The following is a 55,335-nucleotide window of genomic DNA, read 5'->3' on the forward strand; positions in this document are numbered from 1 at the left end:
GACCAGCACGGCTTCGTTGGTGGGGAGCACAAGCGGAATATCGAGCACGGCGCGATCGATGTCGTGCCTTTGCGTCAGCGTCTCGAAGGCAAGCCTGGTGCCGGAGCCCGGCTCGCGCAGCACCCAGGCCGTCTTCGTCAGATCGACGTCATCCCGGGGAAGAGTGGCCCAGACGTGGCTGGGCGCGACGACGATGATCATTTCGTCCGTGTCGACAATGCGCGAGGAGATGACCGGCCGATCGACCAGGCCTTCGACGATGGCAATCTCGCAATGACCAGCCTCGATCGCATCCGCCACTTCCTCGGTATTGCCGATATGAATATCGAGCGATATCCCGGGATAGGCGGTGTGATAGCGCACCAGGCGCGGCGGCAGCCAATAGCCGCCCACGGTCTGGCTCGCCCGGATCGAAAGTTCGCCGCGCTTCAGGCCGGCAAGATCGTTGAGCAGCGCTTCGGCGACGCGAGAGCGCGTCAGCACGGCTCGGGCTTCGTCGAGAAAGGCCCGGCCGGTCTGGTTAAGCACGATCGAGCGGCCGACGCGATCGAAGAGTTTCACCCCGTGGCGGCTCTCAAGCGCGTTGATCGCGGCGCTGACGGCCGATGGCGTCATGTTGAGCCGCTCGGCCGCACGGGTGATGTGGCTTTCAGAGGCGACTTCGATGAAGATGCGGAGTTGGTCGAGGGTCATGGTCGATCATGGCAAAATCGTCCAATTTTGTCGAATGATTTGCTTGCTATTGGTCGACGACCCGATTTGATATCTGTTGAATGATGGCAGCGGTCAATAGGGCGGATGCCTGCCCCACTTGCAGGCAATGATGCAGAAAGCGGCTCGATGACACGCTAACCCGCCAAACGCCGCAGCTTTGGCCACATTCATTTGCCATTCATTGTTGTTTCGCTAAATAGGGGTCAAGTTAAGTATTGTCACGGGACACGTGAAACCGATGATAACGAGAATAATAGCGTCGCTGGTCGGCGCGGCGTTGATGGTGACATCCGCCGCCGCGCAAGACTATCCAGACGACGACGACATGCCCCCGGACGCCGTGCCGATACGGCGCATGCACCAGGGCGATGGGATTCCCATCGGCCGTGTGCAGCCCGACGATGACGGCGTGCCGGTCGGTCGCATGCAGCCGGATGATGGCATCCCGCTCCGCCGCATGCAGGCCGAGGATGGCGTGCCCGTCGGCCGGATTCAGGGTGGCAACTGTCAGCGTGCGGTTCAGCAGGCGTTGCAGATGACCGGCGGCGAGCTTCTTTCCGTACGGCCTGCCCGCAATGGCAAGCCGATCTGTGCCGTCACTGTTCTGGTCATCAGTGCGAAGGGCCGGCCGCGCAAGGTGCGGCTCAGAGTGCCGATGGATTTCTGACCTGATTTGTGATCCTGGACAGTTTCAGCGAAGTTGGCACTGTGGTTTCGTCTCCGGACGTCCGGAACGAGTGTGAAGAGGCAGTGAGGAGAGGGCATGCGCATTTTAGTCGTCGAGGATGATCAGAACCTCAACCGGCAGATCACCGACACGCTGAAGGAAGCAGGCTATGTCGTCGATCAGGCTTTCGACGGCGAGGAAGGCCATTATCTCGGCGATTGCGAACCCTATGACGCCGTGGTCCTCGATATCGGCCTGCCGGAAATGGACGGCATCACCGTGCTGGAGAAATGGCGCGAGGCCGGCAAGAAAATGCCTGTGCTGATTCTGACGGCGCGCGACCGCTGGAGCGACAAGGTGGCCGGCATCGATGCCGGCGCAGACGACTATGTCACCAAACCGTTCCACATCGAGGAAGTGCAGGCGCGTCTGAGGGCCTTGATCCGCCGCGCCGCGGGCCACGCGACGTCCGAAATCATCTGTGGCCCGGTGAAGCTCGACACCAAGAGCTCCAAGGTCACCGTCAAGGGCGCGACGCTGAAACTCACCTCGCACGAGTTCCGGCTGCTTTCCTATCTCATGCACCATATGGGCCAGGTCGTGTCGCGCACGGAACTGGTCGAGCACATGTACGACCAGGACTTCGATCGCGATTCCAACACGATCGAGGTCTTCGTCGGCCGCCTGCGCAAGAAGATGGGCATCGACATGATCGAGACCGTGCGCGGGCTCGGTTATCGTATCCAGCCGCCTGCCAATGCTTAGAGAGCGGCTGAACTCCCTCACTGCCCGCATTCTCATCTATACCACGATCTGGTCGGCGGTCGGCGTGGTCATCATCGCCGTCGTGATTTCCACCCTCTATGAGCAGGGCGCCGAAAAGAGCCTGCACGACCTGCTGCGCGCCCAGCTGTTTTCCGCCATCAATTCGGTGTCGATCGATTCCTCGAGCCACAGGCTGACAGGCTCGCCGCAGATGAGCGAGCTCGGCTTCCAGCAGCCGGCCTCGGGCTGGTATTGGATCGTCCAGCCGGTCGGTGACTACAAGGCCGATCCGCTGACGTCGCCGAATTATTTCGGCGTGGCGGTGCCGTCCGTGACCAACGACGTGGCCCCCTTCAATTCACGCTTCGAACGCTATTATGCGACCGCCGACAGCGCCGGCAACCAGGTGCGTGTTGCCGAGGCCGAGATCAGCCTGGACGAAGAGCCGGCCGATGACATCGACCCGACCATGCCGAACAACAAGGAGCCGGTCTACCATATCGTCCGCTTCCGGATGATCGGCAATCACCGGGTCGTCGTCGAGGATGTCGCCGCATTCAACCGCAATCTCTATCTGGCGCTCGGCCTATTCGGCGCCGGCTCGCTCGTGCTCAACATCATTATCGTCCTGCTTGGCCTGCAGCCCCTGGACCGCGTCCGCAACTCACTTGCCCGCATCCGCAATGGCGACGCCGAGCGGCTCGACGACGACCTGCCGCGCGAAATCCAGCCGCTTGCCCATGAGGTCAACGCGCTGATCGAGAGCAACAAGCGCGTGATGGAGCGCGCCCGCATGCAGGTCGGCAATCTTGCCCATTCGCTCAAGACGCCGATCGCCGTGCTGCTCAACGATTCCAGCCAGATGGCCGCGCCGCATGGCGATCTTGTCCGCAGCCAGGCGGAGATCATGCAGGGCCAGGTCCAGTCCTATCTCAACCGCGCCCGCATCGCCGCTCAGCGCGAGAGCATCCTAGCCCGCACCGAAGTCGAGCCGGTGCTGGAGCGGCTGGTGCGCGTGATGCGCAAGCTCAACCCCGACAAGACCTTTTCACTATCGGTCAAAACCAGGGGTCTCAGGCTGGCGATGGAGGCGCAGGACCTCGAGGAGACGATCGGCAACCTCGTCGACAATGCCAGCCGTTTCGCCAGGCGTAATATCCGTCTGACGGTGGCGGCGGCACCGGCCGCCACGCGTGGCACAGAGGTCTCGCGCAAGACCTGGGCTGTGCTGACGATCGAGGACGACGGCCCCGGACTCGAGCCTGACGAGATCAAGGAGGCCATGAAGCGCGGCAAGCGGCTCGACGAGAGCAAGCCCGGCACCGGCCTCGGTCTCTCCATCGTCTCGGAAATCATCTCAGAATATCAGGGCACATTCTCCCTGTCTCGGGCCGAAAGCGGTGGCTTGAAGGCGGAACTGGTGGTGCCTATGGTCGTTAATTAGCGTTGTTTGCGCGGGCAGGCTGTATAACGTAAACAGACGATATAATCTGTGAATCTTCCGTGCCATATTGCTGCCATGCCCGGACAGCAAGACGGGCACGGACGCGGTGAATGCCAATATTGTGAGATGATCCTGGGGGCGACCATTTCAAGTCGAATTAAACTCTCTCTAGCTCTGCTTATGTCGGCGCTCGCGGCCGGCTGCGCGACGACATCCGGCTCGACCCGGCTCGACAATACCGGCCAGCAAATCGCCGACAGCCAGGACGACGACAGCCAGCCGACGGATTCCGCCTTCTATATCCGGGCGCTGAATGGCGGCCTCGTGTCGCAGATCGCTGGTCTGAAGCTGTCGAAGAACGACAAGGCGCGGGCGCTGGAGGCGGAATATAAGGCGCTCGAAGCAACGCCGAGCGGCGACAAGGTCGTCTGGGATGGCGATGAGACGCATGGTGAAGTTGTCGCCGCTCCGCCATATCAGGTCGGCTCGCAGAACTGCCGCCAATATACGCATGCGGTCAGCGTCAACAGTGCCGCGCCGATGATGGCGCGCGGTGCCGCCTGCCGCAATGCGAATGGCAGTTGGACGCCGCTCTGACGCGCGCGGGATGGAAACCGATCCATGTTTCCACTTCTGCAGATTCCTTCCGCTGATTCCGGGCGAATCTATGCGGCTTATAGCCTCAAATTTCTGTTATTGTTGATCTCGCGCATTGGAATATGGGCAATGTTTGGGTAGACGGACGGCATGTTCTGGTTTGTCGCTCTTGCCATGGCGGTGCTTGCCGCTCTTCTGATCTCGGCACCGCTCTTCCGGCCGCGGAAGGCCGACCCCGACTCGTCCAACGACGCCGAGGTCTATCGCGATCAGCTTTCCGAGATCGACCGTGACGAGACGGCCGGTCTGATCGACGCCGACCAAAGCCGGCAGGCGCGCGCCGAGATCGCGCGCCGCCTGATCACCGCAAGCGAGCGCGGCGAGGGGCTATCGCGTGACCTGAAGCGACCGGCAGCGCTCATACTTGCGCTTTTCCTCTGTCTCATATTGCCGGCCGGCGGCTTTGCCATCTATCAGAGGATGGGCAGTCCCGCTGAGCCGGACGAGCCCTTGGCTGCACGGATGAAAAGCCCTGATCCGGACATCAACATCCTGATCGCCAAGACCGAGGACCATCTCGCTACCAACCCCACCGATGGCAGGGGTTGGGAGCTCCTCGCGCCGATCTACATGCGCCGCATGCGTGCCGACGATGCCGCCAATGCCTACCGCAACGCCATCAAATATCTTGGCGAAAATCCCGGGCTATGGGGCGCACTCGGTGAAGCTCTGACCGCCGGCGCGGACGGGCGCGTGAGCAAGGATGCGCGCACGGCGTTCGAAAAAGCACTTTCGCTCGATCCGAGCGACCCGCGCTCGCGCTTCTATGTGGCGCTCGCCGATGCCCAGGGTGGTGCGCTCGACAAGGCGCTCGCCGAATTCACTGCACTTGCCAAGGATTCGCCCGCGGATGCGCCGTGGCAGGGTGTCCTCAAGGCGCAGATCGATCAGATCACCGCGGCAAAGACCGCCAATGCAAAGGCGCCGGGCAATCCCGATGCCGCCGACATCGCCGCCGCATCGCAATTGAACGATCAGGACCGGATGCAGATGATCCGTACCATGGTCGAGACACTGGACGAACGGCTGAAGACCGACCCGAACAATTTCGAAGGCTGGATGCGACTGATCCGCTCCTATACCGTGCTCGGTCAACGGAACAAAGCCGCGGATGCGGTCAGGCGTGGCCTGAAGGCCTTCCCGGCAGACAGCGACAATGGCAAGGCGCTCGTGGCACTCGCCAGGCAGCTGGGCGTTTCGATGGAGGCGACGACCGAATGACCCGTAAGCAGAAGCGTCTCTCCCTGATTGGCGGCGGTGTTGCCTTCCTGATGGCTGCGGTTCTGCTGGTGATGTTCGCCTTCAGCCAGTCGGTCGCCTATTTCTACGTGCCTTCCGATCTTGCCAAGGCGGCGCTGCCGGATGGTACTCGCATCCGGCTGGGCGGCATGGTCAAGCCTGGTTCCTGGAAGCGTGGCCAGGGCATGCATGAGAATTTCGAGGTCACCGACACCATCAACACGGTTTCCGTGACCTATACCGGCATCTTGCCGGACCTGTTCCGCGAAGGGCAGGGCGTCGTTGCCGAAGGCTTGATCAGCGGCACCCCGCCGGCTTTCAAGGCCGACACGGTGCTTGCCAAGCATGACGAGACCTATATGCCCAGGGATGTCGCCGACCGGCTGAAGCAGAAGGGCGTCAAGCTGGGCGGTCAGGAGGTGATCAAGTGATCGTCGAGCTCGGCCATTTCCTACTGGCGCTGGCGCTGATCTCGGCGCTGGTGCAGGCGACCGTGCCGGCGCTGGGCGCCATGCGCAACGACAGCCGTCTGATGGAGCTTGCCTCGACCGGCGCATTGACCACGTTCCTGCTGGTTGGGCTCTCCTATGCGGCGCTGACCTGGGCCTATGTCAGCTCGGATTTCTCTCTGGTGACCGTCTGGGAGAATTCGCATTCAAAAATGCCGCTGGTCTACAAGCTCTCCGGCGTCTGGGGCAATCACGAGGGATCGATGATGCTCTGGCTGCTGATTCTGGTTTTCTTTTCGGCCCTCGTTGCAGTCTTCGGCGGCAATCTGCCCAAGACGCTGAAGGCCAATGTTCTGGTCGTGCAGGCCTGGATCGCGGTTGCCTTCCTGCTCTTCATCCTGCTCACCTCCAATCCCTTCCTGCGCTCTTCCTCCATTCCCTCGCTGATACCGGCGCCGGCGGAGGGCCGCGATCTCAATCCGGTGCTGCAGGACCCGGGCCTCGCCATCCATCCGCCGCTGCTCTATCTCGGCTATGTCGGCTTTTCCGTCTGCTTTTCCTTTGCTGTCGCGGCCCTGATCGACGGCAAGATCGATGCCGCCTGGGCGCGCTGGGTGCGGCCCTGGACGCTGCTTGCCTGGATCTTCCTCACCTGCGGCATCGCCATGGGCTCCTACTGGGCCTATTACGAGCTCGGCTGGGGCGGCTGGTGGTTCTGGGACCCGGTGGAGAATGCCTCGTTCATGCCTTGGCTCGCCGGCACTGCGCTCCTTCATTCTGCTTTGGTCATGGAAAAGCGCGATGCGCTGAAGATCTGGACGGTGCTGCTCGCTATCCTGACCTTCTCGTTGTCCTTGCTCGGCACGTTCCTCGTGCGCTCAGGTGTGCTGACCTCGGTGCATTCTTTCGCATCCGATCCATCGCGCGGCATCTTCATCCTCTGCATTCTCGCGATTTTTATCGGTGGCGCTTTTTCGCTGTTTGCCTTCCGCGCCATGGCATTGGCGCCCGGCGGACTGTTTCAGCCCGTCTCGCGCGAAGGCTCGCTGGTTGTCAACAACCTGATCCTCGTCGTCGCCACGGGCGCGGTGCTGACCGGCACGCTCTACCCCCTGCTGCTGGAATCGATCACCAATGAAAAGATTTCAGTCGGGCCGCCCTTCTTCAACATCGCCTTCGGCTGGCTGATGGTGCCGCTGTTTATCGTGATGCCATTCGGGCCTCTGCTTGCCTGGAAACGCGGCGACATCACGGGTGCCGCGCGCAGGCTCCGCATGGCCTTCGTGCTTTCGCTGGCGCTGGCGATTATCGTCTGGATCGTCGCCGGCAACGGGCCGATGCTGGCGATCATCGGCATGGCCGCTGGGCTCTGGTTGATCCTCGGTGCGGCAACCGATCTCTGGCATAGGGGCAATTTCGCCAAAGCCGGGATCCCGGGCGGCTTGCGTCGCATCGCCGGGCTGCCGCGTTCGGCGATCGGCACGTCGATTGCCCATGCCGGGCTGGGCGTCAGCGTGCTCGGTGTGGTGATCGTTACCTCCTGGTCGATCGAGAACATTCTCGAAATGAAGCCAGGCGAAAAGACCGAGGTCGGCACTTATACGGTGCGTTTCGATCGCGATGTGCAGGATAAAGGGCCGAACTATCTCGAAGACGCTGCCGTCTTCACCATCCTGAAGGGCAACGCCGAAGTGGCGACGACCGAGAGCGCCAAACGCGTCTACACCGCCCGACAGTCCGCGACCACGGAAGCCGGCATCACCACATTCGGCCTGTCGCAGCTCTATCTCTCGGTCGGCGACAAGAGTGCTGATGGCAAACTGGTCGTGCGGATCTGGTGGAAGCCATGGATTCTCTGCGTCTGGGGTGGCGCCATCGTCATGGCGCTGGGCGGGCTCGTCTCGCTCTCCGACCGCCGTCTGCGCGTCGGTGCGCCGTCGCGGCGTGCCAAAACAGCGCCTGCGGAAACGAGCGCTTTCGGAGCGGCCGAATGAGGACGCTGCTGGCGATCATCTTCCTGCTGCTTGCAAGCCTGCCGGCCTACGCCGTCAATCCGGATGAGGTGCTCGCCGATCCGGCACTCGAGGCGCGGGCGCGGGCTTTGTCGGCGCAATTGCGCTGCATGGTCTGCCAGAATCAGTCGATCGATGATTCGAATGCCGATCTCGCACGCGATCTCCGGCTGCTCGTCCGCCAGCGACTCAAGGATGGCGACACCGATCAGCAGGTCCTCGACTACCTCGTTTCACGTTATGGTGAATTCGTGCTGCTCAAGCCGCGGCTCAGCGAACATACGCTGCTGCTCTGGGGCATGCCGGTCTTCCTCGCCTTGGTAGGCGGGGTCATCATCGTGATTCAATTGAGCAAACGCCGGCGAACAGTGTCTGTCGCGGCACTCTCGAAAGAAGAGCAGGAAAAGCTCGACGCCATTTTGAAGAAATAGCCGACAAACGCTTCGTTTCGCATGTCTTTATCCCGAAACCGGTGGCCACTTTCGGGAGACATGCGTATTTCAGCACATTACGAAAAATTCATGTCCCGGAAAGGATGCCGCAAGGTGCGACATTTTAGAACTTTTCCATCCAGACGCGGTTCTTGACTGCACAAAGTTCCAATGGAAGGGAAGTGAAAATGACCGGTAAGATTGCCTCGCGCAAGTCGTTGATATCGATCCTCAAGGCCGGCACGATCGCCGGCGTTGCCGCCGCGGTGGTTGCCACCGGTGCGCCGCAGATGATGATCTCTGCCTTTGCCGCCCCCGTCGAAGTCAAGCAGGCCAACCAGGTTCCGAGCTTCGCCGATGTCGTCAGCGCCGTGACGCCTGCCGTCGTTTCGGTCCGAGTTTCCTCGCGCGCCACACCGGCTTCGAATGACGATGAAGATGGTTTCTTCGGCAATCCCGACTTCAATCAGCTGCCGGATAACCATCCTTTCAAGCGTTTCTTCAAGGAATTCGGCCAGAACCAGCAGGGTCAGCAAGGCGATGATGACCACTGGAAGAAATTCGGCAGCAACGGCAAGCCGCGCCTTCGTCCGACCTCACAGGGCTCCGGCTTCTTCATCTCCGAAGACGGCTATCTGGTGACCAACAACCACGTCGTCGAAGGTGGTGCTGCCTATACAGTGCTGCTCTCCGACGGCACCGAGCTCGACGCCAAGCTGATCGGCCACGACCCGCGCACCGACCTCGCCGTGCTGAAGGTCAATACCAATCGCAAGTTCACCTATGTGCAGTGGGCCGATGACAGCAAGGTCAGGGTCGGCGACTGGGTGGTCGCGGTCGGCAATCCGTTTGGCCTCGGCGGCACTGTGACGGCCGGTATCGTCTCTGCCCGCAGCCGTGATCTCGGTGGCGCTTATGATGACTATATCCAGGTCGACGCGGCCGTGAACCGCGGCAATTCCGGTGGTCCGAGCTTTAATCTGAACGGCGAAGTGATCGGTATCAACACTGCGATCTTCTCACCGAACGGCGCCAATGCCGGTATCGCCTTCGCCATTCCCGCTTCCGTCGCCAAGGACGTGGTTGCCAAGCTGATGAAGGGCGGTGACATCCATCGCGGTTGGCTCGGCGTCAAGATAGAGCCCGTGACCCAGGATGTCGCCGATTCGCTCGGCCTGCCGGAAGCAACCGGCGCGCTGGTCAACGAGCCGCAGGCTGGTTCTCCGGGCGAGAAGGCCGGCATCAAGGTCGGCGACGTTATCACTTCCGTCGATGGCCAGGCCGTCAAGGGCCCGAAAGAGCTGGCCCGCATGATCGGCTCGATGGATCCCGGCAAGACCGTCGATGTCACCCTCTGGCGCGGCGGTAAGTCGATGAACGTCAAGCTGACGCTCGGCACTCTGCCGGATGAGAACCAGATGGCCGACGCACAGTCGGGCCAGAACGCGCCGGATGACCAGCAGCAGTCGCAACAGCCGGATGACTCGCAGGTGGCCAAGACGCTCGACCAGCTTGGCCTCGAAGTTCAGCCGAGCGATGACGGCCACGGTGTGCAGGTGACCAGCGTCGACCCGAACTCGGATGCCGCCGACAAGGGCGTCAAGCCCGGCCAGAAGATCACCTCCGTCAACAATCAGGATGTGAATTCTGCCCGCGATATCCAGCGCCTGGTCCAGGCCGCCAGGAAGGATGGCCGCAAGAAGGCGCTCTTCCAGCTTGAAGACCAGACCGGCAACCGCTTCGTGGCACTCCCGATCGGCTGACCGACCGCTCACAAACCTATGAAAATCAAGGCCCTCTCCCTCAGCGGGAGGGGGCTTTCCGAAGGGATGTGTTCTCGCCTATGCTGCAGTCCATGAAGATTCTCATCATCGAAGACGATCTCGATGCCGCGAGCTATCTCGTGAAGGCATTTCGCGAGGCCGGCCATACGGTGGACCATGCGAGCGACGGCGAGAGCGGGCTCTTCATGGCATCCGAGAACAGTTACGACGTGCTGATCGTCGACCGCATGCTGCCGCGTCGCGACGGCCTGTCGGTGATCATCGAACTGCGCAAGAAGAATGTGAACACGCCGGTGCTGATCCTTTCCGCACTCGGCCAGGTCGACGACCGCGTCACGGGCCTGCGCGCCGGCGGCGACGACTATCTGCCCAAGCCTTATTCGTTCACGGAATTGCTCGCCCGCGTCGAAGTGCTCGGTCGCCGTCGTGGCATGCCCGAGCAGGACATGGTTTACAAGGTCGGCGATCTCGAACTCGACCGCCTGTCGCATGACGTCCGCCGCAGCGGCAAGGAAATCCTGCTGCAGCCGCGCGAATACCGCCTGCTCGAATATCTGATGAAGAATGCCGGCCAGGTGGTCACCCGCACCATGTTGCTCGAAAATGTCTGGGATTATCATTTCGACCCACAGACCAATGTCATCGACGTGCATGTGTCGCGGCTGCGCTCCAAGATCGAGAAGGATTTCGACAAGCCGCTGCTCCGGACCATCCGTGGCGCCGGTTATATGATCAAGGACGACGCGTGATCCGATGGCGGTCCTGAGCTGGATCAACACCAGGCTTCTCAGTTCCCGTATCCAGACGCTTTACAAGAACACGGCCGTCCGCCTGTCCGCCGTCTATCTGTTGTTATTCTCCGCCTGCGCGGCGCTGCTCGTCTTCTACGTCACCTCGATATCCGAGTCCGAACTGCAGGCGCGGATGAAGGCCTCGATCTCCGACGAGATCGACGACCTCGACAGCGTCTATTCGCAAGGTGGGCTGGCGTCGCTCGTCAACCTGCTCGAGCGCCGCGCACACCAGCCGGGCGCCAACCTCTATGTCATTGCCGGCCCGAATGGCGAAATCCTTGCCGGCAACGTCGCAGCCCTTCAGCCCGGTGTGCTCGACGAGGAGGGTTGGACGGACCGCCCCTTTCTCTATGAGCGCTTTGGCGAGAGCAAACGCGGCGGCAAACATGCGGCGATCGCGCATGTCTTCATCTTCGAGAACGGCATCCGGATTCTCGTCGGCCGCGATGTCGGCGAGCCGGAGAACGCGCGGCTCTTGGTCCGCCAGGCGCTGATGCTGGCGCTCGGCGTCATGGGCGTTGGTGCGCTGATCATCTGGTTTGCGATCGGCCGCAACGCGCTGCGCCGCATCGATCGCACGTCGGTCGCAGCGCAGAAGATCATGGATGGCGATCTTTCCGAACGCCTGCCGATCACCGGCGCCGGCGACGAATTCGACCGGCTTGCCGTATCGCTCAACGCCATGCTGGCCCGCATGGAGCGCCTGAATGAAGGGCTGCGGCAGGTCTCCGACAACATTGCCCACGATCTCAAGACCCCGCTGACGCGACTGCGCAACAAGGCGGAGAACGCGCTCGGCGGCGATCGCGATGCCCATGAATATCGCGGCGCCTTGGAAGAGGTGATTTCCGAGTCCGACCAGTTGATCCGTACCTTCAACGCGCTGCTGATGATCTCGCGCGTCGAGGCGGGCTCGGCTGCGGCGGAAATGTCCGACCTCGACCTGTCGGCGATCGTCGCTGAATTTGCGGAGCTTTACGAACCGGTCGCCGAGGAGGAAGGGCTCGAGCTGCGCCTTGCCATCGAACCCGACGTGGTAATCCGCGGAAATCGCGAACTCGTCGGCCAGGCGATCTTCAACCTGCTCGACAATGCGATCAAATATGGGGAAAATCCCGGCAACCCCGTCATTGAAATTTCCGTCGCCAAGACCGATACGCAAATCCGTCTCACCGTTGCCGACCACGGGTCGGGCGTGCCGGACGACAAGTACGAGGACGTCGTCAAGCGCTTCTATCGGCTGGACAAGAGCCGGTCCAAACCAGGCACCGGCCTCGGCCTAGCCCTGGTCGCCGCGGTCATGGAGCTACATGGCGGCCGTATCGAACTTCGGGCTACCGAGCCGGAGCAAAGCGAAAACCGAGGTCTTGCCGTCGACATGGTTTTCCCGCAGGAAAAGCCATAAGGCAAAGCAGGTTGGAGGAGGACAGATGGCGGAACAGGCTGACAGACAACAGGCCGCCCGGCTCGCAGACCTCGAGGAGAGCCCGATCAGGCCGCTGAACGCGTCGGAAATCAAGTCCGTCAACGCCGATCTCAAGGATTGGGCGAAGACGGAGCCGGCGATTGCCACGCTGCTTGCCGACGGCGGTCCGATGAAGGATTTTGTCACCGCCGCTTTCACTCTGTCGCCCTTCATCCGCGATATCGCCCGTATCAGTCCGCCGCTGCTCGCCGAGGCGCTGCAGAACGATCTGCGCACTCTCCTCGGTGACGTTATCAATCATGTCCGAGCCAGTTGGACCGCGGCGAGCGAAGCCGAGCTGATGACGCTGTTGCGCAAGGCGAAGCGCCGCGCTGCCTTCCTGATTGCGCTCGGCGACCTCAGCCAGTTGATCGACGGTTCGGAAGCCACCCGTTGGTTGACCGTTCTCGCCGAGGCAAGCGTCGCTGCCGCGATCGACCATTTGCTGCTCGCCGCCCATCACGGCGGCAAGCTCGTGCTCAAGGACGAGTCGCAACCGTCGCTAGGCTCCGGATTGATCGTGCTTGGCATGGGTAAGCTGGGCGGCCGCGAACTCAATTATTCTTCCGACATCGATGTCGTCGTGTTCTATGAGCCGGACGCCGCGATTCTCGTCGACCCCGAGGACGGAACGGAAACCTTTGCCCGTATCCTTCGCCGCTTCATCCGCATCATGCAGGACCGTACCGGCGATGGCTACGTTTTCCGCACTGATCTGCGCCTCAGGCCGGACCCCGGCTCCACCCCACTCGCCATCCCCGTCGAGGCGGCGATGATCTATTATGAGGGCAGGGGACAGAACTGGGAGCGTGCCGCCTTCATCAAGGCGCGGTCGATCGCCGGCGACCTTGTGGCCGGTGAACAGTTTTTGCGCGAGCTCGTCCCTTTCGTCTTCCGCAAATATCTCGACTATGCCGCGATCGCTGACATCCACTCGATCAAGCGGCAGATCCACGTTCACAAAGGGCATGGCGAGATCGCCGTGAAGGGCCATAACGTCAAACTCGGCCGCGGCGGCATCCGCGAGATCGAATTCTTCGTCCAGACGCAGCAATTGATTGCCGGTGGCCGCATGCCGGAGCTCAGGACCAAGAGCACCGAAATTGCGCTGGTGGAATTGGAAGATGCGAAATGGATCGACAAGACGACGCGGATCGAGCTGACCGAGGCCTATTGGTTCCTGCGTTCCGTCGAGCATCGCATCCAGATGGTCAATGACGAGCAGACGCACAGCCTGCCGACCACGGAAGCAGAATTGAAGCGCATCGCCTTCATGCTCGGCTTCGCCGATACGGCGTCCTTCTCGCAGCGGCTAACGTCGACGCTGAAGACCGTGGAACGGCGTTATGCGCGGCTGTTCGAACAGGAAAGCAAGCTCTCGTCGGACACCGGCAATCTCGTCTTCACCGGCCAGAAGGACGACCCCGACACGCTGGAAACGCTTGCTCGCCTTGGCTTTCAGCGCCCATCCGATATGTCCCGGGTCATTCGCGGCTGGCACTATGGCCGCTACCGCGCCACCCAATCGGTCGAGGCCCGCGAGCGGCTGACCGAACTCATGCCGGAACTGCTGCGTATCTTCGGCCAAAGCCGTAGAGCGGACGAGGCGCTGCTTTCCTTCGACCGCTTCATCGCGGGCTTGCCGGCCGGCATTCAGCTGTTTTCGCTGCTTTCCTCCAACCCGTCTTTGCTTTCGCTGCTCGTCACCATCATGTCGGCGGCGCCGAAACTGGCAGAGATCATTTCCGCCAAGCCGCATGTCTTCGACGGCATGCTCGACCCGGCGCTGATTTCCGAACTGCCGACCCGCGGATATCTCGAGGAGCGGCTCACCACCTTCCTCGAAAGCGCCACCCATTTCGAGGACAAGCTTGACCGGTTGCGCATCTTCGCCTTCGAGCAGAAATTCCTGATCGGCATCCGCCTGCTGACAGCGGTGATCGAAGGTCGTGACGCGGCTCGCGCCTTCACCGATCTCGCCGATCTCGTCATCGTCGAAGCGCTCGCCGCCGTCCGCTCCGAACTGGAAGCGGTGCACGGCAAATATCCCGGCGTCGTCGTCGCCGTGATCGGCATGGGCAAGCTCGGCAGCCGCGAAATGACCGCAGGCTCGGATGTCGATCTGATCCTGCTCTACGACTATGATGACGAGGCGCTGGAATCGGATGGTCCGAAGCCGATCGACGCCAATCGCTATTTCTCCCGCATGACGCAGCGCTTGATCGCAGCGCTCTCCGCGCCGACGGCCGAAGGCGTGCTTTATGAAGTCGACATGCGGCTCAGGCCCTCCGGCAACAAGGGGCCGGTCGCCACGCGGCTGCGCACTTTCCGCAAATATCAGTTCGAGGAGGCCTGGACCTGGGAGCACATGGCGCTGACCCGGGCTCGCGCTGTCGCCGGTGACGAGGGGTTTGCCGGCGAGGCGGAGACAATCATCGCCGCGGTGCTAGACCAGGTGCGCGAGCCGAAGAAGGTCGCCCGCGACGTCGCCGAGATGCGCGACATGATCGACAAGGAAAAGCCCCCGAAAAATATCTGGGACGTCAAGCTGATCCATGGGGGATTGGTCGATATCGAATTCATCGCCCAGCACATATCGCTTCTCGCCCCACTCAAGGGATTCGACGCCGCCGGCCATGATGCCAACACCGAAGCGACGTTAAGACGTCTCGGTCCGGAATTCCTGGACTCTGCTGATCTCGACACGGTGCTGTGCGCACTTGAGCTCTATTCAAGCATTGCCCAGGTGGTACGGCTCTGCGTCGACGGTCCCTTCGATCCCGAGGACGCGCCGGAAGGCCTGAAGGAACTGCTCTGCCGGATCACCGACCTGCCGGACCTCGTCGTCCTCGAAGGCGAGATCAAGCGCTGCTCCGAGGCTGTGCGGAGGATTTTCAGGTCGACCGTCTCGCGCTGATCACATCACGAGGAATTCGAACTGATCCATGGTCAGTTTCGGCGCGCCGTCGATATGCGCGAGCAAAACCTGGTGCTCGTGCAGGGCGTTGTTTTCATCTCTGCTGTAGACGTCCATGAGCACGGAACCGGTCGAGTGGTCATAGGTGACAAAACGCCCGTATTTGTTGTTCTTGTCTGCCTGATCGAAATCACTGCGACTGAAGAAGCGACCGCTGTCGTAGGAGACATAATCGTTGATCGCACTGCCGCTACCCTGAACCCCGTCGCCATAGGCATTGTCCGGCGCGCGTGCAAACGTATCCTCGACGTCGAGAAAGGTCGCGTACTGGTCCGAGCGGATGATGATGGCGATCTTGTCCTGATGAGCGTTGAAGTCGGTCACCTCGGTATATTGATACGCGCCCTGGAAATGGAAGGCGAACACGTCGGCGCCATTGCCGCCGCTGACGGTGTTGTAGCCGGCGCCGGCGCTGAGATAGTCGTTGCCGTTGTCGCCGGACAGCGTGTCGTTGCCGTCCTGCGAAAAGATATAGTCATCGCCGCTCATGCCGTGGACATTGGCCGTGCCACTGCTGCAGATCGTTTCCATATTGTTAGTGCCGGCGATCTGCTGCTTGTCACTTGTCGATCCGACAGAGTAGATGATTTCCTCGACACCTGAGACCTTCATCACATTGGTCGCGGACTGCAGCATCGAAATCCGGGTGGCCGGCGTGATGTCGACGATCAGCGTGTCGAAATCGCTGCCGCCATCGATCGAGCTGCCGCGGGCAGGTGAGGCGCGGAGATTGCTGAGATTGACGGAGAAGCCGCTGATTAGGTCGTTGTCGGCGCCGGCTGAAATGCTGTCGCTGCCCCCTTGGCCGCCGTAAATCAGGTCGGCGCCGCGATTGCCCAGGATCGTGTCATCCGTCCCGGTACCGATCAGCGTATCGGAATAGCTCGACCCGAAAAGCTTCATGTGTCATCCTCAAATCAAGGCTGTTTAGCGTTGCCCAGCGGCATGTCGGCTGGCAAACCTCAACTTTGGAATGTGGATGAAGAGTCCTAATGTTCTGTAAACCGGAATCCAGCGATCCCGCTCGGTTTCCCGCATCGCTTGCCTTGGCACAGGCTGCAGCCTCGGATCGGCAGCCACCACCCGTCCTCAGATCCGGACCACGATGATTGTGCCCTTGCCCTCGCGCGAGTAGATTTTCATCTCGCCGCCATGGAGCTGCGTCAGCGAGCGGGAGATCGCCAGGCCGAGGCCCGAACCGCCCTGGCTCTTGGCATACTGGCTCTGCACCTGCTCGAAGGGCTGGCCGATCTTGTGCATGGCGGCCTTGGGGATGCCTATGCCGGTATCGGCTATGGTCAGGCAAATGCCGTCGGAGAGCTTCTTTGCCCGGACGATCACCCGGCCCTCGGGATTGGTGAATTTCACCGCATTAGAGAGCAGGTTGATGAGGATCTGTTTCATCGCGCGTCGGTCGGCGGAAAGCGTCAGGTCGCCGATGATCTTCTGCTCGACGGAAATGTTCTTGCGCTGCGCCGTCACGGCGATGAACCGCAGGCTTTCCTCGATCAGCACCGCCAGATTGGTCGGCTCACTCTCCAGTTTGAGATGCCCCGCTTCGATCTTCGACATGTCGAGAATGTCGCTGATGACGTTGAGCAGGTGCTTGCCGCTATCGTGGATGTCGCAGGAATATTCAAAATATTTGTCGCTGCCGAGCGGCCCGAACATCTGGTTCTGCAGGATTTCGGAGAAGCCGAGGATGGCGTTGAGCGGTGTCCTGAGCTCATGCGACATGTTGGCGAGGAATTCGGACTTGGCGCGGTTGGCGGCCTCTGCGCGTTCCTTTTCCGCCTGATAGGCAGCATTGGCGCTGGAAAGCTCGGCCTTCTGCCGCTCGAGTTTCATCCGAGAGGCCGAGAGATCGCCGATGGTGGCCATCAGGCGGCGTTCGGACTCGCGCAGCCGCTCCTGGTGGCGCTTCATCAGCGTGATATCGGTGCCAACAGAGACGAGACCGCCGTCATGGGTGCGGCGTTCGTTGATCTGCAGCCAGCGGCCGTCGGCAAGCTGCACTTCCATCGTCTGCGACTGGTGCTGGCCAGGATCGGGGTCGGCGAGCCGGCGCTCGATCACCGGCCGTGACGCGGCGGCATAGACGATCATGCGTTCCGCGCCCGGCACCAGCGCATTGTCCGGCAGGCCATAGGCTTGCTGGTAGTGCGAATTGCACATCACCAGCCGATCATTCTTGTCCCAGAGCACGAAGGCTTCGGAGGTGGATTCGATGGCATCCGCCAATCGCTGGTCAGCCTCGGCATAGCGCTGGGCGAGCTTGTGCTGCTCGGTCACGTCCATGGCGATGCCGATCAGATGCGCCCGCCGCGACGGTGAGCGGAGAATCTGCGCACGGGCGCGCAGCCAGACATAGTGGCCCGACGCATGACGCATGCGGAAAACCTGGTCGACCTGCATCAGGTCGCCGCGGGCAATGCCGCGCGCCAGCGCATAGATCGACTTGTCGTCTGGGTGCATCAGCCGCGCCATGTCGCCGAAGGAGAGCACGCCGTCGCGCGGCGCCATGCCGAGCATCTCGTACATCGACCGCGACCAGAAAAGCCGCCCATCGGTCATGTCGAAGTCCCAGAGACCGCAGCGACCGCGCGACAGCGCCGATTCTACCCGCATATTGGATTCGACAAACACCTCGTCGGCATCCCGCGCCCGCTTGGCCTGGGTGTAATAAGCATAGAGAACGACCAGGATGATCGCCGAAATACCGGTGAACAGGGTGACGTTGAGCGAGATTTCCTCGCGCCAGTGATCGGCGATCGCCGTCGTCGGCTTCATCGTCAACACGAAACCGGCTTTGCTTTCCAGCGGAATGAAGGAGACGAAATTCTCCATTCCGGCGATCATCAGCTTGCGCACCGGGTCGGTGTCGGACGGGTCCGCATAGAGGTCGGGCGCGATGCTCGGCAGATAACGGCCCTTGTAGAACTCGCTGTTTGCCGAAGCGGCGATGACGAAGCCGGTGGCATCGGCAACCAGGATCGCCATGTCCGGCCGGGCGTCGTCCTGCGGCAGAACGGAACGGATCAGCGCTTCGAGCGACGGTTCATTGCCATGATCGAGGAAAGTCGGGTGCGCGCCAAGCCGGCCGGACACCGCCGAGGCCGTAAGATGCGTTTCGCTCATGGACGCCTGTTCCATGCGGCTGGTCTCGCCATAGATACCGAAACCACGCGCAATCGCCACCACGAGCAGGAAAAGCGTGATCAGGATCGGTATGGAGCGCTTCAACAGCGGTTCGGCCCGCGCGATTTCCATCGCACCGGGCGAAATGAAACGGATCGCCTTCGCGCGAAAGCCGCGTTCCAGCCCGGACAATCCCTGAAAGCCGTGCCTGAGCCGGCTGCCGGTCACGCTTCCCCGCCGCGTATCCGTCATCTCTTCCGCCTTGATTCTTTTGCCGATTCGAGGCGCCGCTCGCCCGAATCAACGATAATGAATCATCGACGAATCACCTTGTCCAGAGTTCGCGTTTAACGCTTTTTTAAGGGTTTCAAATGACTCACATATTTTTTTGAACGCAAGCTCCAGTCATGCCGGCGCCAGGGCAATAGTGGCCGGCGATGTGGACCGAGCATGGTGGCGCGGTCGTCAGCCCCAGCCGATCGACCTGAAATAGTCCGGAACCCGGTCCAGAGTTGGAAAGGTCCGGCCGGGACCGTAGTCGGCGGGCGGCTTGCGCCCGGTTCCCCGGTCGATCCAGATGCAACGGAATCCCATATCCCGGGCCGCGACCAGATCGAGATGCGGGCTGGCGCAGATATGAATCACCTTGTCCTTGGTGACGCCGATGGCGCGATGCGCATATTCGAAGATGTGCGGCGACGGCTTGTACCAGGTTGCCTGCTGCGCCGTGATCACCCGGTCGACATGCCCGCCCATCTGCGCGACATTTCCGGCGATGACGTCATCGTCGGTATTGGAGACGATGCAGAGCTTGAAGCCCATGGCCTTCAGGTCCGCGAGCGCGGCGACAACCTCGGGGAAGGGCGGCATTCTTGAAATGCCCGATGTCAGCACTGCGGCGTCATCGGGACGGCCCGGCAGCCCAAGCTCCGCCATTGCCAATTGCAGGCCTGCCGCGGCCACCGATTTGAATGAGCGGTGCGGCGTCTCCGATTCCAGCTGGTGCTCATATTTGTCGTAAACATGGATCAGCGTCGCGGCGTTCACCGCGTGACCGGGATATTTCGCCAGGATGGCATTGACGGCGGCAAGCAGGCCCTCATCCCACTGGATGAGGGTTCCATAGCAGTCGAACGTCAGCCATTCAGGTTTCGAACCGGGAAACTCCATCGGCGATCTCCTCTCGCGCCTCTCCGGAAGCGGCAGGATTGCGGGCGAAAGGGCACCGGCTGGTCGGGAGCCCTGACGCGCTATGCCTTCAGCATCCGATCGATCAAATCCCGCACATCCGTCGACAGCGGCGCCGAACGTTCGATCGTCATCAGCGCCGCCTTGGCATGGCTGGCGCGTACCGGTTCCAGCGAGTGCCACGAGCGCATCGATGTCAGGATGCGCGCTGCGACCTGCGGATTGCGCTTGTCGATGGCGACGATCTGCTCGGCCAGGAACTGATAGCCGGCGCCGTCGGCGCGGTTGAAACCGGTCGGGTTCGACATGGCGAAAGCACCGATCAGCGAGCGCAAGCGGTTCGGATTGTTGGGCGCGAAATGTGGGCTCGACATCAGCGTCTGCACACGGCCGAGCGTTGCCGCAGCCGGTACGGTTGCCTGGATCGTGAACCACTTGTCGAGCACCAGCGGATTGCTGCGGAAGCGCGCCTCGAAGCCATCGATCGCGCCGACTGCAGCGTCGCTATCGGGGAAACGATGCGCCAGCACCAGCAGCGCATGCGCCAGTTCCGTCATGTTGTCGGCGGACTCGAACAGCTGGGTAGCGCGCTCCGGCCCCTTATCGCTGTAGGAGAGCCAGGTCAGCGCCGCATTGCGCAGCGCCCGCCGGCCGGCACTGGCCGAGTCTGGATTGAACGCGCCCTCGCTCTTCAGCGAAGCATGAAGACCGGCGAGCGGCTCGGCGATGGCGCCGGCGACCGAACGCAAGATGCCGTCGCGCGCCGCATGCACCGTATCGGTATTGATGTCGCTGCCGATCTCGCGGGCAATATCGGCCTCGGAAGGCAGGGCCAGCGCCTGCGCTCGGAAGGCGGGCTCGAGCGCGTCATTGACGGCGGTGGCGGAGAGGATCGAGATAAGCTGCGCGCTCGCCTCAGCCTGGCCGCCAGCCTCGATCGATTTCACCGCCGCCAGCAGGTCGCGCATCGCCAGCAGATTGATCGCTTGCCAGCGCGAGAACAGGTCGCCGTCATGCCGGGCGATATGGACGATATCTTCCGGCGATTGATCGAAATGCAGGTTGATCGGCGACGAAAAGCTGCGGTTTAGTGACAGCACCGGCCGCGAGGCAATGCCTTCGAAGGTGAAGGTCTGGCTGCGCTCGGTGAGATGCAGCACGCCCTCGGCGAACTCGCCGCCGGCAACCGCTGTGGGAACCGCCTCGTTGCCGTTGTCGAGCAGCAGGCCCATGGCGAGCGGGATGTGCATCGGCTGCTTGGTCGGCTGACCCGGCGTCGGCGGGATCATCTGCTCCAGCGACAGTTTCAGGCTCTTTTCGGCGGCGTCATAGGCGGCGGAGACCGACACCAGCGGCGTGCCCGACTGGTTGTACCAGAGCGAGAACTGGCTGAGGTCGCGGCCACTGACATCCTCAAAGCATTTGACGAAATCTTCGATCGTCACGGCTTGGCCGTCATGCCGGTCGAAATAGAGGTCCATGCCCTTGCGGAATGTCGGCCGGCCCAGCAGGGTAGCGATCATCCGGGTGACTTCGGAGCCCTTTTCGTAGACGGTCGTGGTGTAGAAATTGTTGATCTCGCGATAGACCTGCGGCCGCACGGGATGGGCCAGCGGCCCGGCGTCCTCGGCAAACTGCTCGGATTTCAGATGCCGCACCTCGGCAATGCGCTTGACCGGACGCGAGCGCTGGTCGGCGGAGAATTCGTGGTCGCGGAAGACCGTCAGGCCTTCCTTCAGGCAGAGCTGGAACCAGTCGCGGCAGGTGATGCGATTGCCGGTCCAGTTGTGGAAATATTCATGCGCGACGATCGCTTCGATATTGGCATAATCCTGGTCGGTCGCGATTTCGGGGTCGGCAAGAATGTACTTGTCGTTGAAGACGTTGAGCCCCTTGTTCTCCATCGCCCCCATATTGAAGTCGGAGACGGCGACAATCATGAAGATGTCGAGATCATATTCGCGGCCGAAGGCTTCCTCGTCCCACTTCAACGAACGCTTGAGCGCATCCATGGCATAGGCCGCGCGCGGCTCCTTGCCGTGTTCGACATAGATGCGCAGCTTGACCTCGCGGTCGTTCATCGTCGTGAACGTGTCTTCGACCACGCCGAGATCCCCGGCCACCAGCGCGAACAGATAGCTCGGCTTGGGATGCGGATCGAACCAGACGGCGAAGCGCCGGCCATCGCCATAGTCGCCGCCGCCGAGGAAATTGCCGTTCGACAGCATGACCGGATTGGCGGTGCCATCGGCGATGATGGTGATCGTATAGACGCCCAGCACATCCGGACGGTCCATGAAATAGGTGATGCGGCGAAAGCCTTCCGCCTCGCACTGGGTGCAATAGGTGCCGTTGGTGCGATAGAGGCCCATCAGCTTGGTGTTGGCTTCGGGATCGAGAATGGTTTCGACGGTCACTTCGAAGGTGACGCCGGTCGGCAGATTGTGGATGACGAGTTGCCTGGCATCCACCACATATTGGCTTTCGTCGATCGCAATGCCATCGATCGCCACGGCTTTGAGTGTCAGTTCGTCGCCATCGAGGATCAGCGGCGCGTCCGCGGCCGCGCCGTCGCGGCGATGCATGAGCGAGCGCTGGATGACGAGCGTCTGCCTGGGGTCGAGCTCGAAGGTGAGATCCACCCGCTCCAGGATGAAATCGGTCGGGCGATAGTCTGCCAGATGGATGATCTGGCCGGCGTTGGCTTCCATGGCGCTTCCTGAATTGGCAAATGCCAATTTTCTGAGTTAGACGATTTCTCCCCGCGCCATTCCGCGTCTCTTTCGAAGCCGAAACAACGCCAATTTCCGGCGGCAACATATCCACCGTCCACTGAATATTTGTTTAAACTGTTCCAATTCAGCACGTCAAACGCGATTTCGCGTAACAATCAGCAACGATGGGCTGGCGGAGTGTGAAATACAATAGGCTCAGCCTCGATTTTGCGGGTTTTGGGCGGTTGCCGGGAAGCGGTGAGTTCAGCATCGAGGATTGCATCTTTCGCTGGCCCCAACACGCCAAAGCCTCTAAGTTACACTGGATTCCCCATGCTTTGCCTACGCGGATGCCCTGATGGATAAGACGATCGCCAATCCCCTGCGTGGCATTGCCATGAAGGTCTGCTCGATCGTGTTGTTCGTCTGCATGTCGTCGCTGATCAAGCTCGGCGGCGAGGGGCTGGCGACGGGGCAGATCACTTTCTTCCGTTCGTTCTTTGCCATGTTTCCGATCATCGGCTGGCTGGCGCTGAGCGGCCGGCTGAACGGTTCGTTCCGCACCGCCAATCCGATCGGCCATTTCTACCGCGGCTTCATTGGCGTCAGTTCCATGGCGCTCGGCTTCTACGGCATCGTCCACCTGCCGCTTCCGGAATATATCGCCATCGGCTATGCCCAGCCGCTGTTTGCCGTCGTCGCCGGCTGGCTGCTGCTCAGCGAAGTGGTGCGGCGCTATCGCTGGACGGCGGTCGCGGTCGGCTTCGTCGGCGTGGTGATCATCCTCTGGCCGCGGCTCGATGCGATCCGCAATGGCACGCTCGGGCTGGAGGGCTCGCTTGGTGCGCTCGCGGTCCTGGCCGGAGCGGCGCTCTCGGCGATCGCCATGGTGCATGTGCGGCAACTGGTGCGGACCGAGAACACGCCCACCATCGTGCTTTATTTCTCGCTGTCATCGAGCTGCTTTTCGTTGCTGACGTTACCGTTCGGCTGGGTCGGGATGAGTCTGGCCTCAGCCGGGCTGTTGATTGCCGCGGGCTTCTTCGGCGGCGTCGGGCAGATCCTGCTGACGGAGAGCTATCGCTACGCGGACGTCTCCGCAGTGGCGCCGTTCGAATATACCTCGATTATCTGGGGCACGATTTCCGGCTATCTGCTGTTCAACGAACTGCCGGATGAGACACTGATCCTCGGCACCGCAATCGTCATCGGCTCGGGCATTTACATCATCCATCGTGAGCACCAGCGGCGCAGAGAATTGCTGGCAGCGACCGGGATTGTGAGTCCTATCGCACCGGACGCTTGAGGATGCGCCAGCCCGCATAGCCGCCATAAAACACGAACCCGGCCGCCAGCAGCAGCGGCAAGCCGCGGGCGCCGGCCATGGAAATTGCCGGGCCGGCGAGCAGCGGGCCGACGATGACACCGAGCCCGTAGAGGACCGTGATGCCGCTCGAAATCCGCACATATTCACCGGGGCTCGCCATGTCGTTGGCATGCGCCACATTGATCGCATAGATCGGATAGATCACAGCGCCGGCGAAGAAGCCCGCGACATAGAGCGTGAATTCGTGGTGCCCGTCGAGCGTCGCCATCCAGAGTGTGGCCGCAACGCCGATTACGGCTGAGAGCACCATGACCAGCCGCCGGTCGATGAAATCGGAGAGCCGCCCAAGCGGAAACTGCGCCGCCATCGAGCCGAGCGTCACGGCGGCAATGATATTGGCGCCGCCGGTTTCGGAGAGGCCCGCCATTCGAGCGTAGACGACCGAGAAATTCAGCCAGGCCGCTGCGATGACGCCGGCAAGGAAGGTGCCGACAAAGGCGACCGGCGAACGCCGCCACAGCCCCGTCAGATCGAAGCCCACTTCCGTCGGCAGCGACGGCGACGATGCGGCCGAAAGCGAGATCGGAAAGATGCCGATGCAGAGCAGGATCGAAGCGATGATGAACAGGCTCGCCGTCATTGCGTCACCCCAGGCAGCGATATAGGGGCCGGCGATCGAGCCGGTCATTGCCACGAACATGTAGACCGAGAACATGAAGCCGCGATATTCGTTTTCCGACTTCTCGTTGATCCAGCTCTCCATGATCATGTAGCCGCCGGCAATGCCGAAGCCGAACAGGCCGCGGAAGAACATCCAGGCATAGGGGTTGGTCACCAGCGCACAGAGCAGCACCGAGATCGACATCAGCGCGATATAGGCGGCAAACACCCGCACATGGCCGGTGCGGCGGATGAATTTCGGCGTGATGAAGGACGAGAGCGTATAGCCCAGCGAATAGACGGCGCCGATCAGCGACAGGTCATAGGCCGTCCAGCCTTCGGCCATGGCGCGCAACTGCACGACATAGCTGGCGACACCGAAACCCGTCATGACGATGAAGATCGACAGCAACAAGGCGGAGACGGCGCGCAGGCTCTCGATCACGGGCACTTTCCTTTTGCGAAGCACCCTATCTTTACCTGATTGGCGCCGCCGTTCTATAATCCGGATATGACGAATGACAGATCAAATTGCGACAAGCAGACTATTCCCACCTACCAGATCCGGGCACATTTCAACGACGAGACGATCAGGGTCTACCAGGCCTACAGGGACGACATCGCCGACACCGCGCTCGCCAACGGCACATTCATCTCGCCGCCGTTCAGCATGAACCGGATGACCTGGATAAAACCGTCCTTCCTCTGGATGATGTATCGCTCCGGCTGGGCGCAGAAAGATCCAGGCCAGAACCGCATCCTCGCTATCGACATCACCCGTGATGGCTTCCAATGGGCACTCGACCATGCCGTGCTCAGCCATTGCCCGGAACATATGACGCATGAGGAATGGCGCGCGCGCAAGGATGCCTCGCAGGTGGTGATCCAGTGGGACCCGGAGCGCGATCTCTTGCACCGGCCGCTGCAGTACCGCTCAATCCAGATTGGCCTCAGTCCTGCGGCGGTGCAGCTTTATGTGAATGCGTGGATCAGGAAGATCACGGATGTTACTGAACTGGCGGTCGCCATGGCGGAACTCGTCAAAGCTGGGAGGCTGGACGAAGCACTGGGCTTGATCCCGGAGGAGGCGCCGTATGCAGCCAGGATCGATGACATTTTGCCGGTCCGCCTTGAAACCACTTCGACCTGAGCCCGGTGCTTCAAGTCAGATCAGCGACCGGCTGTGAAACCTCCTCTTTGCTGATTTCCGAGCGAAGATATTGATGCGACAACACGACGGCGGCAAAGGTCATGTAAAATGCGTCTACGAGAGCCGCCAGAGATCTCAACGTACCACCGAGAAAGACGTGGTCTAAGCCGCTGTTACTTGGCGGGAGATCCCAGATTTTCGCTGTGTAGGACAAGCTGAACGACAGGCAATTCAAAAAAAGTGTCGCTAGCGTAAGAGGGAGGAAAGTCGCTTGGAACGTCTTGTTGCCACGTGTGAGCGCCGCGCCGAAACTCAAGTCACCGTTATAGACGGAGGCGGGCAGCCATGTGCCTGCGTAGCTGAAAACAGCGCTGGAACACAAGGCGGTGATCGCGATCAAAGCCAGAGCAATCCGCAAATCGGGAGCACGCGGAACCGGCACTAGCCCTAGGTGCTTGGCCCAAATAAAGAAAATAAGCGAGGGTATAGTCGAAATGGCGAACAAGATTGCGGCTTTTACACAAAGTTCGAACAGCCCGCCGAACCGAGATCCACGGGGCGGGAGCTCGGCAAAGGAAATACCGTAAAGAGCAGTTCGAAAGATGTGTTGAGCAAGCGCAGCTTGCAGGAAAGTCACCAACAGAATGGTCGGCACCGCGACAAAATTCAGTGGGACAAAGCCCTCAAGAGCAACTTCTTCGAGTTGACGAACAATGCCGAGTACGATGGCATAGCCGATATAGAATGGCAAATTCCTGCGTAGGATATCGACGCTTTTCGAAATCATCAATGCCCCTCAATATTTTTGATTTCTACCTAAGCGTTTGTCAGCGGGTTGTCCACTGCGTCTCATCCTCGCGCTCCCCAATCAACGCCAGACCATGCGCGATCGACAGCAATTCGCCGCCGCTCTCGATCTTGCCCGCATCGAAGCGGTTCTCGAAGATCCGCCGCACCGCCGGCACGAAGGAGGTGCCGCCGGTCAGAAACACCTTGTCGACTGCGGTTGGCGCAAGCCCGGTTTTCTCCAACACGTCATCAAGCGCACCTTCCATCGCCTTGAGATCGTCGGCAATCCAGGTCTCGAAATCCTCCCGCCGCAGCATCCGCCGGCTTCTCTCGCCGAGCGGTGCGAAATAGAACTCGGTTTCCTCGGCCACGGATAGCCGCATCTTCGCGGCCGAGACTGCCTGGTAGAGCGGATAGCCTTCGTCATGCTCGACGAGATCGACGAAGGTTTCGAGTTTTTCCGGTTCGAGCGCGGTCCGAACCAGTCCTTTCAACTCTTGGAAATCTCTGAGCGTCTTGAAGATCGACAGCTGGTTCCATCGGCCGAAATTGGCGTAGTAGTTCGACGGCACTTCGAGGATTTTGTCAAAACTCTTGAAATGGCTGCCTTTGCCGATCTGTGGCGACACCAGGTTGTCGATGATGCGATAGTCGAACTGGTCACCCGCCACCCCGACGCCGGAATGGCCGACCGGCACAGCGCTTAACCGGCCGCCCTGCCATTCGAAGCGGATGATTGAATAGTCCGTCGTGCCGCCGCCGAAATCGGCGACCAGCACGGTCGCGTCGCGCTTCAGCTGTTCGGCGAAGTAGAAGGCCGCCGCCACCGGCTCATAGACGAAATGCACTTGCGGAAAACCAAAGCGCGACAGAGCCTTGTTGTAGCGATCGAGCGCCAGCGCCTCGTCCGGGCTGGCGCCGGCGAATTTCACCGGCCGGCCGACGACGATGCGATGAAAATCCTTGCCCCAGTCCGACCCGGCATAGCTCGACAGCCGGCGGAGGAACGTCTCCATCAGGTCTTCGAAGGCAAAACGCTTGGCAAAGACAAGCGTGCCCTGGAACAGCGCGCTTGCCGCGAAGGTCTTGATCGATTGCAAAAAGCGGCAATCGCCGGGATTGTCGATGAACTGCTGGATCGCCGCGGCACCTGCTTCGACATCCAGCTTCGAGGCGCCAAGGCGGCCATCTTTCATGAAGGAGAGACAGGTGCGCATGCTGTCGGAATGGCCGGCGGCGCTTTCGAATCCGATCGAGTGGGTGCCGTCGCCGCCGCGGACGGCGAGCACGGTATTGGTCGTGCCGAAATCGAGGCCGAGAGCGCTGGCCATGGCAAGTCTCCGTTTGTGACTGGAGCATATCCCCCGAACGTGGTTGCCGGTTTCGGGGCAGGGACATGCGCAAAAGCAAGTAGCCAAAGCATCGGTCGCGAATCTGGAAATCGCGGCGCGCTTCGGCGATGTGTGTGATCAATGCTGCGTCGCAGCAAGCAAGGCGCGCGTCATGCCACAGGAAGAGGCGGATGGCAACGCCTCATCGCTGCTGTCGGTCTGAACGCTCCGGCTTTAACCCTATCTGTCCTTTGGTATCAGGACGCAGGGAAGGAGGCATGGAAATGTCAGCGCCTGACGCGCCGGCCGATCAGGAAAACGACGATGCCGGCGACCGCCAGTAATGCGCCGCGCCAGATCCATGGCGATTGGTTGATCATGGGGCTTGACGCCGGATAGGGGAAGACGCCCGAGCCCTGGCCTATCCAGACGAGGCCCATCAGGAAGGCCAGTAGGCCAATAATGATGAGAATGATCCCGATTGCCCGCACGACGCCGTCCTCCAATATCGATGCGGCTAGTGATAAGCTTTGCGTCCTTGAATTCAATCGGCGGACCGCTCACATTTCCGCGACGTTCCACTTCTTTACGAAAGAGTTGAACCCGTTGACGCAATGCTTATTGCAGAGGGACTTCAATGGCGGCTCGTTCCAGGCTAGATGCGGTCGCTGACGGTTTCCGCGAGGGCGGACATCAGGAGCATAAAGCCTTCCCGCCGAACTGTGCTTATGGCGACGGGTCGACCTGGGAGCTGGAACGGGTCGGAGCTTCGGAGAAATGCGCGTCCATCGGCGAAAGGCCGCCGGGATTGGCTTCAGTCAGACAGCCATAGAGTTCCGGGCGACGGCCGCGTATCCAGCGCTGGCCTGTGCATTTATCGAGCAGGCCAAGATCGAGTTCTGCACTCACCATTGCGTCGGCAGCCTGCCAAGTCTCGACAATGATCCGGCCATAGGGGTCCAGAATCATCGCATTGCCGGTGCGCACTTCGTCCTCGTCCAGGCCGACCCCGTTGCTGAAGACCAGGAACATGCCGTTGTCATGCGCGCGCGACGGCAGCCAGCGCATGAACCATTCCCGGCCATTCGGGCCCCGAAACTCGGCCTCGATGGCCTCAGGATTGTCATGGCGGTGCATCCATTTCTCGACCGGTATTCTCTTCAGACCATGCGGGCTGGCGGAATGGCCGCCGCCCGCCTGATGTGGCGCGATCAGGATTTCCGCGCCGAGCAGGGCCGTTGCACGTGCATTTTCGACGAGATTATTGTCCCAGCAGATCAGGATACCCGCCCGGATACCCCATGGCGTATCGAAAACCGTAAACCTGTCGCCGCTGGAAATCAGGCGATGCTCCCAGGCATGCAGTTTGCGATGGCAGTGAATCTGTCCGTCGGGCATGCAGACCGCATAGCTATTGTACAGCGCCTGATGTTCGCCGCGCTCCAACAGGCCGACGCCGATCGCAATGCCTTTTTCCCGCGCCAGGGCTGCAACGAAAGACACCGAGGGGCCAGAGAGCGGTTCCGCCAGCGCCTGCAGATCCGCGCCTTCGAGTTTCGGAACGTGCCAGTAGCCGCAGATGCACATCTCGGGAAACACCACCAGCTGGCTGCCCGCCTCGATGGCCTCCTGCGTGAAATGGACGATGCGCGAGAGGTTGTAGGCTTTGTCATTGGCCCGATGCTGAAATTGCACGGAAGAGACTTTGAATGCCATGGCGATTGCTCCTGATCGATCCGGAGCGATTTGACCACGGGGATATCGTTTCGTAAAATGGCATTTTCGACAGAAATTATTCGATAACTGAATGGAATTGAAACTACTCCGCTCCTTCATCCAGCTGATCGATAGCGGCCATTACGGCAAGGCGTCGGCAAAGCTGTTCGTCACCCAGTCGACGCTGTCAAAGCAAATACAGGCACTGGAATCGGCCGTCGGTGGCGCACTGTTCGAACGCGGTCGGCACGGCGCGAAGCTTACGCCCCTGGGAGAACTGCTGCAGCGGGAAGCACGCGCCCTCCTGCGCCTCGGTGATGACATCGACATCAAGATGCAGCGCGCGATTGCCGGCTTAGCCGGGTCGCTCGACATAGGATTCGGCATATCGACGCTCATCGTTGCGCCGCAGTTGATCGCCGGCTTCCGCACCACCACACCGGGCAGTCAGATAACACTCAACGATTTGCCTTCACGCGAGCAGCATCAGCGACTGCTCGATAGTCGGCTGGACGTCGGCTTTTGCCGGGCGCCGGAAGAGATCGGCGAATTGTCGTTCACACCTGTCCTAGAAGAGCGTCTGGCATTGGTGCTCCCGCACGATATGAAAATGCCGTGCGAAAATCGGCTGACGGCGTTGAACGATCTCGGTTTTGTCGCGCTTTCGCCGTTGCGTGGCCCGGGATTGGACGCGCAGATCAGCCGCTGGTGTTCCACGAACGACTTCAAGCCGCGCATCATCCAGTATGCCGACGATATCCTGACGGTTCATGCCGTTGTTGCCGCCGGGCTGGGAGCAGCATTTTTACCCTGGCACGGCGTCAACGCATTGGCGGGCCGCACGCGCCAGGAGCCTCTTTCAGGCCCGGAATCGGCTTGGCCTGTCGGACTTTGCTGGCTCAAGAGGAGCACGAACGCTCTGTTGAGCCGTTTTGTCGATTATGTATCGCGTTCGCGAGCATAATCATGCGGATATTATTTCCGCTTGGTTGTCGGTACCAAGACCCCAGCGTGGCGGGCGTCTGTTTCCGCGGCCTCCGCACTTGACCTGTCGGCCGACTTAGCCACGACGACTTAGCCTCAAAACCACATGAAAACGCCGCATCCCGGCTCGACAATTCCAGGCGGATTTGACAAAAGACCCGATGGAAAAGAGGTGGGGCGCGCGGCAGGTCTGCCGTGTGACAACGACAACAAGGTGTGACGATGAGCGAAATGGACCTTCCCGAGCGCGAAAGCATGGAATTCGACGTGGTGATCGTCGGTGCGGGTCCGGCCGGATTGTCGGCCGCCATCCGGCTGAAACAGGTCAATCCCGAACTCTCCGTGGTCGTGCTCGAAAAGGGCGCTGAAGTCGGCGCCCATATCCTCTCCGGCGCTGTTGTAGACCCGATCGGCATCGACCGCCTGTTGCCCGGCTGGCGCGAAGAGGAAGGTCATCCCTTCAAGACGCCGGTGACTGACGACCATTTCCTTTTCCTCGGCCCGGCCGGTTCGATCCGCCTGCCGAATTTCATGATGCCACCGCTGATGAGCAATCACGGCAATTACATCGTCTCGCTCGGCAATGTCTGTCGCTGGCTCGCCACCAAGGCCGAAGAGCTCGGCGTCGAAATCTATCCCGGCTTTGCCGCCACCGAACTGCTGTTCAACGAAGTCGGCGCCGTCAAGGGTGTCGCGACCGGTGACATGGGCATCGAGAAGAACGGTGAACCCGGCCCGAATTTCGCCCGCGGCATGGAACTGCTCGGCAAATACGTGCTGATCGGCGAGGGCGTACGTGGTTCGCTGGCCAAGCAGCTGATCGCCAAATACAAGCTCTCCGAAGGCCGTGACGTGCAGAAATTCGGCATCGGCATCAAGGAGCTCTGGCAGGTCAAGCCGGAGAACCACAAGCCTGGCCTGGTGCAGCATTCTTTCGGCTGGCCGCTCGACATGCGCACCGGCGGCGGCTCCTTCCTCTATCATCTCGAGGACAATCTCGTTGCCGTCGGCTTCGTGATGCACCTCAACTACAAGAATCCCTGGCTCTACCCGTTCGAGGAGTTCCAGCGCTTCAAGACGCATCCTTCGATCCGCGGCACCTTCGAGGGCGGCAAGCGCCTGGTCTACGGCGCCCGCGCCATCACCGAGGGGGGCTACCAGTCGGTGCCGAAGGTTTCCTTCCCGGGCGGTGCGCTGATCGGTTGTTCGGCAGGTTTCGTCAACGTGCCGCGCATCAAGGGCAGCCACAATGCCGTCCTGTCGGGCATGCTGGCGGCCGACAAGATCGCTTCGGCGATCGAGGCCGGCCGCGCCAATGACGAGCCGGTCGAGATCGAAAACGAATGGCGCAAGACCGACATCGGCAAGGATCTCAAGCGCGTCCGCAACGTCAAGCCGCTCTGGTCGAAATTCGGCACGCTGGTCGGCATCGGCCTCGGCGGCCTCGACATGTGGACCAACCAGCTGTTCGGCTTCTCCTTCTTCGGCACGCTCAAGCATGGCAAGACCGACGCGCAGGCGCTGGAGCCGGCTGCGAACCACAAGAAGATCGTCTATCCGAAGCCCGACGGCGTGCTGACCTTCGACCGGCTGTCCTCGGTGTTCCTGTCGAACACCAACCATGAGGAAAACGAGCCTGTCCATCTGCAGGTCAAGGACATGGGCCTGCAGAAATCCTCCGAACTCGGCGTCTATGGTGGCCCCTCGAGCCGCTACTGTCCGGCCGGCGTCTATGAATGGGTGGAGAAGGACGGCCAGCAGGTCTACGTGATCAATTCGCAGAACTGTGTCCACTGCAAGACCTGCGATATCAAGGATCCCAACCAGAACATCAACTGGGTGCCGCCGCAGGGCGGTGAAGGGCCGGTCTATCCGAATATGTGATGTAACGGGTCGGCAAGAAAAAGAGGTCGATGGTGCCGCAGCCGAAAGCGTCCTTCAAAGCGTTCCTTCGGACTGGCGAACTGGGGCCGCTTGCAATCGGAACTCCGCTTTTGCAGGTGGCTGCAGAACTCGGTCCACCGCGGTATTGGCTATACTCGTACAACCTTGCTCCGGTCCCGTGCTTTTGGGGTTATAACAATCTCGAAATGCGATTTTCCGACCGCGCGCCCTATCGGCTCGTCGGCCTTAAACTACACGATGCAGCAGAGCTGACGGGCAAATCGGCGGTGCTTTCTCCCAGCCTGCGTCTCGCGTTGGATGGCCTGTCCGGTGCAATGAAGCCATCCGAGTTCTTGCGGGAAGACTTATGGGGAGCCCGCAAGATTCTCGTCGAAATCCAGCTGATAGCTGGTGAGCTCCAGCTTCACATCGCTGCGCGGCCGATACAATTTGTCTATGTGATATCGGACGATGACGTCGGCGATCAGGAAGCGTTGACGGCCGCTTTTTATCGGCAGGATTGGCCGCCGATCATCGCGCATTTCGAGCAGGCTTCGTGGCTCTATGGAATCTACTGTTATTCCCCGGGCGAGTGGCGCACGTGCTGTTGGAAAGAACCTCGCATCGAGACAGACAGGCACGCTTATTTGGCTCATGTCATCGAACCAGAGAAGCGTCCATAGCGCGGATGCAAAATGATCTTTCATATCCCCTTGGGAGAGGGCGCGTGGTCTTTGCCGCCGCCCTCGATCCCGCACGGTGGGTGGGGATGACGCTCAGCCTCGATAGCGTTGCTCAGTTTGCTGCTGCGGACCAGGCAAGGCCAAATTTGTGAGCGACATTGTTGAGGCGTTTGTCACGCGTCCATAACAACGACCCTGGTGTCAGAAGAAGAGAAGCGATGAGATGTGAATCGGAGTAGCCGATACCAGATCCGGAAAGCTCGTGTTGCCGGATCATTTCCAAAACTTCGGAATTTGAAGCGATCGTGGGCTGCGGCAGGTATTGAAGAAAACGGATGATGACATCGAACTGACGCAGATTGCCAAGTGCCAGTTCGCCAATAACGTGTGGATGCGAATAGATTTGCTGAATATTCAACAGATCAATCAATCTGGGATTCGGCTTGCCGAGATGATCAGCCCAAACAGCCGTATCGACCAAGATCATTGTTCGTCCGGCCGCCAGCGAGGCGGAGCCCTGAAGTCGGGTTCGCTGCCACCTAACAAAGCCAATCGGCGTGCTGCTTCCTGCTGGACCAGTCGTTTCAGAGCTTCCCGCAGGAGCGCGGACTTCTCGGTGATACCAGTGATCTCTTGTGCATCTGCAACGAGATCGTCATCCAATGTCACGGTTGTTCGCATCGCAAATCTCCTTGGCATCGAAATAGCATCATTTGATGCTAAATTCAATGCGCACCCCGCCACTGGACACCTCCCCGGAAAATCTGTTCTCCTGCGCGAAACTGGCGATTCCGGACCTCTCCATGCCGCATGAATCCACCCCAACACCTGAATTCCGTGCCCAGACGATCGAACTCTTCTTCGACCTGGTCTTCGTCTTCGTCATCACCCAGATCACCCGCCTGGTCGAGCGGGCGCAAAGTGCAGTCGACCTCCTGCATGCCTTTGCGGTGCTGATGCTGATCTGGTGGATGTACGGGGGCTATATCTGGCTCACCAATCATGCACATACGCCGAAATCGATGCGGCTGGTGCTGGCGGCGGCGATGGTGGGGTTCCTGGTCATGGCGCTTGCCGTACCCGCCAGCAATGGCGAGGCGCGGGTCGTCTTCGGCCTGGCCTATCTCTTCGTCGTGGTTCTGCATTTCGTCGCCTTCGCCTGGCGGGGCGGCGCCGAGGCGGCGAGGGCGATGTTCGCCATCGTGCCGTTCAATCTTGCAGCGTGTATTTTCGTCATCGTCGCCGGCCGCATCGATACGTCGTGGTCCTGGGTCCTGCTCTTGGGGCCGGCGGTGATCTACACCTATCTCTCCATCCGCAACACGGGCGAGGGGTTTTCGCTCAATGCCAGCCATTTCGTCGAACGGCACGGCCTGCTTCTGATCATCGTGCTCGGCGAGACCGTGATCGCCATCGGCAGCGGCCTGCAGGGGCAGACGATCGATGCCAGGATGATCATCAATCTTGCGCTCAGCGTGATGCTGATTGCCGGCCTCTGGTGGACCTATTTCGACGTCGACGATGTGCGCGCCGAGCATATCATGGTGCATTCCGACAATCGTCTGCGCACCCGGATCGCCATGTTCGGCTACACCGCCTGCCATCTCGTCATGGTTGCCGGCCTGGTCATGGTCGCGGCCGGGCTACGCTCGGCGGCGGGTATCACTGGCCAGCATCGTCAGGACCTGCTTCTGCTACTGGGCAGCGCGGTCTACCTCGCAGGCCATGCCATTTTTCGGCAGGTGCTGGGTGTCAGGCCGGTCGGCATCCGGATGGCCGCTGCGGCTCTGCTGGCTTTGCTCGCCTGGCTGGATCCTGGGCTGCGAGAAGCCTGGCTGATCGCCCTGGTCGTCGTCATCCTCGTGGTGATCCCGGCCTTGGAGGCAGCTGCCGAGCGGCGCAATGAAGGTCGGCTGAACCCATGATTTCGCCAGCCCGCTTAACCCGGCATTAACCATAAATCCTTAATTTCGGCAGCATAAACCGAATGTTAAGGATCCTTTCGATGACGATTTCGCGGCGCGGCCTTATCTTTGGTCTCGGTGCTACCGCACTTCTCGCAGGCTGCGCCACCGATCAGTCTGCCCAGCGCGCCAACTATGCTGCCCGCCCGGATGAGGAACATCCGATGCCGGCCATGCCGCTCGAAAAGATCAAGCCCGAGCTCCGCCGCACGGAAGTCGACTACGCCACGGCCTACCCTGCCGGCACGATCGTGGTCGACACCCCGGCGCGGCGGCTATACCTGGTCGAAGGCGATGGCAAGGCGATCCGTTACGGCGTCGGCGTCGGCCGCGAGGGCATGGCGCTGAGCGGCAACGCCTATATCGGCCGCAAGGCTGAATGGCCGAGCTGGACGCCCACGCTCAACATGCAGCACCGCGAGGAGCGTTATCGCAAGCTCGCCGGCGGCCTGCCCGGTGGCCTCACCAACCCGCTTGGAGCCCGGGCGCTCTATCTCTATCGCCATGGCAACGACATTCATTTCCGCATCCACGGTACCAACCAGCCTGAATCGATCGGGCTGGCCATGTCCAGCGGCTGCATCCGCATGCTCAACCATGATGTCGTCGATCTCTACGATCGCGTGCCCGTGGGAACGCATGTCGTGGTGATCCAGGCAAGCTGAGCCGATCAGGCTGCCTTCGCACTGTCGATGATCTTGCTGCCCGGCAGCCGCACCTGCTGCTCACCTTCAGCGCAGAAAACATGTGCACGACCCCAGTCATGCAATGCCTTGATCACCGGCTCCAGGCTGCGGCCGACCGGCGTCAGCGCATAATCGACATGCGGCGGCACGACCGGATGAACGGTGCGCGAAATCAGTCTGGCCTCTTCCAACTCTCGCAACTGCTTGGTCAGCATGCGCTGCGTTACCGCCGGCGCCTTGCGGCGCAATTCGTTGAAGCGCAACGTACCGGACAGAAGGTGGAAGAGGATCACACCCTTCCATTTGCCATCGAGAAAGGTCAGCGTCGCCTCGACCGGGCAACCGGGGAAATTCTCGACGAGCTTGGCGCGCGGGCGGGACATGACAGTATCCTTTTTGGTACTATATACAGAATTTGTGCATTCTTGCGGCTTTCGATCCTATCCGCCACATAGCTCTCACGCAATCGCCCAAGGAGAGACCTGATGCGCGCCGTTGTCTATGAGAACCCGCAACCCATTTCCGTTGAGACCTCGCTGATCGATGTCGACCTGCCGAAGCCGACCGCTGCAGGCCACGACATCCTCGTCGAGGTCAAGGCGGTCTCGGTCAACCCGGTCGACACGAAGGTTCGTGCGAGCCGCAAGCCGGAACCCGGACAATATGTGCAGCTCGGCTACGACGCTGCCGGCATCATACGCGAGGTCGGGCCGGACGTCAGCCTCTTCAGGCCGGGCGACGAGGTCTATTATGCGGGCGTTATCAACCGTCCCGGCACCAATGCCGAATTCCATCTCGTCGACGAGCGTATCGTCGGCCACAAGCCGAAAAGTCTTGGTTTCGCCGAAGCTGCTGCACTGCCGCTGACGGCGATCACGGCATTCGAAATGCTGTTCGACCGGCTGCGGATCACTGCGCTTGTGCCTGCGCCGAAGGATGCGATTTATAGGATGCTGATGGATCAGTTCCACATATCAGCACGAGTGCCGGGAGCAGCCAATGCCATCGTCATCATCGGCGCCGCCGGCGGTGTCGGTTCGATCGCGGTGCAGCTCGTCCGCGCGTTGACGGATCTCACGGTCATCGCCACGGCGTCGCGACCCGAGACATTTGATTGGATAAAGTCGCTCGGCGCCCATCCTATCGTCGACCATTCGAAGTCGCTTCCGGAGCAGGTCGCCGCACTCGGCATCGGCGCACCCGGTTTCATCTTCTCGACCACCCATTCCGGCGAACACCTGCAGGCAATCGCCGAGCTTATCGCGCCGCAGGGGCGCTTCGGCCTGATCGACGATCCAAAGGTGCTCGACGCCAATATCTTCAAGCGCAAGGCGGTGTCTGTCCACTGGGAACTGATGTTCACGCGGCCACTCTACGGCACGCCGGATATGATCGAGCAGCACAAATTGCTGAACGTCGTCGCCGATCTTGTCGATACGGGAAAAGTGAAGACGACGCTGGGCGAGAATTTCGGCACCATCAACGCTGCCAACCTCAAGCGCGCGCATGCACAGCTCGAGACGAACAAGACCAAGGGCAAGATCGTGCTCGAAGGATTTTAAGGCTCACCCCCGCGGTAATTTCAGCGGCCCGGCCGTCTTTACCGCTCGGATGGCGAAATTCGAGCGGATATCCGCGACGCCGGGCAGTGCCAGCAATGTATCGAGCAGCAGCTTCTCATAGGCCGGCAGATCGGCGACCACGACTTCGGCCAGGAAATCCGCCTGGCCGGAGATCAGGAAGCAGGACACCACTTCCGGAATGGCAAGCAGCGCCCGCTGATGTTCCTGGGCATTCTCTTTGGAATGCCTGTCGACCTTGATCTCGACGAACACCGTCAACCCCAACCCAACCTCCTTGCGGTCGATATCGGCGCGATAGCCGCGGATCACGCCGGCCTGTTCGAGGTTGCGGATGCGCCGCAGGCAGGGCGAGGGCGAGAGATGCACGCGCTCGGCAATGTCGACATTCGTCGCCCGGCCATCGTCCTGCAAGGCTTCGAGGATGGCAAAATCGAATTCATCCAGTTTTGGCATGTTTGCAAATCCTGTCGCTTCATATTGGCAGGATATTGCGCTATGGGCCAATTCACAAGCATAATGCGCAAGGACATGCCTCGGCTCTCTGGCCTATTCTTTCTTCAGTTCCAAAGAGGAAAGGCGACCACCATGGCAACCATCGTTTCATCGGAAAGCGTTCGTAGCAAAACCGCTCTTGGCTACGTGGCGGCCGGCATCACGGTCGCCATCTGGGCATCCTGGCTGGTGGTGACGCGGCATTCTGCCAATATCCATCTTGGGACCATCGAACTCGGCCTCTGCCGCTTCGGCATTCCGGCAATAGCACTTGCCCCTGTCTGGCTGAAACATGGCATCCTGCCGAAGGGCGTGCCGTTGCCGCTGCTGGCGGTCATGGTGTTGGGCTCGGGTGCCTTGTTCTTCCAGGTCACCGCCAGCGGCATTCATTCTTCCCAGGCCGGCTTTTCCGGCGTGCTGCTCGGCGGCGCCATGCCGTTTGCGACGGCGCTGATCGGCATCTTCGTCTTCCGCAGCCGACTCGACGCGACGCGCTATCTCGGGCTGGCAGCGATTTTCTGTGGTTCGCTGGCCCTGTTGCTGCCACACGTTTTCACTGGCGGCGTGGATTGGAGCAGTGTGCTGATGATCCTGGCGGGCGCATCGCTATGGGGTGCCTATACCCACGCCTTCCGACAGTCCGGCCTTGCACCGCTGCATGCGAGCGCCGTCATCGCCTTCTGGTCACTCGTCATCCATAGCGTGCTGGCGGCGATCCACGGCGTCGACTTCAGCCACGTGTCGCTCTCGGAAAGCGGCCTGCAGCTTCTGAGCCAAGGCGTGCTTTCCGGTCTGGTTGCGACTTTCACCTATGGGGTCGCTGTTAAATCGCTCGGCGGTATCCAAGCCGCTGCCTTCACGGCTTTGACCCCTGTGCTCGCCGTATTCGGCGGCGCGGCCATCCTCGGCGAACAGGCAGGCACTTCGCTCTATATCGCCGCGGCGCTCACCTGCATCGGTGTCCTGCTTTCAACCGGCCTGTTTTCTCGTCGCTGAACCACGAAGGATGGCGCCCACCCAGGCGCCATCCTTCTGTAAACGTTTCTTAACATTGCGTAGATTTTAGTGTGCGGCGCACAAATTGCTTTACGGACCACTGATAATAAGGTTATAAATCATTTGAGCCGTACCCATCCTCCCAAGCATCCGGCGAACGGCTTTCCATCATCATCATGAAGGTGCGTCCGGCATCGGCCAGGATGTGCCTGCCCGTTTTCGAAAGCCCCTGTCCGTGACCGACTGCACGCTCTCCGAGTCGTCCCCCGCCGTCCAAGATCCGGCGCCCTTGACCAAATTCCAGGTTTTCCTGGTGATCGTCGCGCTCGCTTGCGGCGGTTTCGGTATCGGCACCGGCGAATTCGCCATTATGGGCTTCCTGCCGGACGTGGCAAAGACTTTCGATGTCAGCGAGCCGCAGGCGGGCTGGGTGATCAGCGCCTATGCGCTGGGCGTGGTCATCGGTGCGCCTGTTATCGCCATGCTGGCGGCACGGCTTTCCCGCCGCAATCTGCTTCTGTCGCTGATGGCCTGGTTCTTCATCGGCAATACGCTGAGCGCTATCGCACCGAATTTCGGCTCGTTTTTCCTGCTGCGCTTCCTCACCGGCCTGCCGCACGGCGCCTATTTCGGCGTCGCCTCGCTGGTCGGCGCCTCCATGGTGCCGTTCCACATGCGGGCGCGCGCTGTCGGCTGGGTGATGCTGGGTCTGACGATCGCCACGCTCGCCGGAACGCCGATCACCGCCTTCTTCAGCCAGTTGCTCAATTGGCGCACGGCCTTCCTCTTCGTCGGCGGCATCGGCGCGCTGACCGTGGCGCTCATCTGGGTTTACCTGCCGAAGGACGAAGTCGAGGAGGGGGCCAGTGTCGCCCGCGAACTCGGCGCTCTCAAGCGGCCGCAGATCTGGCTGACGCTCGGCATCGCCGCGGGCGGCTTCGGCGGCATGTTCGCGATCTTCAGCTATATCGCCTCGATCACCACCGACGTGGCGCATCTGCCGGTGACGACGATCGCGCTGATCCTGGCGCTGTTCGGCGTCGGCATGAATGTCGGCAATATCGTCGGCTCAAAAATGGCTGACATATCGCTGATGGGCACGATTGGCGGCGTCATCGCCATCAATGCGGTGGTCATGGCGCTCTTCGCGCTGACCGCCTCCAATCCCTATATGCTCTGCCTGACCGTCTTCCTGATCGGCTGCGGTTTCGCCGCCGGCCCCGCGGTGCAGACGCGGCTGATGGACGTCGCCGCCGATGCGCAGACGATCGCCGCCGCCTCCATGCATGCTGCCTTCAACATCGCCAATGCCATCGGCGCATGGCTCGGTGGCTTGGTGATCGCCTACGGCTTTGGCTATGCGGCGACCGGTTATGTCGGCGCAGCACTTTCGATTCTCGGCCTCTGCGTTTTCGCTGGTTCGCTTTATCTCGATCGGCGCGGCAGCCGGATGGCGCTTCCGGCCACTTGATGATCGGCATTTGAAACCCCAATTGCCTGGCGAACGTTGTTGGTCAGGCAACTGGGGAACTCTGCATGAAGATGATTGCTGTCTTGAATCGGGAAGGCGGGACCTTCCGGACGACGGATATGCAAGCCTATGCCGACAGGGCAAGGCAGGTGTTCGCCGATGCCGGCGATGAATTGGAGATCATCGTCTGCACTGGCAAGGACATGCGCGAGGTGCTCGAGCGCACCGCCCGCCGCGACGATATCGGCGCAATCATCGCCGGTGGCGGCGATGGCACGATTTCGGCGGCGGCGGGCATTGCCTGGCGCAACGGCATGCCGCTCGGCGTCATCCCTGCTGGTACCATGAACCTCTTCGCCCGATCGCTGAGACTGCCGCTCGACATCTGGTCCGTGCTGGATGTCCTTGCCAGGGGCGAGATTCGCAATTGCGATATCGGCAGCGCCGATGGCCGCGCCTTCGTCCACCAGTTCTCAGTCGGCATGCACGCGCGCCTGGTGCGCTATCGCAATGCGCTGACCTACAATTCCCGTTTCGGCAAGATCGCTGCCAATATCAGAGCCGCGGTCGGCGTGATGATGAACCCGCCGCAATTCGAGATCGAATTCGACGTTGACGGCCACCGGGAACAGCGGATGACATCGGCTGTCTCGGTGTCGAATAATCCGTTCGGCCAGAACGGCCTGATGTTTTCCGACGATCTCACGAGCGGCCATCTCGGCATCTACATTGCCGAACCGCTACGGCCAGCGACCGCGACCAAACTCGCCATCGACATTCTGCGCGGAAAACTCAGGGAAAATGCTACGGTCACCGAGATGAAGGCCAAGGCAGTCGACCTGCATTTCCCGCGCGTCTATCGGGCGGCAAACTATGTGCTCGACGGCGAACTTGTGCCACTTGGCAGGAAGGTGTCAATCAAGCTGCATCCGGGCGAATTGAAAGTGATCATGCCGCGGGACGCTTGACGGACGCTTCGGTCCACCCTGGCGGTCACAAGCTCACGCCGAGAGACCGCCGACAGGAATAATCTCTTTTGAGGCCATCTGCCATGGCGCTCCATGCCAATTGCCCAGCCACCGCTCCACTTGCAGCCCTGCCTCGTGCAGCAACTCCGCAAGTTTGTCCTTCTCTATGAACCGTATCTGCGATGAAGCGGAGAGTGTCTTTCCGATTGACGCGATTTCATAGAATGTCTGATAGGTCGCGATCGCAGTCGCCGGATCGTACTCAACATCATTCCAGGCTCTGACTTCGCCATAGGCCGGATGCGTCACCATCCGCTCCGACGCCTCTGGCGTCCAAGTCTCCCAGGCCCGGTAGGCCGGGTTGCGCGTATCGAAGACAAAGCGACCGCCCGGCGCCAGATGCGCGGCTATGGTCTTCAGCACCTTGAGCGCGTCATCGTCGGTGAGAAACACCTGGAATGCATGGCCGGTCAGCAGCACGAGGTCGAAGGTTTCTCCCAGCCGCACGTCCTGGGCTGCTGCCTCGACCCAACGCACTTTTTCACCGTCTGCACGGCTGCGCGCGACATCAAGCATGGCGCCGGCAGGGTCGACACCAACGACATGCCGTCCGCCTGCCAGCATGGCCGCGAGTTGCCCGGTACCGCAGCCAAGATCGAGCACGGACGTTGCACCTCCGGCTATCTCGACGCAGAAGCTGAAATCGTCCCAGACGCCGTTCTCGATGTCATAGAATTCGACCAGGCTCGGGTCCCGGTAAAGCGGATCGTCGTCGGTCATGGTCGTTCGAGCCTGCTGCCGATATTACTGGAAGGCCGTCTCGAAGAAGCTTCTGAGCTTGCGCGAATGCAGCTTTTCCGACGGCATGTCCGAGAGCTTTTCCAGCGCCCGGATACCGATCCTGAGATGCTGAGCCACCTGGCTCTTGTAGAAAGCCGTCGCCATGCCCGGCAGCTTCAATTCGCCATGCAGCGGCTTATCCGAGACGCAGAGCAGGGTGCCATAGGGCACGCGGAAGCGGAAGCCATTGGCGGCGATCGTCGCCGATTCCATGTCGAGCGCAATGGCGCGCGCCTGCGACAGGCGTTTCACAGGGCCGCTCTGGTCGCGAAGTTCCCAGTTGCGGTTGTCGATCGTGGCGACCGTGCCGGTGCGCATGATGCGCTTCAATTCCCAGCCTTCATAACCGGTGATCTCGGCCACGGAATCCTGCAGCGCCTGCTGCACTTCGGCGAGCGCCGGGATCGGCACCCAGACCGGCAGGTCGTCATCGAGCACATGGTCTTCACGCATATAGGCATGCGCCAGCACATAGTCGCCAAGCCGCTGGCTGTTGCGCAGGCCGGCGCAATGGCCGAGCATCAGCCATGCATGCGGACGTAGCACCGCGATATGGTCGGTGATCGTCTTGGCGTTGGAGGGGCCGATGCCGATATTGACGGCCGTGATACCGCCGTGGCCCTTCTTCTTCAGATGATAGGCTGGCATCTGCGGCAGGCGGGTGGCCGGAAGGCCCTCGGTCGGCTCCGCATCGCCTGCCTTGGTGACGAGGTTACCCGGTTCGACGAACGCGGTGTAGCCATTGCCGCCCTCGATCATCTGCTGACGCGCCCAGGCGCAGAATTCATCGATATAGAACTGGTAGTTCGTGAACAGCACGAAATTCTGGAAATGCTCGGCATTGGTGGCGGTGTAGTGGCTCAGCCGCGCCAGCGAATAGTCGATGCGCTGCGCCGTGAACGGCGCGAGCGGCCTGGGCGCTCCCGCCGGCGGCTCATATTCGCCATTGGCGATTTCGTCGTCGGTGGTGGAGAGATCGGGCGTGTCGAAGAGATCGCGCAACGGTACGTCGATCGTGTTGGCCGCAGACGCTTCGACATGCGCGCCTTCCTGGAAGGCGAAATGCAGTGGGATCGGCGTCGTCGATTCGGTGACCGTTATCGGCACGTTATGGTTTTTCAGCAACTGGCCGACTTGTTGCTTGAGATAGTGGCGGAACAGTTTTGGCCGGGTGACCGTGGTCGAATAAAGGCCTGGCTCGCTGAGGAAACCATAAGGCAGGCGGGTATCGACCTCGTCATATCGTAGAGGCGCCATGCGGACTTCCGGATAGAAGGCGCGGTAGCGTCCGAGCGGTACCGCCCCGCGGGTGACGTCCGCAAACGCGTTGCGCAGGAAGGAAGTATTGCGCTCGTAGAGCATTTCGAGCGTATCAACCGCTTCGGCCGGGGTCGTGAACGTAGCCGGTTGGAAAGGCTCGGGTGTGTGGATATCGAAGACGGAATGAGAAAGGATTCGCTTAGCCATGGGCCATTATAAAGAGCTGTTCATGACAATCAAACCGGCGTGAAGCCGATTTCAGCGATTTTTCTCGGAAAAACGTTATTGCATCGCAACCGAATGCAGCGCAGCCATAATCGCCAGATTGGCCACGACTTTGCCGAATGCGGGAACGAAGGGCAGCGAAACCAGCGGCAGTGCCACTGCCAGGCGTCGTATGGTCGTAATGATCTTCATGGCCTTTTCTTCCGTCCCGTCATGCATGTCAGAGTTCCGTGCGGCACTGGCCGCCATCTAGCTGCGGGCAGGGATGATCGGCGCTGAATGTAACGCTCCGGCCCGGCCGCTCGTGTTGTTCGACGATCGTCAGCAGACCGACGGCGAACAATGCTGCCGACAAGCAGATGATAGTGAAGCGCCGCATCATGATGGTCATTTCGGTCAATGTTCCCTTGGCATGTGCCATTCTTGAACACTTCTATACTGGCGTCTGGCTGAACTGCTTCTGAGAGGTGCATTCATGAGGCGTTCAGAATGATTGCCGGCGCATGGTAGGGTTGCATTCACCCGCTGTGGAGGAATGCGCAGTGGCAGCATCCGTCAGGACGACCTATATGCAGGCAGGTTGCGATCGCCGCAGCGGATCAGAAGGCGGAAGACATGGACGAGAATGACAGGCGCGCGCGCATGATGGCTGAGCGGATTGCCGAGACCGGCATCGACGAGGCCATGCTCGAACGTCTCGTCCGCAACTTCTATGGCCGGATCCGGGTGCATGCCGTGCTCGGCCCGATCTTCAACGCGCGCATTCATGATTGGGAACATCACATGCAGCGCCTGACTGCCTTCTGGTCGGCCGTGGCGCTGGCAAGCGGCGTCTATAGTGGCAGCCCGATGCAGAAGCATCTCGACCTGCCGGTCGATGGTCGCCATTTCGACCTCTGGCTCGATCTGTTCCGGAAGACGGCTGAGGAGATCTGCCCGCCCCAGGCGGCCGAGTTTCTCATGGGCCGTGCCCGCCGCATTGCCGAAAGCCTGGAACTCGCCATCGCCGTTCAGAACAAGGTGATGCTGGGCAAGGATGAGCGCCTGAGGCGCCCCGATGCCGACGTCTTCCTGCCGGAAGCGACCGTCTGAAACCTTACTACTCCCATGCTGGATCCCTGCGCGCCCGATGGCGGCTGCGCGACTTTCTGCCCGCTGGATGCTGCGAAACAAACGCGCGTCGGGGTGCCTGATGATTTTGTGGTGAAGAAACCGCTAAAACCGCAGGCTGAAAATTCGGTAAAATTCTTTGCGAAATCCGCTCATTCCAGGCTTTTCGATGCTTAACAAAAACCCAAGTTTACCAAGCATTTGAACTTTGTTTTCGGCAAATTAAGCATGCATTTTAAGCGAGTATTGAAAGCCATGCTGCATATTAAAACCCATAAGAAGCGCGGGAAAAACCGCCATCTGGAGAGAGATCGAGAACACGCGAAGCAAGGCGGACCGATCATCTCCTGAGCCTCTCAAGGCAAGACAGGGACAGACGTTAAAACAACGAATTCAGCCAAGGGACGAAAAAAATGGCACGATACGAAATCAGCAACATGGAAGCGGCAATGGGCGGCGAGACGCAGGCCGACGTCTTCTGTGAAATGGGCCTCATGTATGCGACCGGCCGCGGTTGCAACCTCGATCTCGTCGCAGCCCATAAGTGGCTCAACATCGCCGCAATCAAGGGCTCCGAACGCGCCGCCCTGCTGCGCGCCGATCTCGGCCGCTCGATGAGCAAGACCGAACTCGCCAAGGCGCTGCGCGCTGCACGTGAGTGGATGACGGTTCATTGAGTAAGGGAAAGCGAATAGTCAGTAGCGAATAGCGAGTAGTTGATTTCTGTTACGGCCCCAAAGTAACCGTCTTCTATTCGCTATTCGCTATTCGCTATTCGCTATTCGCTCACATATTCCCCAACCGCTTCAACACCTTCGGCAATGCCTCCTCGAACAGATCGAGTTCCGGCGTCGGCCCGACGCTGACGCGAATGCAGCGGTTGAGCGGCGCCACTCCGGGCATGCGGATGAACACGCCTTCCTCCATCAACCCGTCGACGATGGCGCGCGAATAGACGCCGTCGCGACCGCAATCGACTGTGACGAAATTCGTCGCGGAGGGCAGGGGGCTGAGATCATTGGCGCGCGCAATCGTGCCGATCCGATCCCGCGCCGCGGCAATCTTCCCCAAGACCTCGCCGAGATAGGCCTGGTCATCGAGTGCGGCGATCGCGGCCGCCACGGCGATGCGGTTGAGGCCGAAATGGTTGCGGATCTTGTCGAATGCCTTTGCCGTGTCGTCCGCCGCGATCACATAGGCGATGCGCGAGCCCGCCAGGCCATAGGCCTTGGAAAAGGTGCGGGTGCGGATGACGTTCGGCCGATCGAGGAGCGCCTCGGCGGGCGGAATGATCCCGGCCGGCGCCGTTTCGCCATAAGCCTCGTCGAGGATCAGCATCGTCGTCTCGGGCAGTGCGCGCGCAAAGGCCAGAACCTCTTCGGACCGGATGGCGCTACCCATCGGATTGTCCGGGTTGGCGAAATAGACGAGCGGCGCGTTCTCGCGCTGCACGGCCTCCAGCAGGCCTTCGAGATGTTCGTGGTCATCCTTGTAGGGCACCGTCACCAGCTGCCCGCCGAAGCCGACAACATGATAGTTGAAGGTCGGATAGCCGCCGAGGGAGGTCACGACCGGCATGCCCGGCTCGATGATCAGCCGGACGATTTCGCCGAGGATGCCGTCAATGCCGGCGCCGACATTGATCTGCTCGCGCGAAACACGGTGATGGCGGGCGATCGCCTCTCGCAGCTCGAAATTCTCCGGATCGGTATATTTCCACGTCTCCTCGACCGCTGCGATCATCGCCGCCTTGACCGTAGGCGAAGGACCGAAGCCGCTTTCATTGGCGCCGATGCGCGCCTTGACCTTGAGATGGCGATTGCGTTCGATCGCCTCCGGCCCAACGAACGGCACGGTCGTCGGCAGGTCGCGGGCAATGGCGGTAAAGCGTGGAAATGCTGGCATGAGGGTCCCCCGATTCACAGGGGCGACCATAAGATATTCCGGGAGGGGCGGGAAGCGCTTCGCGCATGTCTCCCGAAAGTCGCCACCGGTTTCGGGATAAAGACATGCGCAATAACAAAGAGCTGAAGCGCTGTGAGCGATCCCTGGAGATCGCGGGGCGGCTCAGCGCGTCAGGAAGTCGTTGCGGATGATCGCCGACAGCACATGTTCGGCGATCGGCTTGATGAAGCGCACCCCGACACGTTCGCCGGTGCGGTAAACTTCTGCGCAGCCGATCCGCTCCTCACCGCCAAGGAAGGTGAGGTAATAGTGATCCGGCAGGCCGATCGTCGTGTGCACATGGATGCCGGCGCCACCGCGGGAGATGTCCATTACCTGACATGTCCGCGAGGTCATCCCGGAAAGGCCCGGATTGATCGCCAGCAGGCTGCCTGGTTTGTTGACCGTGAACCGCTCGTAGCGGCGCGCTTCGAGGCCAGGTTCGACATGGATCGAGTTGGGCGTCATATCCGGAGCAACGTTGGCCATGTTTGGTTCTCGCTTTGGGTTAGTCCAAAACTGGCACGGAAAATTTGAGAGGCTCTGAATAAGCTATTTAAAATCCTAGCGAATTGCACTTTTATGCATTTTTGGCAAATATTCGTGGCGTCAAACGAAGCACAAATGAAAGCCGCCCTGCAGATCGGACAGGGCGGCTTTTCAATGAAAGTGTCGGTCGAGGCTATTCCATCATCTCGGTTTCGAGCGAGGCGACGCCGGTGATCGATTGCTGGAAGCCGGGGTCGAGGAACATGTTGAACTTGATCATCATCCGGTCGCCTTCGCGGCGCACTTCCGTGGCGCCGATCTCTTCGGTCGAGCCCAGGATGATGAGGAAGAAATTCCGCGGCAACATGATATAGGGGCCTATATTGATCAGCGCGCCGGCGCAGGACAGGCTTTCGATCAGGCAGTTATACTTTTTCTTGATCGTCAAGTGCGGGGCGACTGGAATGATCGTCCCCGGGCGATCAACCCGAAACTGCCGAAAGCTGCGCTTCGGATTGGAGATCATCATCCTGTCGTTGAAATCCTTGAAATGATGTAACTGCATTGCGGGTGTCTCCTTTCCTGGGTTTACGGCAAGCATAAGGCGCTGAGATTTAAGCAAGATTGAACGGCAAGGGTTTATTGGCGGCGCGGTTAATCCTCGATGAATGCAACCGGTCGTATTCGAGTGAATCGCGCTCGGTCGGATATGCTGTCACGCAGGTGACTTGACACTTGCCGGCTCCTGCGTGTATCAGCCCGCTCCGGTTGAGGCGCCTGCCGCTCGCGAGCTCTGCTCATGGTGAAGTCCTCGGTTTGTTTTTGCGCATGTCGTTATCCCGAAACGAGGGACCGCTTTCGAGCGACATGCGGCAGAGACTGAAATGCCCTGAACGTCCAACGGGACGGCGGCAATGCGAGCCCCCCATCGGATCCCAAGGGTTTTCGTGAGGCACGCATGTCCACTCAAAACATCTTCCTGCATGGCAGCCTGAGCCGGCTCTTTGTCCGCACGGCGGCACCGATCGTCCTGATCATGGTTATCAACGGCCTCTATGTCGTGGCCGACGCTTATTTCCTTGGCGTCTACGCAGGCGCCGCGGCGCTGTCGGCGGTCACGCTCATCTTCCCCATGATGATGATGCTCTACGCTCTGCAAACACTGGTCTCCAACGGCATGGCCAGCATCCTGGCGCGGGAGCTCGGGGCGGGGCGACGCGACGACGCGCGCCACACCTTCACAGGCGCGCATCTGCTTGTGATGGCGGTGGTGATTGCCGTTTACTTGCTCTACTGGCTGTTCGGCCGCGCGCTGATCGACATCGGCGCGGCCGGCGCCCCCGCCGTGGCGGGAAATGCCCGGATCTTCACGGGCATCATGGTCGGTTTCGCGCCACTCTCGTTCCTCCTGTCGCTCAACATCGACGCTTTGCGCTGCGAGGGCCGGCTCGGCTTCATGACGATCGCGACAATTTCGGCGACGGTGCTCAACATCGTCTTCAACTGGCTGTTCATGGGCGGTCTACACTGGGGCGTGGCGGGTTCGGCTGTTGGCACTGTGCTGGCGCAAACGATCTGCCTTGCGGCGATCGCGATTTTTCGTTGGCGCAACCCCGCTGCGCTGAAACTTGCGCGTCCCGGGCCGGTGCGCGAATGGCGGGCGATGCTGGCGCTCGGTGCGCCGACCAGTCTCGGCCTCATGGGCATCTCGCTGGTCTCGGCATCGATCATCGCCAATATCCGTCTCTGGGAGCTGGACCACTATGTCGAGACGATCGCTGCCTATGGCGTGGTGACCCGCATCCTGACCTTTGCCTATCTGCCGATGATGGGCATCAACATCGCCTTCCAGACCATCTGCGGCAATAATTTCGGCGCCGGGCTGAAGGAACGCACCAACGGCATTCTGAAGATCGCCCTTATGACGGCCGTCATCTATTGCGGTCTGGTGCAAGTGATCTGCTTCCTGTTCTCGGCGCATTTCGGCGCTGCCTTCGTCAGTGATCCGAAGATCATCGCCGAGACGGCACGCATCCTACCGTGGACGACCGCCGTTTATGTGCTCTGCGGTCTACCCGTCGTGCTGTCGGGCTATTTTCAGTCGATCGGCGACGCGCCACGGGCCGGAATCCTCGGCCTGTCGCGCACCTATCTGTTTGCGATCCCGCTGGTCTTCATCCTGCCGCATCTGTTCGGGGAACAGGGTATCTGGATGGCGGCACCGACGGCGGATATCGCCATGGTCGGGCTGATCGCGGTGGTCTTGGCAGTCAATGCCGGCCGGCGAGGATGGCGGTTCGGCGTGCTGCAGCCGGTGTGAGAGCCGGAGCAGCCAAGCCTGTCAGCCTTGCGGCAGCAGCCGAGTGAGCAGATCCGACAGGATCTGGCGCTCGGCTCCGTCGAGCGAAGCAAAGCCAGCGCCGGCCACGTTTGAATGGATTTCCACACCCCGCAGGTAAAGCGATCTGCCGAGCGGGGTCAGTTGCAGTGCCATCGCCCGCCCTGCACCGCGCTGCCGCTCGATCAGGCCGCGCTGTATCAGCCGCGTGGTCAGCGTTCCGAAAGCCTGGTCGGAATTGAAGGTCAGTTGCGCCAGCCGATGCTGCGAGCCGCCGGGAGTGCGCTCGATCTCGCGCAGCGCATTCCATTGGACCAAACTCACGCCCAAAGGTTCCAGCGCCGCATCGAGCAGACGATGCTGGCGATCCTGAATACGCTTGATCAGAAGCCCCAAATGTTCAGGCGTGCTTGACATATAAATATGTTTATATAAATAGGTTGATTATGTCAATCGTCGCTAAGAGGTTTTGCTGTGCAAACATCCGTAAGGTCATTGAATATGCCGGCCGGAAACGTGGCGCTGCATATTGCCGAAACCGGAGCGGGACGCCCTTTCCTGCTGCTGCACGGTGGCGCCGGTCCTGCATCGATGCGAGGATTGGGAGAGGGGCTGTCGCAGATTGGTTCTGCGATCCTGCCGACACACCCTGGCTTTGATGGCCGGCTGAGGCCGTCCTGGCTCACGTCTATCCGGCAACTGGCAGAGATTTACACCGCTCTGCTGGAGGATATGGACGTGCGGGATGTGACCGTCATCGGCAATTCCGCCGGCGGTTGGATCGCAGCGGAGATGGCCTTGCTGGACGCATCACGTATTGCTGGCATCGTCCTGATGAACGCCGTCGGCATCGATGCCGATCCCTTGGGGCAGTCGATCGTCGATCCGATGGTCGTCTCAGCGGAAAAGCGGGCAGCACTCGCCTTCCACGATCCCGCCTCCTTTGCCATCGCGCCGTCTGGACCGGACGCCGCAACTGCCATGGCGGAGAACCAGCGCACGCTGCGCATCTATGCCGGCGAGCCCTTCATGTATGATCCCACCTTGCGGGAGCGACTGGCAGGCATGACCTGCCCAGCCTTGCTGCTATGGGGTGAGAGTGATGGCATCGTCGACCTTGCCTATGGCAGGCGCTACGCGGCGGCGATCCCCGGCAGCCGCTTCGAGACCGTAGCCTGCGCCGGCCATTTCCCGCATATCGAGCAACGTGACGAAGTTATGCAGCGTATTAGTGTATTCGCATGGCTTCCAGGGGCGTGAGCCGTGACGCTTTTGAGTTGCCAGTTATGCTCCGGAGCGATGGAACTCGGGATGTTGTGGCTGGCTTGACATTATGGGCTGGGTTACCAGACGCGCCCGGGCCAGTCCTTGCGGTCAGACAAGTGATCGAAAGCTTCATCAGCTGACATGAGAGGAATGCGAAGCAATATGCTCGTCGCCGCAATCATCCGATCGAATGGATCGCGGTGATCCCAATCCAGTGATGCGGCCAAAAGCGCAATTTCAGGTGTGAGCGTTGCTATGCGACCTTGCTGTTGGGTCAGAAGATGCGGGAGTTGCCCGACATGTGCTTCCATTTCAGGCCACTTGCCAAGTCGCACCTTCTGGGCGACCTCGTAGAAGCTTACAGGGCTGACGTGAATTTCATTGGCGGTGTTGATAAGGTCGAGATCACGTTTTGGCAGCCGCGGGTCTACTGTAAGATTCCATGTCCAGATATGCGTATCGAGGAGGAAAGACGCCATCAGGCACCTTCCCAGTCCCGCAATTCTTCTTCACTCATCGGTTCGAGAAAATCCGGCCCGCCAGGTGGGACTATCCCCTTGAGAAGGCCACTTTTGAAGCGCGTCTGTTCTACAGGAACCAACCGCACTGCCGGCGTCTGACCCCTGGCAATAACCACGTCTTCGCCGTCGAGCGCAGCTTCGATCAATTTCGACAGCTGCGTTTTTGCTTTGTGAACCGTGACCTGCATGGCAATCTCCGTTTATTAGCTAAGTTAGCTAATAAACGGAAAGAAATCAAGCTCACGCCTTCAGCAGCCACTCATGCTCCGGCTGGTTATGGAACTTCCACACCCTCTTCGGCCCAGCCATGACATTGAGATAGTAGAGATCATAGCCATGCACGGTGGCGCAAGGGTGATAGCCCTTCGGCACCAGCGTCACGTCACCGTTCTCCACGGCCATAGCCTCGTCCAGCGACCGGTCGTCGGTGTAGACGCGCTGGAACGCGAAACCCTGTGGCGGGTTCATACGATGATAATAGGTCTCCTCCAGCAGGCTCTCGTAAGGCAGGTTGTCCTGGTCGTGCTTGTGCGACGGATAGGAAGAACTGTTGCCGTTTGGCGTGATCACCTCGACCACCAGCAGCGAATGAGCGGAATTGTCGTCCTCCGGCATGATATTGGTGACCAGGCGGACATTCGAGCCCTTGCCGCGGTTGAACTGCGGATGAGTGCCCGGCGGGATCAGCTTCGTGTTGAAATCGCCGCCGCCCGGCGCCGAGCAGACGGCGAGTTCGAGATCGGTCGTGGCGGTCACCGACCAGTGCGAATGGGCGGGAATGTAGAGCGCGTAGGGCGCGCCTTCGAACGGGCTCATCCGCTCGCCGAGCGTGCCGAAATCCTGAGCATCAACTGAGGTTTTTCCTTTGCCGGAGACCCAGACGAGGCAGACTTCGCGATCGCCGGTGTCGCCTGAGGCGGTCTCGCCGGGTCTCAGCTTGTTCATGTCGAAGCCGACATAGGTCCAGCCGGCGGTCTCGGGCGTGACATGCGTGACGCGGCCACTTGTGCCTTTGGGTTTGACGAGCAGGTTCGGCATCGGCTGTTCCTTTTCCAAACGTTGTTGCCGTGAGGTTTACCCCTCACCAAGCGCGGCCAAGCGATCGGCTACGCCTCTCGCGGCCTTGCTATCCTCTCCCGCAAGGGGAGAGGCAGGGTGCCACAATTGTCGTCCTCACTTGAGGCAAGGCAGTGCGGCGAGTTTTCCTCTCCCCTTGCGGGAGAGGATACGAAGGCCAGGTGAACGTAGTGAACCTTTGGCCGAAGTTGGTGAGGGGTGCAATCGCCCCCCCCCCCGTCTCACCCCTTCGGGAAACCCTCGGTCTCCACAGTATACCCCGCAGCCGTCATAACCCGCATCAACTCCGCATAACCGATCTCGGCCATCTTCTGCGGCGGCGCCTTGCGCGGATCCTGTTCCGCCTCGACGACGAACCAGCCTTCATAGCCATAATCGGCGAATTTCTGCACGATGGCCTTGAAATCCAGCGAGCCGTCGCCCGGCACGGTGAAGGCGCCAAGCGCCACAGCATCGAGGAAAGACTGGCGGCTGCGGTCCAGACCGTCGATCACCGGCTGGCGGATATCCTTCACATGCACATGGTTGATGCGGCCATGATGGTTGTCGATGGCGCGCAGCACATTGCCGCCGGCGAACGCCAGATGCCCGGCATCGAGCAGGAGCGGAATACCTTCGCCGGAATTGTGCATGAAGGCATCGAGTTCCGGCTCGGTTTCCACCACGGCAGCCATGTGGTGGTGATAGGAAAGCGGCATGCCCTGCTCGGCGCACCATTCGCCGAACTGGGTCACTTTGCGGCCATAAGTCTTCATTTCGTCGTCGGAGAGACGCGGCTTGGTGGCGAGCGGCTTGGAGCGGTCGCCCTGGATGGAGCGGCCGACTTCGCCATAGACGATGCAGGGCGCGTTGACCGCCTTGAACAGTTCGATCATCGGCGCGATGCGATCCTTGTTGGCCGCAAGCTCCTCATTGACCAGCGTGCCCGAGAACCAGCCGCCGCAGAGCGTCACGTCGGCGGCGCGCAGGATCGGCAGCATCTCGCTGGGATTGTTGGGAAAACGGCGGCCCTGCTCCATGCCGGTAAAGCCGGCGCTGCGTGATTGCCGCAGGCATTCTTCGAGCGAGACGTCATCGCTCAGTTCCGGAAGGTCGTCGTTCCACCAGGCGATGGGCGACATGCCGAGTTTGGCTTTCATCGATAGTCTCCTTGAGGCGCGTCGTTGGAAGGCCGGCAACCGGTCTTCCAACGACAGTCATATGAAATCTTCCTGGTCTCCGCGCGGCGCTCAGCCGATGCTCTGCGCCGCAAGCGCCTTGATATAGGCCTCACGCGCCGTGTTGACCTGCTCGCGCGGGCTGACTTCCGGCACCGCCACATCCCACCAATGGCCGCCGGCCTGGGTAGTGATCAGCGGATCGGTGTCGATGACGATCACCGTCGTGCGGCCATTGTCTTTCGTGTCCTTCAGCGCCTGCTCCATCTCGGCGATCGAGCCGACTTTCAGCGCCACCGCACCCATCGCCTCGGCATGCTTGCGGAAATCGATATCCGGCATTTCCTCGTGATGGGAGTCCTTGAGCAGATTGTTGAAGTTGGCGCCGCCGGTGGCCATCTGCAGCCGGTTGATGCAGCCATAGCCACGATTGTCGAGCGTCACCACGGTGATCTTCTTGCCGAGCATCACCGAAGTCGACAGTTCCGAATTCAGCATCATGTAGGAGCCGTCGCCGACCATGACGATGACATCGGCATCCGGCCGGGCGAGCTTGACGCCCAATCCGCCGGCAATCTCATAGCCCATGCAGGAGAAGCCATATTCCATGTGATAGCTGCCCGGCGAGGTCGCGGGCCAGAGCTTGTGCAATTCGCCCGGCAGGCCACCCGCGGCACAGACCAGCACCGTGTTTTCGCCTGCGCGGGTGCGGGCGACGGCGCCGATCACCTGCGCGTCGGAGGGCAAGGGCGCGTTGGTCGGAGCCAGCGCCTTTTCGGCCGAGGCCATCCACTCGGCCTTGAGGCGCGCAGCCTCTTCCTGCAACCCGGCCGAGGCTTTCCAGCCGCCGAGTGCCGACGTCATGACCGAGAGGGTGTTCCGGGCATCGCCGACGACAGGCAGCGCATTGTGCTTGGCGGCGTCGAAGCTGGCAACATTGATGCTGACGAACTTCACCGTCTCGTTCTTGAAGATCGCCCAGGAACCGGTGGTGAAATCCTGCAGCCGGGTTCCAACCGCGATGACGACATCAGCCTTTTCCACCAGCGCATTGGCCGCCGACGTGCCGGTGACGCCGACCGAACCCATCGAGAGCGGATGCCGCTCGTCGATAGCCGATTTGCCGGCCTGGGTTACGGTGACCGGAATGCCGTGGCGCTCGGCGAATGCCTGCAGCGCCGCCGTGGCGCGGGAATAAAGCACGCCGCCACCGGCAATGATCACCGGCGTCTTCGCGGACTGAATTGCCGCGACCGCCGCCTCTATTTCGCCGTCGTCGGCATGCTGCCGGCGGAGAGACCAGACCTTCTCCTCGAAAAAGCTTTCCGGATAGTCGAAGGCCTCGGCCTGCACATCCTGGCAGAGCGACAGGCAGACGGGGCCGCAATCGACTGGATCGGTCAGCACCTGCATCGCGCGGCGCAGCGCCGGGATGATCTGCTCGGGCCGGGTGATGCGGTCGAAATAGCGGGTAACGGGCCGGAAAGCATCATTGGCCGACAGCGTGCCGTCCTGGAAACTTTCGATCTGCTGCAGTACCGGATCGGGGGCACGGTTGGCGAAGACGTCGCCGGGGAGGAACAGCACCGGAATGCGGTTGACATGTGCGACGCCGGCCGCGGTCACCATGTTGAGCGCTCCGGGGCCGATCGAGGTGGTGCAGGCCATGAAGCGCTGGCGGAACGCGGCCTTGGCGAAGGCGATGGCCGCATGCGCCATGCCTTGCTCATTGTGCGCGCGATAGGTCGGCAGCTCCTGGCGTACCTGGTACAGCGCCTCGCCCATGCCAGCGACATTGCCATGACCGAAGATCGCCCAGACGCCGGCGAAGATCGGCAATGTCTCGCCATCGACCACCGTCATCTGCTTTTTCAAGAAATGCACGATGGCCTGCGCCATCGTCAGCCGGATCGTCTTGCCCATTGTGCTTCCTCCCGCATCGTTTGCGTCGCGGTTTAAGTTCGTTCGTCTTCAATCTCGTTGTGT

At 60.8% G+C, this 55,335-nt stretch carries 54 protein-coding genes (1 of these 54 cut by a window edge); 27 read left to right on the forward strand and 27 right to left on the reverse strand.

Features of this window, described 5'->3' with window-relative positions; all coding sequences use genetic code 11:
* Positions 1-693 carry the 5' portion of a LysR family transcriptional regulator gene (locus AC1DYF_RS01235; protein WP_477874400.1) on the reverse strand. It extends 189 nt beyond the left edge of the window, so 693 of the gene's 882 nt are visible here — the first part of the coding sequence; it begins with the start codon at positions 691-693; its stop codon lies beyond the left edge, outside the window.
* A 259-nt stretch (positions 694-952) separates the two neighbouring features.
* On the opposite strand from AC1DYF_RS01235, the gene AC1DYF_RS01240 reads away from it, so the two are divergent.
* The 12 genes from AC1DYF_RS01240 (at position 953) to AC1DYF_RS01295 (ending at position 15,338) form a co-directional block, all read left to right on the forward strand.
* Positions 953-1,381, forward strand: a complete 429-nt coding sequence (locus AC1DYF_RS01240; protein ID WP_477874402.1) for a hypothetical protein — start codon at positions 953-955, stop codon at positions 1,379-1,381.
* Positions 1,382-1,477: 96 nt separating this feature from the next.
* Positions 1,478-2,146, forward strand: coding sequence for a response regulator transcription factor (locus tag AC1DYF_RS01245; RefSeq protein WP_477874404.1), 669 nt, complete (start codon positions 1,478-1,480; stop codon positions 2,144-2,146).
* Complete coding sequence (locus tag AC1DYF_RS01250) at positions 2,139-3,590, forward strand: sensor histidine kinase (RefSeq protein WP_477874406.1); 1,452 nt, start codon at positions 2,139-2,141, stop codon at positions 3,588-3,590. Before AC1DYF_RS01245 ends, AC1DYF_RS01250 begins: the two co-directional genes overlap by 8 nt.
* Positions 3,591-3,770: 180 nt before the next feature.
* Positions 3,771-4,187, forward strand: coding sequence for a hypothetical protein (locus AC1DYF_RS01255; RefSeq protein WP_477874408.1), 417 nt, complete (start codon positions 3,771-3,773; stop codon positions 4,185-4,187).
* A gap of 150 nt (positions 4,188-4,337) precedes the next feature.
* Positions 4,338-5,468 (forward strand): c-type cytochrome biogenesis protein CcmI, encoded by a 1,131-nt coding sequence (gene ccmI / locus AC1DYF_RS01260; RefSeq protein ID WP_477874410.1) that lies wholly within the window; start codon positions 4,338-4,340, stop codon positions 5,466-5,468.
* Entirely contained in the window at positions 5,465-5,917 is a 453-nt protein-coding gene (ccmE, locus tag AC1DYF_RS01265; RefSeq protein WP_477874412.1) for a cytochrome c maturation protein CcmE, read from the forward strand. The genes ccmI and ccmE overlap by 4 nt, the downstream gene beginning before the upstream one ends.
* The gene (locus tag AC1DYF_RS01270; protein WP_477874414.1) at positions 5,914-7,929 is read left to right on the forward strand and encodes a heme lyase CcmF/NrfE family subunit; all 2,016 of its coding nucleotides are present in this window, start codon (positions 5,914-5,916) and stop codon (positions 7,927-7,929) included. The genes ccmE and AC1DYF_RS01270 overlap by 4 nt, the downstream gene beginning before the upstream one ends.
* Positions 7,926-8,378, forward strand: coding sequence for a cytochrome c-type biogenesis protein (locus tag AC1DYF_RS01275; RefSeq protein ID WP_477874416.1), 453 nt, complete (start codon positions 7,926-7,928; stop codon positions 8,376-8,378). Before AC1DYF_RS01270 ends, AC1DYF_RS01275 begins: the two co-directional genes overlap by 4 nt.
* A 188-nt stretch (positions 8,379-8,566) precedes the next feature.
* Positions 8,567-10,141, forward strand: a complete 1,575-nt coding sequence (locus tag AC1DYF_RS01280; RefSeq protein ID WP_477874418.1) for a Do family serine endopeptidase — start codon at positions 8,567-8,569, stop codon at positions 10,139-10,141.
* Positions 10,142-10,221: 80 nt separating this feature from the next.
* Positions 10,222-10,911, forward strand: coding sequence for a response regulator transcription factor (locus tag AC1DYF_RS01285; RefSeq protein WP_477874420.1), 690 nt, complete (start codon positions 10,222-10,224; stop codon positions 10,909-10,911).
* A 4-nt stretch (positions 10,912-10,915) separates the two neighbouring features.
* A complete protein-coding gene (locus AC1DYF_RS01290; RefSeq protein WP_477874422.1) occupies positions 10,916-12,361 on the forward strand; it encodes a sensor histidine kinase in 1,446 nt (481 codons plus the stop codon).
* A 25-nt stretch (positions 12,362-12,386) separates the two neighbouring features.
* Positions 12,387-15,338: a bifunctional [glutamine synthetase] adenylyltransferase/[glutamine synthetase]-adenylyl-L-tyrosine phosphorylase gene (locus tag AC1DYF_RS01295; protein ID WP_477874424.1), complete on the forward strand. Its 2,952-nt coding sequence runs from the start codon at positions 12,387-12,389 to the stop codon at positions 15,336-15,338.
* On the opposite strand, the gene AC1DYF_RS01300 is transcribed toward AC1DYF_RS01295, so the two are convergent.
* The 4 genes from AC1DYF_RS01300 to pepN form a co-directional block, all read right to left on the reverse strand.
* A complete protein-coding gene (locus AC1DYF_RS01300; protein WP_477874426.1) occupies positions 15,339-16,301 on the reverse strand; it encodes a calcium-binding protein in 963 nt (320 codons plus the stop codon).
* Between the two features lie 186 nt (positions 16,302-16,487).
* Entirely contained in the window at positions 16,488-18,788 is a 2,301-nt protein-coding gene (locus AC1DYF_RS01305; RefSeq protein WP_477874428.1) for a sensor histidine kinase, read from the reverse strand.
* Between the two features lie 213 nt (positions 18,789-19,001).
* A complete protein-coding gene (locus AC1DYF_RS01310; RefSeq protein WP_477874430.1) occupies positions 19,002-19,706 on the reverse strand; it encodes a haloacid dehalogenase type II in 705 nt (234 codons plus the stop codon).
* An 80-nt stretch (positions 19,707-19,786) separates the two neighbouring features.
* Positions 19,787-22,435, reverse strand: coding sequence for an aminopeptidase N (pepN, locus tag AC1DYF_RS01315; RefSeq protein WP_477874432.1), 2,649 nt, complete (start codon positions 22,433-22,435; stop codon positions 19,787-19,789).
* 361 nt (positions 22,436-22,796) lie between these two features.
* Between pepN and AC1DYF_RS01320 the strand changes: the two genes are divergently transcribed.
* Positions 22,797-23,744 carry a DMT family transporter gene (locus tag AC1DYF_RS01320; protein ID WP_477874434.1) on the forward strand — a complete coding sequence of 316 codons (948 nt, stop codon included), beginning with the start codon at positions 22,797-22,799 and terminating at the stop codon, positions 23,742-23,744.
* Here AC1DYF_RS01320 and AC1DYF_RS01325 read toward each other — a convergent pair.
* On the reverse strand, positions 23,725-24,870 hold the full coding sequence (locus AC1DYF_RS01325; RefSeq protein ID WP_477874436.1) for an MFS transporter: 1,146 nt from the start codon (positions 24,868-24,870) through the stop codon (positions 23,725-23,727). The two genes, AC1DYF_RS01320 and AC1DYF_RS01325, sit on opposite strands and share 20 nt — an antisense overlap.
* A 66-nt stretch (positions 24,871-24,936) precedes the next feature.
* Between AC1DYF_RS01325 and AC1DYF_RS01330 the strand changes: the two genes are divergently transcribed.
* Positions 24,937-25,575: a DUF4291 domain-containing protein gene (locus AC1DYF_RS01330; protein WP_477874438.1), complete on the forward strand. Its 639-nt coding sequence runs from the start codon at positions 24,937-24,939 to the stop codon at positions 25,573-25,575.
* Positions 25,576-25,585: 10 nt separating this feature from the next.
* Here AC1DYF_RS01330 and AC1DYF_RS01335 read toward each other — a convergent pair whose 3' ends face one another.
* The 4 genes from AC1DYF_RS01335 to AC1DYF_RS01350 form a co-directional block, all read right to left on the reverse strand.
* Positions 25,586-26,362 (reverse strand): hypothetical protein, encoded by a 777-nt coding sequence (locus tag AC1DYF_RS01335; protein WP_477874440.1) that lies wholly within the window; start codon positions 26,360-26,362, stop codon positions 25,586-25,588.
* A 40-nt stretch (positions 26,363-26,402) separates the two neighbouring features.
* Complete coding sequence (locus AC1DYF_RS01340; RefSeq protein ID WP_477874442.1) at positions 26,403-27,695, reverse strand: Hsp70 family protein; 1,293 nt, start codon at positions 27,693-27,695, stop codon at positions 26,403-26,405.
* A 287-nt stretch (positions 27,696-27,982) separates the two neighbouring features.
* Complete coding sequence (locus AC1DYF_RS01345) at positions 27,983-28,186, reverse strand: hypothetical protein (RefSeq protein WP_477874444.1); 204 nt, start codon at positions 28,184-28,186, stop codon at positions 27,983-27,985.
* 235 nt (positions 28,187-28,421) lie between these two features.
* Complete coding sequence (locus AC1DYF_RS01350) at positions 28,422-29,411, reverse strand: nitrilase family protein (RefSeq protein ID WP_477874446.1); 990 nt, start codon at positions 29,409-29,411, stop codon at positions 28,422-28,424.
* A gap of 91 nt (positions 29,412-29,502) precedes the next feature.
* Between AC1DYF_RS01350 and AC1DYF_RS01355 the strand changes: the two genes are divergently transcribed.
* From AC1DYF_RS01355 to AC1DYF_RS01365, 3 genes are all read left to right on the forward strand, one after another.
* A complete protein-coding gene (locus AC1DYF_RS01355; RefSeq protein ID WP_477874448.1) occupies positions 29,503-30,375 on the forward strand; it encodes a LysR family transcriptional regulator in 873 nt (290 codons plus the stop codon).
* A gap of 242 nt (positions 30,376-30,617) precedes the next feature.
* A complete protein-coding gene (locus AC1DYF_RS01360; RefSeq protein WP_477874450.1) occupies positions 30,618-32,279 on the forward strand; it encodes an electron transfer flavoprotein-ubiquinone oxidoreductase in 1,662 nt (553 codons plus the stop codon).
* 29 nt (positions 32,280-32,308) lie between these two features.
* Positions 32,309-32,962, forward strand: a complete 654-nt coding sequence (locus AC1DYF_RS01365; RefSeq protein ID WP_477874452.1) for a hypothetical protein — start codon at positions 32,309-32,311, stop codon at positions 32,960-32,962.
* Positions 32,963-33,074: 112 nt separating this feature from the next.
* On the opposite strand, the gene AC1DYF_RS01370 is transcribed toward AC1DYF_RS01365, so the two are convergent.
* Positions 33,075-33,449 carry a type II toxin-antitoxin system VapC family toxin gene (locus tag AC1DYF_RS01370; RefSeq protein ID WP_477874454.1) on the reverse strand — a complete coding sequence of 125 codons (375 nt, stop codon included), beginning with the start codon at positions 33,447-33,449 and terminating at the stop codon, positions 33,075-33,077.
* Positions 33,446-33,643: a type II toxin-antitoxin system VapB family antitoxin gene (locus AC1DYF_RS01375; protein ID WP_477874456.1), complete on the reverse strand. Its 198-nt coding sequence runs from the start codon at positions 33,641-33,643 to the stop codon at positions 33,446-33,448. The genes AC1DYF_RS01370 and AC1DYF_RS01375 overlap by 4 nt, the downstream gene beginning before the upstream one ends.
* A gap of 47 nt (positions 33,644-33,690) precedes the next feature.
* On the opposite strand from AC1DYF_RS01375, the gene AC1DYF_RS01380 reads away from it, so the two are divergent.
* Both AC1DYF_RS01380 and AC1DYF_RS01385 read left to right on the forward strand, forming a co-directional pair.
* A complete protein-coding gene (locus AC1DYF_RS01380; RefSeq protein WP_477874458.1) occupies positions 33,691-34,887 on the forward strand; it encodes a low temperature requirement protein A in 1,197 nt (398 codons plus the stop codon).
* An 80-nt stretch (positions 34,888-34,967) separates the two neighbouring features.
* Positions 34,968-35,591 (forward strand): L,D-transpeptidase, encoded by a 624-nt coding sequence (locus tag AC1DYF_RS01385; RefSeq protein ID WP_477874460.1) that lies wholly within the window; start codon positions 34,968-34,970, stop codon positions 35,589-35,591.
* A gap of 5 nt (positions 35,592-35,596) precedes the next feature.
* Here the strand turns inward: AC1DYF_RS01385 and AC1DYF_RS01390 are convergent, their stop codons facing one another.
* The gene (locus AC1DYF_RS01390; RefSeq protein ID WP_477874462.1) at positions 35,597-35,995 is read right to left on the reverse strand and encodes a winged helix-turn-helix transcriptional regulator; all 399 of its coding nucleotides are present in this window, start codon (positions 35,993-35,995) and stop codon (positions 35,597-35,599) included.
* A gap of 102 nt (positions 35,996-36,097) precedes the next feature.
* On the opposite strand from AC1DYF_RS01390, the gene AC1DYF_RS01395 reads away from it, so the two are divergent.
* Complete coding sequence (locus AC1DYF_RS01395) at positions 36,098-37,174, forward strand: zinc-binding alcohol dehydrogenase family protein (RefSeq protein WP_477874464.1); 1,077 nt, start codon at positions 36,098-36,100, stop codon at positions 37,172-37,174.
* Positions 37,175-37,177: 3 nt separating this feature from the next.
* On the opposite strand, the gene AC1DYF_RS01400 is transcribed toward AC1DYF_RS01395, so the two are convergent.
* Complete coding sequence (locus tag AC1DYF_RS01400) at positions 37,178-37,648, reverse strand: Lrp/AsnC family transcriptional regulator (protein WP_477874466.1); 471 nt, start codon at positions 37,646-37,648, stop codon at positions 37,178-37,180.
* A gap of 132 nt (positions 37,649-37,780) precedes the next feature.
* Here AC1DYF_RS01400 and AC1DYF_RS01405 point away from each other — a divergent pair, with 132 nt between their 5' ends.
* From AC1DYF_RS01405 to AC1DYF_RS01415, 3 genes are all read left to right on the forward strand, one after another.
* A complete protein-coding gene (locus tag AC1DYF_RS01405) occupies positions 37,781-38,683 on the forward strand; it encodes a DMT family transporter (RefSeq protein WP_477874468.1) in 903 nt (300 codons plus the stop codon).
* A 289-nt stretch (positions 38,684-38,972) separates the two neighbouring features.
* The gene (locus AC1DYF_RS01410) at positions 38,973-40,154 is read left to right on the forward strand and encodes an MFS transporter (protein ID WP_477874470.1); all 1,182 of its coding nucleotides are present in this window, start codon (positions 38,973-38,975) and stop codon (positions 40,152-40,154) included.
* Positions 40,155-40,219: 65 nt separating this feature from the next.
* Positions 40,220-41,122: a diacylglycerol/lipid kinase family protein gene (locus AC1DYF_RS01415; RefSeq protein ID WP_477874472.1), complete on the forward strand. Its 903-nt coding sequence runs from the start codon at positions 40,220-40,222 to the stop codon at positions 41,120-41,122.
* Between the two features lie 33 nt (positions 41,123-41,155).
* Here AC1DYF_RS01415 and AC1DYF_RS01420 read toward each other — a convergent pair whose 3' ends face one another.
* The 4 genes from AC1DYF_RS01420 to AC1DYF_RS01435 all read right to left on the reverse strand — a co-directional run bounded on the left by AC1DYF_RS01420 (position 41,156) and on the right by AC1DYF_RS01435 (position 43,868).
* Positions 41,156-41,902: a class I SAM-dependent methyltransferase gene (locus AC1DYF_RS01420; RefSeq protein ID WP_477874474.1), complete on the reverse strand. Its 747-nt coding sequence runs from the start codon at positions 41,900-41,902 to the stop codon at positions 41,156-41,158.
* Between the two features lie 24 nt (positions 41,903-41,926).
* The gene (locus AC1DYF_RS01425) at positions 41,927-43,429 is read right to left on the reverse strand and encodes an AMP nucleosidase (RefSeq protein ID WP_477874476.1); all 1,503 of its coding nucleotides are present in this window, start codon (positions 43,427-43,429) and stop codon (positions 41,927-41,929) included.
* Positions 43,430-43,504: 75 nt separating this feature from the next.
* Positions 43,505-43,639: a hypothetical protein gene (locus AC1DYF_RS01430; RefSeq protein ID WP_477874478.1), complete on the reverse strand. Its 135-nt coding sequence runs from the start codon at positions 43,637-43,639 to the stop codon at positions 43,505-43,507.
* Between the two features lie 28 nt (positions 43,640-43,667).
* Positions 43,668-43,868, reverse strand: a complete 201-nt coding sequence (locus AC1DYF_RS01435; RefSeq protein ID WP_477874480.1) for a hypothetical protein — start codon at positions 43,866-43,868, stop codon at positions 43,668-43,670.
* 194 nt (positions 43,869-44,062) lie between these two features.
* On the opposite strand from AC1DYF_RS01435, the gene AC1DYF_RS01440 reads away from it, so the two are divergent.
* Complete coding sequence (locus tag AC1DYF_RS01440) at positions 44,063-44,539, forward strand: group III truncated hemoglobin (RefSeq protein ID WP_477874482.1); 477 nt, start codon at positions 44,063-44,065, stop codon at positions 44,537-44,539.
* 431 nt (positions 44,540-44,970) lie between these two features.
* Positions 44,971-45,234 (forward strand): sel1 repeat family protein, encoded by a 264-nt coding sequence (locus AC1DYF_RS01445; RefSeq protein WP_477874484.1) that lies wholly within the window; start codon positions 44,971-44,973, stop codon positions 45,232-45,234.
* Between the two features lie 109 nt (positions 45,235-45,343).
* Here AC1DYF_RS01445 and AC1DYF_RS01450 read toward each other — a convergent pair whose 3' ends face one another.
* From AC1DYF_RS01450 to AC1DYF_RS01460, 3 genes are all read right to left on the reverse strand, one after another.
* A complete protein-coding gene (locus tag AC1DYF_RS01450; protein ID WP_477874485.1) occupies positions 45,344-46,462 on the reverse strand; it encodes a pyridoxal phosphate-dependent aminotransferase in 1,119 nt (372 codons plus the stop codon).
* A 162-nt stretch (positions 46,463-46,624) separates the two neighbouring features.
* A complete protein-coding gene (locus tag AC1DYF_RS01455) occupies positions 46,625-46,990 on the reverse strand; it encodes a PilZ domain-containing protein (protein ID WP_477874487.1) in 366 nt (121 codons plus the stop codon).
* Positions 46,991-47,183: 193 nt separating this feature from the next.
* Positions 47,184-47,555, reverse strand: coding sequence for a hypothetical protein (locus AC1DYF_RS01460; RefSeq protein ID WP_477874489.1), 372 nt, complete (start codon positions 47,553-47,555; stop codon positions 47,184-47,186).
* Between the two features lie 393 nt (positions 47,556-47,948).
* Here AC1DYF_RS01460 and AC1DYF_RS01465 point away from each other — a divergent pair, with 393 nt between their 5' ends.
* Positions 47,949-49,310 carry an MATE family efflux transporter gene (locus AC1DYF_RS01465; RefSeq protein ID WP_477874491.1) on the forward strand — a complete coding sequence of 454 codons (1,362 nt, stop codon included), beginning with the start codon at positions 47,949-47,951 and terminating at the stop codon, positions 49,308-49,310.
* A 21-nt stretch (positions 49,311-49,331) separates the two neighbouring features.
* Here the strand turns inward: AC1DYF_RS01465 and AC1DYF_RS01470 are convergent, their stop codons facing one another.
* Positions 49,332-49,745, reverse strand: a complete 414-nt coding sequence (locus AC1DYF_RS01470; RefSeq protein ID WP_477874493.1) for a MarR family winged helix-turn-helix transcriptional regulator — start codon at positions 49,743-49,745, stop codon at positions 49,332-49,334.
* Between the two features lie 84 nt (positions 49,746-49,829).
* On the opposite strand from AC1DYF_RS01470, the gene AC1DYF_RS01475 reads away from it, so the two are divergent.
* Positions 49,830-50,588 carry an alpha/beta fold hydrolase gene (locus AC1DYF_RS01475; protein WP_477874495.1) on the forward strand — a complete coding sequence of 253 codons (759 nt, stop codon included), beginning with the start codon at positions 49,830-49,832 and terminating at the stop codon, positions 50,586-50,588.
* An 83-nt stretch (positions 50,589-50,671) separates the two neighbouring features.
* Here AC1DYF_RS01475 and AC1DYF_RS01480 read toward each other — a convergent pair whose 3' ends face one another.
* The 5 genes from AC1DYF_RS01480 to iolD all read right to left on the reverse strand — a co-directional run bounded on the left by AC1DYF_RS01480 (position 50,672) and on the right by iolD (position 55,272).
* Positions 50,672-51,073 carry a type II toxin-antitoxin system VapC family toxin gene (locus tag AC1DYF_RS01480; RefSeq protein ID WP_477874497.1) on the reverse strand — a complete coding sequence of 134 codons (402 nt, stop codon included), beginning with the start codon at positions 51,071-51,073 and terminating at the stop codon, positions 50,672-50,674.
* A complete protein-coding gene (locus AC1DYF_RS01485; RefSeq protein WP_477874499.1) occupies positions 51,073-51,303 on the reverse strand; it encodes a type II toxin-antitoxin system Phd/YefM family antitoxin in 231 nt (76 codons plus the stop codon). The genes AC1DYF_RS01480 and AC1DYF_RS01485 overlap by 1 nt, the downstream gene beginning before the upstream one ends.
* A 52-nt stretch (positions 51,304-51,355) precedes the next feature.
* The gene (iolB, locus tag AC1DYF_RS01490; RefSeq protein ID WP_477874501.1) at positions 51,356-52,153 is read right to left on the reverse strand and encodes a 5-deoxy-glucuronate isomerase; all 798 of its coding nucleotides are present in this window, start codon (positions 52,151-52,153) and stop codon (positions 51,356-51,358) included.
* 260 nt (positions 52,154-52,413) lie between these two features.
* Positions 52,414-53,331, reverse strand: a complete 918-nt coding sequence (iolE, locus tag AC1DYF_RS01495) for a myo-inosose-2 dehydratase (RefSeq protein WP_477874503.1) — start codon at positions 53,329-53,331, stop codon at positions 52,414-52,416.
* 90 nt (positions 53,332-53,421) lie between these two features.
* Positions 53,422-55,272 (reverse strand): 3D-(3,5/4)-trihydroxycyclohexane-1,2-dione acylhydrolase (decyclizing), encoded by a 1,851-nt coding sequence (iolD, locus tag AC1DYF_RS01500; RefSeq protein WP_477874505.1) that lies wholly within the window; start codon positions 55,270-55,272, stop codon positions 53,422-53,424.
* Positions 55,273-55,335: the final 63 nt, after the last annotated feature.

The organism is Rhizobium sp. P2_G9, from assembly GCF_056403475.1.

Excerpts from the sequence above, each read along its gene's own strand:
- AC1DYF_RS01240 (WP_477874402.1), top strand. The coding sequence starts at position 953 with ATGATAACGAGAATAATAGCGTCGCTGGTCGGCGCGGCGTTGATGGTG.
- AC1DYF_RS01245 (WP_477874404.1), top strand. The coding sequence starts at position 1,478 with ATGCGCATTTTAGTCGTCGAGGATGATCAGAACCTCAACCGGCAGATC.
- AC1DYF_RS01250 (WP_477874406.1), top strand. The coding sequence starts at position 2,139 with ATGCTTAGAGAGCGGCTGAACTCCCTCACTGCCCGCATTCTCATCTAT.
- AC1DYF_RS01255 (WP_477874408.1), top strand. The coding sequence starts at position 3,771 with ATGTCGGCGCTCGCGGCCGGCTGCGCGACGACATCCGGCTCGACCCGG.
- ccmI (WP_477874410.1), top strand. The coding sequence starts at position 4,338 with ATGTTCTGGTTTGTCGCTCTTGCCATGGCGGTGCTTGCCGCTCTTCTG.
- ccmE (WP_477874412.1), top strand. The coding sequence starts at position 5,465 with ATGACCCGTAAGCAGAAGCGTCTCTCCCTGATTGGCGGCGGTGTTGCC.
- AC1DYF_RS01275 (WP_477874416.1), top strand. The coding sequence starts at position 7,926 with ATGAGGACGCTGCTGGCGATCATCTTCCTGCTGCTTGCAAGCCTGCCG.
- AC1DYF_RS01280 (WP_477874418.1), top strand. The coding sequence starts at position 8,567 with ATGACCGGTAAGATTGCCTCGCGCAAGTCGTTGATATCGATCCTCAAG.
- AC1DYF_RS01285 (WP_477874420.1), top strand. The coding sequence starts at position 10,222 with ATGCTGCAGTCCATGAAGATTCTCATCATCGAAGACGATCTCGATGCC.
- AC1DYF_RS01290 (WP_477874422.1), top strand. The coding sequence starts at position 10,916 with ATGGCGGTCCTGAGCTGGATCAACACCAGGCTTCTCAGTTCCCGTATC.
- AC1DYF_RS01295 (WP_477874424.1), top strand. The coding sequence starts at position 12,387 with ATGGCGGAACAGGCTGACAGACAACAGGCCGCCCGGCTCGCAGACCTC.
- AC1DYF_RS01300 (WP_477874426.1), bottom strand. The coding sequence starts at position 16,301 with ATGAAGCTTTTCGGGTCGAGCTATTCCGATACGCTGATCGGTACCGGG.
- AC1DYF_RS01305 (WP_477874428.1), bottom strand. The coding sequence starts at position 18,788 with ATGACGGATACGCGGCGGGGAAGCGTGACCGGCAGCCGGCTCAGGCAC.
- AC1DYF_RS01310 (WP_477874430.1), bottom strand. The coding sequence starts at position 19,706 with ATGGAGTTTCCCGGTTCGAAACCTGAATGGCTGACGTTCGACTGCTAT.
- pepN (WP_477874432.1), bottom strand. The coding sequence starts at position 22,435 with ATGGAAGCCAACGCCGGCCAGATCATCCATCTGGCAGACTATCGCCCG.
- AC1DYF_RS01320 (WP_477874434.1), top strand. The coding sequence starts at position 22,797 with ATGGATAAGACGATCGCCAATCCCCTGCGTGGCATTGCCATGAAGGTC.
- AC1DYF_RS01330 (WP_477874438.1), top strand. The coding sequence starts at position 24,937 with ATGACGAATGACAGATCAAATTGCGACAAGCAGACTATTCCCACCTAC.
- AC1DYF_RS01335 (WP_477874440.1), bottom strand. The coding sequence starts at position 26,362 with ATGATTTCGAAAAGCGTCGATATCCTACGCAGGAATTTGCCATTCTAT.
- AC1DYF_RS01340 (WP_477874442.1), bottom strand. The coding sequence starts at position 27,695 with ATGGCCAGCGCTCTCGGCCTCGATTTCGGCACGACCAATACCGTGCTC.
- AC1DYF_RS01350 (WP_477874446.1), bottom strand. The coding sequence starts at position 29,411 with ATGGCATTCAAAGTCTCTTCCGTGCAATTTCAGCATCGGGCCAATGAC.
- AC1DYF_RS01355 (WP_477874448.1), top strand. The coding sequence starts at position 29,503 with ATGGAATTGAAACTACTCCGCTCCTTCATCCAGCTGATCGATAGCGGC.
- AC1DYF_RS01360 (WP_477874450.1), top strand. The coding sequence starts at position 30,618 with ATGAGCGAAATGGACCTTCCCGAGCGCGAAAGCATGGAATTCGACGTG.
- AC1DYF_RS01365 (WP_477874452.1), top strand. The coding sequence starts at position 32,309 with ATGGTGCCGCAGCCGAAAGCGTCCTTCAAAGCGTTCCTTCGGACTGGC.
- AC1DYF_RS01370 (WP_477874454.1), bottom strand. The coding sequence starts at position 33,449 with ATGATCTTGGTCGATACGGCTGTTTGGGCTGATCATCTCGGCAAGCCG.
- AC1DYF_RS01375 (WP_477874456.1), bottom strand. The coding sequence starts at position 33,643 with ATGCGAACAACCGTGACATTGGATGACGATCTCGTTGCAGATGCACAA.
- AC1DYF_RS01380 (WP_477874458.1), top strand. The coding sequence starts at position 33,691 with ATGCGCACCCCGCCACTGGACACCTCCCCGGAAAATCTGTTCTCCTGC.
- AC1DYF_RS01385 (WP_477874460.1), top strand. The coding sequence starts at position 34,968 with ATGACGATTTCGCGGCGCGGCCTTATCTTTGGTCTCGGTGCTACCGCA.
- AC1DYF_RS01390 (WP_477874462.1), bottom strand. The coding sequence starts at position 35,995 with ATGTCCCGCCCGCGCGCCAAGCTCGTCGAGAATTTCCCCGGTTGCCCG.
- AC1DYF_RS01395 (WP_477874464.1), top strand. The coding sequence starts at position 36,098 with ATGCGCGCCGTTGTCTATGAGAACCCGCAACCCATTTCCGTTGAGACC.
- AC1DYF_RS01400 (WP_477874466.1), bottom strand. The coding sequence starts at position 37,648 with ATGCCAAAACTGGATGAATTCGATTTTGCCATCCTCGAAGCCTTGCAG.
- AC1DYF_RS01405 (WP_477874468.1), top strand. The coding sequence starts at position 37,781 with ATGGCAACCATCGTTTCATCGGAAAGCGTTCGTAGCAAAACCGCTCTT.
- AC1DYF_RS01415 (WP_477874472.1), top strand. The coding sequence starts at position 40,220 with ATGAAGATGATTGCTGTCTTGAATCGGGAAGGCGGGACCTTCCGGACG.
- AC1DYF_RS01420 (WP_477874474.1), bottom strand. The coding sequence starts at position 41,902 with ATGACCGACGACGATCCGCTTTACCGGGACCCGAGCCTGGTCGAATTC.
- AC1DYF_RS01425 (WP_477874476.1), bottom strand. The coding sequence starts at position 43,429 with ATGGCTAAGCGAATCCTTTCTCATTCCGTCTTCGATATCCACACACCC.
- AC1DYF_RS01430 (WP_477874478.1), bottom strand. The coding sequence starts at position 43,639 with ATGAAGATCATTACGACCATACGACGCCTGGCAGTGGCACTGCCGCTG.
- AC1DYF_RS01435 (WP_477874480.1), bottom strand. The coding sequence starts at position 43,868 with ATGGCACATGCCAAGGGAACATTGACCGAAATGACCATCATGATGCGG.
- AC1DYF_RS01440 (WP_477874482.1), top strand. The coding sequence starts at position 44,063 with ATGGACGAGAATGACAGGCGCGCGCGCATGATGGCTGAGCGGATTGCC.
- AC1DYF_RS01445 (WP_477874484.1), top strand. The coding sequence starts at position 44,971 with ATGGCACGATACGAAATCAGCAACATGGAAGCGGCAATGGGCGGCGAG.
- AC1DYF_RS01450 (WP_477874485.1), bottom strand. The coding sequence starts at position 46,462 with ATGCCAGCATTTCCACGCTTTACCGCCATTGCCCGCGACCTGCCGACG.
- AC1DYF_RS01455 (WP_477874487.1), bottom strand. The coding sequence starts at position 46,990 with ATGGCCAACGTTGCTCCGGATATGACGCCCAACTCGATCCATGTCGAA.
- AC1DYF_RS01460 (WP_477874489.1), bottom strand. The coding sequence starts at position 47,555 with ATGCAGTTACATCATTTCAAGGATTTCAACGACAGGATGATGATCTCC.
- AC1DYF_RS01465 (WP_477874491.1), top strand. The coding sequence starts at position 47,949 with ATGTCCACTCAAAACATCTTCCTGCATGGCAGCCTGAGCCGGCTCTTT.
- AC1DYF_RS01470 (WP_477874493.1), bottom strand. The coding sequence starts at position 49,745 with ATGTCAAGCACGCCTGAACATTTGGGGCTTCTGATCAAGCGTATTCAG.
- AC1DYF_RS01475 (WP_477874495.1), top strand. The coding sequence starts at position 49,830 with ATGCCGGCCGGAAACGTGGCGCTGCATATTGCCGAAACCGGAGCGGGA.
- AC1DYF_RS01480 (WP_477874497.1), bottom strand. The coding sequence starts at position 51,073 with ATGGCGTCTTTCCTCCTCGATACGCATATCTGGACATGGAATCTTACA.
- AC1DYF_RS01485 (WP_477874499.1), bottom strand. The coding sequence starts at position 51,303 with ATGCAGGTCACGGTTCACAAAGCAAAAACGCAGCTGTCGAAATTGATC.
- iolB (WP_477874501.1), bottom strand. The coding sequence starts at position 52,153 with ATGCCGAACCTGCTCGTCAAACCCAAAGGCACAAGTGGCCGCGTCACG.
- iolE (WP_477874503.1), bottom strand. The coding sequence starts at position 53,331 with ATGAAAGCCAAACTCGGCATGTCGCCCATCGCCTGGTGGAACGACGAC.
- iolD (WP_477874505.1), bottom strand. The coding sequence starts at position 55,272 with ATGGGCAAGACGATCCGGCTGACGATGGCGCAGGCCATCGTGCATTTC.